50 protein-coding genes and 7 pseudogenes are annotated in these 52,271 nt (G+C 68.3%); 27 read left to right on the forward strand and 30 right to left on the reverse strand.

Going from position 1 to position 52,271, the window contains the following annotated elements:
• Positions 1-527 precede the first annotated feature (527 nt).
• Positions 528-1,178, forward strand: coding sequence for an MOSC domain-containing protein (locus SRB17_RS42375; RefSeq protein WP_153547151.1), 651 nt, complete (start codon positions 528-530; stop codon positions 1,176-1,178).
• A gap of 77 nt (positions 1,179-1,255) precedes the next feature.
• Positions 1,256-2,415 (forward strand): IS3 family transposase gene (locus SRB17_RS42380; protein WP_416237142.1). Its coding sequence is split into 2 segments (ribosomal slippage): positions 1,256-1,523 and positions 1,523-2,415, totalling 1,161 coding nucleotides; the frame shifts between segments, so codons are not numbered across the junction.
• A gap of 33 nt (positions 2,416-2,448) precedes the next feature.
• Here SRB17_RS42380 and SRB17_RS42385 read toward each other — a convergent pair.
• From SRB17_RS42385 to SRB17_RS42395, 3 genes and pseudogenes are all read right to left on the reverse strand, one after another.
• A pseudogene (locus SRB17_RS42385) lies at positions 2,449-2,688 on the reverse strand (transposase family protein); the annotation flags it as partial.
• A 186-nt stretch (positions 2,689-2,874) separates the two neighbouring features.
• Positions 2,875-3,762, reverse strand: a complete 888-nt coding sequence (locus tag SRB17_RS42390) for an MBL fold metallo-hydrolase (protein WP_153547153.1) — start codon at positions 3,760-3,762, stop codon at positions 2,875-2,877.
• 478 nt (positions 3,763-4,240) lie between these two features.
• Positions 4,241-5,626, reverse strand: coding sequence for an FAD-dependent oxidoreductase (locus tag SRB17_RS42395; protein WP_153547155.1), 1,386 nt, complete (start codon positions 5,624-5,626; stop codon positions 4,241-4,243).
• A 73-nt stretch (positions 5,627-5,699) separates the two neighbouring features.
• On the opposite strand from SRB17_RS42395, the gene SRB17_RS42400 reads away from it, so the two are divergent.
• Complete coding sequence (locus SRB17_RS42400; protein ID WP_153547157.1) at positions 5,700-6,638, forward strand: AraC family transcriptional regulator; 939 nt, start codon at positions 5,700-5,702, stop codon at positions 6,636-6,638.
• Positions 6,639-6,836: 198 nt separating this feature from the next.
• Here SRB17_RS42400 and SRB17_RS42405 read toward each other — a convergent pair whose 3' ends face one another.
• On the reverse strand, positions 6,837-8,825 hold the full coding sequence (locus SRB17_RS42405; RefSeq protein WP_416237143.1) for an ABC transporter ATP-binding protein: 1,989 nt from the start codon (positions 8,823-8,825) through the stop codon (positions 6,837-6,839).
• A 532-nt stretch (positions 8,826-9,357) separates the two neighbouring features.
• Here SRB17_RS42405 and SRB17_RS42410 point away from each other — a divergent pair.
• Positions 9,358-10,029, forward strand: coding sequence for a YdcF family protein (locus SRB17_RS42410; RefSeq protein ID WP_323377520.1), 672 nt, complete (start codon positions 9,358-9,360; stop codon positions 10,027-10,029).
• 67 nt (positions 10,030-10,096) lie between these two features.
• Complete coding sequence (locus SRB17_RS42415; RefSeq protein WP_153547159.1) at positions 10,097-10,312, forward strand: hypothetical protein; 216 nt, start codon at positions 10,097-10,099, stop codon at positions 10,310-10,312.
• A gap of 156 nt (positions 10,313-10,468) precedes the next feature.
• On the opposite strand, the gene SRB17_RS47185 is transcribed toward SRB17_RS42415, so the two are convergent.
• The 3 genes from SRB17_RS47185 to SRB17_RS42430 are packed head-to-tail and all read right to left on the reverse strand — an operon-like array spanning position 10,469 to position 12,900.
• Positions 10,469-11,461, reverse strand: a complete 993-nt coding sequence (locus tag SRB17_RS47185) for a zinc-binding dehydrogenase (RefSeq protein ID WP_416237144.1) — start codon at positions 11,459-11,461, stop codon at positions 10,469-10,471.
• A gap of 47 nt (positions 11,462-11,508) precedes the next feature.
• Positions 11,509-12,132: an NADPH-dependent F420 reductase gene (locus tag SRB17_RS42425; RefSeq protein ID WP_153547163.1), complete on the reverse strand. Its 624-nt coding sequence runs from the start codon at positions 12,130-12,132 to the stop codon at positions 11,509-11,511.
• Between the two features lie 33 nt (positions 12,133-12,165).
• Entirely contained in the window at positions 12,166-12,900 is a 735-nt protein-coding gene (locus SRB17_RS42430; RefSeq protein ID WP_153547165.1) for an SDR family NAD(P)-dependent oxidoreductase, read from the reverse strand.
• A gap of 144 nt (positions 12,901-13,044) precedes the next feature.
• Between SRB17_RS42430 and SRB17_RS42435 the strand changes: the two genes are divergently transcribed.
• The gene (locus SRB17_RS42435; RefSeq protein ID WP_153547167.1) at positions 13,045-13,656 is read left to right on the forward strand and encodes a TetR/AcrR family transcriptional regulator; all 612 of its coding nucleotides are present in this window, start codon (positions 13,045-13,047) and stop codon (positions 13,654-13,656) included.
• A gap of 336 nt (positions 13,657-13,992) precedes the next feature.
• On the opposite strand, the pseudogene SRB17_RS42440 reads toward SRB17_RS42435, so the two are convergent.
• From SRB17_RS42440 to SRB17_RS42460, 5 genes and pseudogenes are all read right to left on the reverse strand, one after another.
• Positions 13,993-14,235 (reverse strand): annotated as a pseudogene (locus tag SRB17_RS42440) (class I SAM-dependent methyltransferase); the annotation flags it as partial.
• Between the two features lie 287 nt (positions 14,236-14,522).
• Entirely contained in the window at positions 14,523-15,092 is a 570-nt protein-coding gene (locus tag SRB17_RS42445; protein WP_153547169.1) for a hypothetical protein, read from the reverse strand.
• Positions 15,093-15,180: 88 nt separating this feature from the next.
• Positions 15,181-15,360 (reverse strand): hypothetical protein, encoded by a 180-nt coding sequence (locus SRB17_RS42450; protein ID WP_153547171.1) that lies wholly within the window; start codon positions 15,358-15,360, stop codon positions 15,181-15,183.
• A gap of 62 nt (positions 15,361-15,422) precedes the next feature.
• Positions 15,423-15,821 carry a hypothetical protein gene (locus tag SRB17_RS42455; RefSeq protein WP_194294332.1) on the reverse strand — a complete coding sequence of 133 codons (399 nt, stop codon included), beginning with the start codon at positions 15,819-15,821 and terminating at the stop codon, positions 15,423-15,425.
• On the reverse strand, positions 15,818-16,516 hold the full coding sequence (locus SRB17_RS42460; RefSeq protein WP_153547173.1) for a transposase: 699 nt from the start codon (positions 16,514-16,516) through the stop codon (positions 15,818-15,820). Before SRB17_RS42460 ends, SRB17_RS42455 begins: the two co-directional genes overlap by 4 nt.
• A gap of 502 nt (positions 16,517-17,018) precedes the next feature.
• On the opposite strand from SRB17_RS42460, the gene SRB17_RS42465 reads away from it, so the two are divergent.
• Entirely contained in the window at positions 17,019-17,702 is a 684-nt protein-coding gene (locus SRB17_RS42465; protein WP_323377521.1) for a leucine-rich repeat domain-containing protein, read from the forward strand.
• Positions 17,703-18,347: 645 nt separating this feature from the next.
• On the opposite strand, the gene SRB17_RS42470 is transcribed toward SRB17_RS42465, so the two are convergent.
• On the reverse strand, positions 18,348-18,680 hold the full coding sequence (locus SRB17_RS42470) for a PH domain-containing protein (protein ID WP_228396628.1): 333 nt from the start codon (positions 18,678-18,680) through the stop codon (positions 18,348-18,350).
• Positions 18,681-18,729: 49 nt separating this feature from the next.
• A complete protein-coding gene (locus SRB17_RS42475; protein ID WP_153547175.1) occupies positions 18,730-19,344 on the reverse strand; it encodes a DUF3887 domain-containing protein in 615 nt (204 codons plus the stop codon).
• Between the two features lie 221 nt (positions 19,345-19,565).
• Here SRB17_RS42475 and SRB17_RS42480 point away from each other — a divergent pair, with 221 nt between their 5' ends.
• Complete coding sequence (locus SRB17_RS42480) at positions 19,566-19,769, forward strand: helix-turn-helix domain-containing protein (RefSeq protein ID WP_153547177.1); 204 nt, start codon at positions 19,566-19,568, stop codon at positions 19,767-19,769.
• 266 nt (positions 19,770-20,035) lie between these two features.
• On the opposite strand, the gene SRB17_RS42485 is transcribed toward SRB17_RS42480, so the two are convergent.
• Positions 20,036-20,899, reverse strand: a complete 864-nt coding sequence (locus SRB17_RS42485) for an NAD(P)H-binding protein (RefSeq protein WP_323377522.1) — start codon at positions 20,897-20,899, stop codon at positions 20,036-20,038.
• Between the two features lie 71 nt (positions 20,900-20,970).
• On the opposite strand from SRB17_RS42485, the pseudogene SRB17_RS42490 reads away from it, so the two are divergent.
• Positions 20,971-21,171 (forward strand): annotated as a pseudogene (locus SRB17_RS42490) (TetR/AcrR family transcriptional regulator); the annotation flags it as partial.
• A 229-nt stretch (positions 21,172-21,400) separates the two neighbouring features.
• On the opposite strand, the gene SRB17_RS42495 reads toward SRB17_RS42490, so the two are convergent.
• Genes SRB17_RS42495 through SRB17_RS42510 form a run of 4 tightly spaced genes read right to left on the reverse strand, consistent with a single transcriptional unit; the run spans position 21,401 to position 22,819 of the window.
• The gene (locus tag SRB17_RS42495; RefSeq protein ID WP_153547178.1) at positions 21,401-21,586 is read right to left on the reverse strand and encodes a hypothetical protein; all 186 of its coding nucleotides are present in this window, start codon (positions 21,584-21,586) and stop codon (positions 21,401-21,403) included.
• Complete coding sequence (locus SRB17_RS42500; protein ID WP_153547180.1) at positions 21,583-22,053, reverse strand: hypothetical protein; 471 nt, start codon at positions 22,051-22,053, stop codon at positions 21,583-21,585. The genes SRB17_RS42495 and SRB17_RS42500 overlap by 4 nt, the downstream gene beginning before the upstream one ends.
• Positions 22,053-22,343: an Lsr2 dimerization domain-containing protein gene (locus SRB17_RS42505; protein ID WP_228396629.1), complete on the reverse strand. Its 291-nt coding sequence runs from the start codon at positions 22,341-22,343 to the stop codon at positions 22,053-22,055. The genes SRB17_RS42500 and SRB17_RS42505 overlap by 1 nt, the downstream gene beginning before the upstream one ends.
• Positions 22,340-22,819, reverse strand: coding sequence for a GGDEF domain-containing protein (locus SRB17_RS42510; RefSeq protein ID WP_323377527.1), 480 nt, complete (start codon positions 22,817-22,819; stop codon positions 22,340-22,342). Before SRB17_RS42510 ends, SRB17_RS42505 begins: the two co-directional genes overlap by 4 nt.
• On the opposite strand from SRB17_RS42510, the gene SRB17_RS42515 reads away from it, so the two are divergent.
• The 4 genes from SRB17_RS42515 (at position 22,810) to SRB17_RS42530 (ending at position 25,703) form a co-directional block, all read left to right on the forward strand.
• Positions 22,810-23,340, forward strand: a complete 531-nt coding sequence (locus SRB17_RS42515) for an SMI1/KNR4 family protein (protein ID WP_153547186.1) — start codon at positions 22,810-22,812, stop codon at positions 23,338-23,340. The genes SRB17_RS42510 and SRB17_RS42515 overlap by 10 nt on opposite strands.
• 206 nt (positions 23,341-23,546) lie before the next feature.
• Positions 23,547-23,984, forward strand: a complete 438-nt coding sequence (locus SRB17_RS42520; protein ID WP_153547188.1) for an SMI1/KNR4 family protein — start codon at positions 23,547-23,549, stop codon at positions 23,982-23,984.
• 92 nt (positions 23,985-24,076) lie between these two features.
• A complete protein-coding gene (locus SRB17_RS48335) occupies positions 24,077-25,003 on the forward strand; it encodes a tetratricopeptide repeat protein (RefSeq protein ID WP_194294333.1) in 927 nt (308 codons plus the stop codon).
• A 307-nt stretch (positions 25,004-25,310) separates the two neighbouring features.
• Positions 25,311-25,703: a hypothetical protein gene (locus SRB17_RS42530; RefSeq protein WP_153547192.1), complete on the forward strand. Its 393-nt coding sequence runs from the start codon at positions 25,311-25,313 to the stop codon at positions 25,701-25,703.
• A gap of 343 nt (positions 25,704-26,046) precedes the next feature.
• On the opposite strand, the gene SRB17_RS42535 is transcribed toward SRB17_RS42530, so the two are convergent.
• Positions 26,047-26,541: a GNAT family N-acetyltransferase gene (locus SRB17_RS42535; RefSeq protein ID WP_153547194.1), complete on the reverse strand. Its 495-nt coding sequence runs from the start codon at positions 26,539-26,541 to the stop codon at positions 26,047-26,049.
• Between the two features lie 491 nt (positions 26,542-27,032).
• Complete coding sequence (locus SRB17_RS42540) at positions 27,033-27,482, reverse strand: hypothetical protein (protein WP_153547196.1); 450 nt, start codon at positions 27,480-27,482, stop codon at positions 27,033-27,035.
• A gap of 842 nt (positions 27,483-28,324) precedes the next feature.
• Here SRB17_RS42540 and SRB17_RS42550 point away from each other — a divergent pair.
• The 6 genes from SRB17_RS42550 (at position 28,325) to SRB17_RS42575 (ending at position 32,318) form a co-directional block, all read left to right on the forward strand.
• A complete protein-coding gene (locus SRB17_RS42550) occupies positions 28,325-28,630 on the forward strand; it encodes a transposase (protein ID WP_153547198.1) in 306 nt (101 codons plus the stop codon).
• A gap of 5 nt (positions 28,631-28,635) precedes the next feature.
• Positions 28,636-29,424 (forward strand): IS3 family transposase, encoded by a 789-nt coding sequence (locus tag SRB17_RS42555; RefSeq protein ID WP_153547200.1) that lies wholly within the window; start codon positions 28,636-28,638, stop codon positions 29,422-29,424.
• A gap of 674 nt (positions 29,425-30,098) precedes the next feature.
• On the forward strand, positions 30,099-31,268 hold the full coding sequence (locus tag SRB17_RS42560) for an IS110 family transposase (protein WP_153547233.1): 1,170 nt from the start codon (positions 30,099-30,101) through the stop codon (positions 31,266-31,268).
• A 137-nt stretch (positions 31,269-31,405) separates the two neighbouring features.
• Entirely contained in the window at positions 31,406-31,762 is a 357-nt protein-coding gene (locus SRB17_RS47195; protein WP_323377524.1) for a transposase family protein, read from the forward strand.
• 48 nt (positions 31,763-31,810) lie between these two features.
• Positions 31,811-32,029, forward strand: coding sequence for a hypothetical protein (locus SRB17_RS42570; RefSeq protein WP_153547202.1), 219 nt, complete (start codon positions 31,811-31,813; stop codon positions 32,027-32,029).
• Between the two features lie 82 nt (positions 32,030-32,111).
• Entirely contained in the window at positions 32,112-32,318 is a 207-nt protein-coding gene (locus SRB17_RS42575) for a hypothetical protein (protein ID WP_194294334.1), read from the forward strand.
• A gap of 483 nt (positions 32,319-32,801) precedes the next feature.
• On the opposite strand, the gene SRB17_RS42580 is transcribed toward SRB17_RS42575, so the two are convergent.
• The 4 genes from SRB17_RS42580 to SRB17_RS42595 form a co-directional block, all read right to left on the reverse strand.
• Positions 32,802-34,157 carry a nucleobase:cation symporter-2 family protein gene (locus tag SRB17_RS42580; RefSeq protein WP_153547236.1) on the reverse strand — a complete coding sequence of 452 codons (1,356 nt, stop codon included), beginning with the start codon at positions 34,155-34,157 and terminating at the stop codon, positions 32,802-32,804.
• A 14-nt stretch (positions 34,158-34,171) separates the two neighbouring features.
• Positions 34,172-35,158, reverse strand: a complete 987-nt coding sequence (locus SRB17_RS42585; RefSeq protein ID WP_153547204.1) for an isopenicillin N synthase family dioxygenase — start codon at positions 35,156-35,158, stop codon at positions 34,172-34,174.
• Between the two features lie 267 nt (positions 35,159-35,425).
• Positions 35,426-36,748, reverse strand: a complete 1,323-nt coding sequence (locus SRB17_RS42590) for an amidohydrolase family protein (RefSeq protein WP_153547206.1) — start codon at positions 36,746-36,748, stop codon at positions 35,426-35,428.
• On the reverse strand, positions 36,748-38,160 hold the full coding sequence (locus tag SRB17_RS42595) for a uracil-xanthine permease family protein (protein WP_153547208.1): 1,413 nt from the start codon (positions 38,158-38,160) through the stop codon (positions 36,748-36,750). Before SRB17_RS42595 ends, SRB17_RS42590 begins: the two co-directional genes overlap by 1 nt.
• Before the next feature lie 1,131 nt (positions 38,161-39,291).
• Here SRB17_RS42595 and SRB17_RS42600 point away from each other — a divergent pair.
• The 3 genes and pseudogenes from SRB17_RS42600 to SRB17_RS42610 form a co-directional block, all read left to right on the forward strand.
• Positions 39,292-40,194, forward strand: a complete 903-nt coding sequence (locus tag SRB17_RS42600) for a DUF6192 family protein (protein WP_153547210.1) — start codon at positions 39,292-39,294, stop codon at positions 40,192-40,194.
• 3 nt (positions 40,195-40,197) lie between these two features.
• Positions 40,198-40,608, forward strand: a complete 411-nt coding sequence (locus SRB17_RS42605; RefSeq protein WP_153547212.1) for a RacP protein — start codon at positions 40,198-40,200, stop codon at positions 40,606-40,608.
• 80 nt (positions 40,609-40,688) lie between these two features.
• Positions 40,689-41,498 (forward strand): annotated as a pseudogene (locus SRB17_RS42610) (IS5 family transposase); the annotation flags it as partial.
• Positions 41,499-41,777: 279 nt separating this feature from the next.
• Here the strand turns inward: SRB17_RS42610 and SRB17_RS42615 are convergent.
• A pseudogene (locus SRB17_RS42615) lies at positions 41,778-42,749 on the reverse strand (alpha/beta fold hydrolase); the annotation flags it as partial.
• A gap of 307 nt (positions 42,750-43,056) precedes the next feature.
• Here SRB17_RS42615 and SRB17_RS42620 point away from each other — a divergent pair.
• Positions 43,057-43,374 (forward strand): DUF6573 family protein, encoded by a 318-nt coding sequence (locus SRB17_RS42620; protein ID WP_323377528.1) that lies wholly within the window; start codon positions 43,057-43,059, stop codon positions 43,372-43,374.
• A 285-nt stretch (positions 43,375-43,659) separates the two neighbouring features.
• Here the strand turns inward: SRB17_RS42620 and SRB17_RS42625 are convergent, their stop codons facing one another.
• Together SRB17_RS42625 and SRB17_RS42630 are read right to left on the reverse strand one after the other, a co-directional pair.
• On the reverse strand, positions 43,660-44,157 hold the full coding sequence (locus SRB17_RS42625; RefSeq protein ID WP_153547218.1) for a DinB family protein: 498 nt from the start codon (positions 44,155-44,157) through the stop codon (positions 43,660-43,662).
• A gap of 1,037 nt (positions 44,158-45,194) precedes the next feature.
• A pseudogene (locus SRB17_RS42630) lies at positions 45,195-47,056 on the reverse strand (Helicase associated domain protein); the annotation flags it as partial.
• A gap of 190 nt (positions 47,057-47,246) precedes the next feature.
• On the opposite strand from SRB17_RS42630, the pseudogene SRB17_RS42635 reads away from it, so the two are divergent.
• Together SRB17_RS42635 and SRB17_RS42640 are read left to right on the forward strand one after the other, a co-directional pair.
• Positions 47,247-47,716 (forward strand): annotated as a pseudogene (locus SRB17_RS42635) (Tn3 family transposase); the annotation flags it as partial.
• 55 nt (positions 47,717-47,771) lie between these two features.
• Positions 47,772-48,338, forward strand: coding sequence for a hypothetical protein (locus SRB17_RS42640; protein ID WP_153547220.1), 567 nt, complete (start codon positions 47,772-47,774; stop codon positions 48,336-48,338).
• Between the two features lie 274 nt (positions 48,339-48,612).
• On the opposite strand, the gene SRB17_RS42645 is transcribed toward SRB17_RS42640, so the two are convergent.
• Together SRB17_RS42645 and SRB17_RS42650 are read right to left on the reverse strand one after the other, a co-directional pair.
• A complete protein-coding gene (locus tag SRB17_RS42645; RefSeq protein ID WP_323377525.1) occupies positions 48,613-48,984 on the reverse strand; it encodes a fic family toxin-antitoxin system, toxin component in 372 nt (123 codons plus the stop codon).
• On the reverse strand, positions 48,981-49,238 hold the full coding sequence (locus SRB17_RS42650; RefSeq protein ID WP_323377526.1) for a hypothetical protein: 258 nt from the start codon (positions 49,236-49,238) through the stop codon (positions 48,981-48,983). Before SRB17_RS42650 ends, SRB17_RS42645 begins: the two co-directional genes overlap by 4 nt.
• Positions 49,239-49,651: 413 nt before the next feature.
• On the opposite strand from SRB17_RS42650, the gene SRB17_RS42655 reads away from it, so the two are divergent.
• Complete coding sequence (locus SRB17_RS42655; protein WP_323377529.1) at positions 49,652-51,160, forward strand: ISL3 family transposase; 1,509 nt, start codon at positions 49,652-49,654, stop codon at positions 51,158-51,160.
• A 74-nt stretch (positions 51,161-51,234) separates the two neighbouring features.
• A partial coding sequence (locus tag SRB17_RS42660; RefSeq protein ID WP_228396630.1) for an IS256 family transposase occupies positions 51,235-52,271 on the forward strand: 1,037 nt, incomplete at its 3' end.

Here is a 52,271-nt window from a genome sequence, read left to right on the forward strand (position 1 = left end):
TCCTCCTCCACCCACTGATCGCCTGGCTCCCTCTCATCGAGTAATCCGATCGCCTGACGGCGACTCCCCAAAGATCGTGCTGGCCAAATGCGGGGATCAGGCGGCGAGGGTGAGGTCGAGGCGGGCGGGGCGGAGCGGGAAAACCCGATGCGGGCGGCGGGCTGAACAGCGGGCGGGGTTGCACAGTGCAGATGTGGGTGCTGGCGCCTGAGCTGTGGCAGGCCTCCTGCAGGAGCACAGCCTGAGTGTCGATCGGATCGAGGTACCACACGCCTGAGTCCGCCAACCCCCTCTCATGCAGCCTGTTCCACGCACGACAACGCATGCGCAGAACACACCCCTCGAGCCGGGCTGATCCTTTACGGACCGCACGGTCTTGTGCTGGGCCGGACCGCGATGCGCTACGCGGACTCCGCCCGGGCCCTACTGGAGCAAGCCGCCGAGGCTGGCCCAGCTAGATGATCGATTCCCAGGGTTGGCAGGGAAATGAGTGGCCCCGGCGTGTAGAGGTCCGTACCGTCGCGCGCATGAAGCTGCTCTCCGTCAATGTCGGCAAGCCTCGACCCAACCCTTGGAAGGGCCTCAGCGCGACAGGCATCGACAAGCGGCCTGTTGATGGTGCGGTCGCCGTCATCGCCCCCGGTCCCAAGGGCACCGGCGAGGTCGGTCTCGTAGGCGACCGCGTCTACGACGTGAAGCACCATGGCGGTTCCGATCAGGCTGTCTACGCCTATGGCCGGGAGGATCTCGACGGGTGGGAGGCGGAGCTGGGTAGGCCGCTTACCAACGGCGTCTTCGGGGAGAACCTCACGACCCTCGGCCTCGATGTCAACGGCGCCCTGATCGGTGAGCGTTGGCGCATCGGGCCGGATGTGGTTCTGGAGGTGTCGTGCGCGAGGATTCCATGTGCGACGTTCCAGGGATGGCTGGAGCGAGAGGGCTGGATCAAGCGGTTTACCCAGGCCGCGGTGCCGGGCGCCTATCTGCGCGTGATCGAGCCGGGAGACATCCGGGCTTCCGACCCCGTCGAGATCGTGCACCGGCCCGACCACGACGTGACCGTCGCGCTCGTCTTCCGCGCGATGACACTCGAGCCGGACCTACTGCCGCGGCTGCTGGTCGCTGACGCGCTGCCCGAGGAGGAAAGGGAACTGGCCCGCAGGCGCTCGACCGCGTGAATGATCGATTTCGGGCCCTCCACCTTGATCGTGGACACCTCGACACTGGATCTTGAGTCCAGGGAGAGGAGTCCCAGGTGGGGACCTACAAGTACTCGGCGGAGTTCCGGGCCGACGCGGTGGCGCTGGCCCGATCATCGGGCCGACCCGTATCACGCATTGCCGCCGAGCTCGGTGTGAATCACGAGACCCTGCGACAGTGGATCAAGACGGCGGAGAAGGCCGAGAGGCCCGAGGCGGTCGCGGAGTCCGTGAAGGACGCGGAGATCGCGGCCTTGCGCAAGCAGATCCGCGAGCTGGAGATGGAACGCGACATCCTGCGCCGGGCGGCCAAGTATTTTGCGGGCGAGACGAACTGGTGAGCCGCTTCGAGTTCGTCGCCGACCACCGTGACGCCTTCGGTGTGAAGCGGCTGTGCACCGTGCTGAACCTGTCGAGGTCCGGGTTCTACCGGTGGCTGAGGACCGCGCCGACCCGCGCCGCGAAGGCCGCACTCACCCGACGGATACGCAAGGTCCACGCCGAGTCCGGGAGGACGTACGGGGCCAAGCGGATCACCGCCGAGCTCCGCGCCAACGGTGTGATGGTGAACCGCAAGCGCGTCGAGCGGCTCATGCGCCAACACGCGATCCAGGGAAGGAAGTTGAAGCGGCGACACCTCACCACCATTGCGGACCCCGCTGCCCAGGCGGTGCCCGATCTACTCAGGCGCAACTTCACCGCATCCGCCCCCAACCGGGCCTGGGTCGGTGACATCACCTACCTGCCCATCGCCGGCGGGAAGTTCCTGTATCTGGCCACCGTCATCGATGTCTACTCCCGTCGCCTGCTGGGCTGGTCGATAGCCGATCACATGCGGGCAGGACTCGTCACCGACGCGCTCAACGCCGCCGTCCGCACTCGCGGCGGCCAGGTGAACGACGTCATTTTTCACAGCGATCACGGAGCTCAGTACGGCTCGAAGGCATTCGCCGACGCCTGCCACCGGGCCGGGATCCGCCGATCCACGGGAGCGGTCGGCATCTCCGCGGACAACGCCGCCGCGGAGTCGTTCTTCGCCTCCTTGAAGCGGGAGATCCTGCCCGGTCGGCACGGCTGGCCGACAGAACGGGCCGCGCGGCTCGCGGTCTTCCGCTGGCTCGGCTTCTACAACCACCGGCGCCGGCACTCCACGATCGGCTACCTCGCGCCGGTCGTCTTCGAACAAAGATCAACTACGCTGGTCATCGCTGCATGACAACCGGTGTCCACGATCAAGGTGGAAGCCCCCCAGGCGCCGCACCCGCACCCGGAGCACCACCCGGCGGTCATCCACCGGCACGTCGGCCACCGTCCGCAGCTGATATCCGTGCACCCGCCCGGACGACGCTCCGCACACCGGGCAGACCGCTGCCTCCGTCGGCGTTCGAGCTCGCACGACGATCCGCTCGCCCTCGTCGGCGACCACCTCTATGACCAGCGGGTACAGACCCGAAAAGACCGTTTGCACAAGCTCGTTGACATCCTTCACGGGAACGTCAACGACTCTCACGAGTCTCTGTCACCACCGAATGTGCGACAGGGCCGTTGATTTACACTCCCCAGGGTGCAGGATGCAGACCAGTTCTTCCGAGAGCTTCGTTGCTATGACACGCCAACCTCTTCACCCCGCCGCCGGGCTGGAAAGACATCAGTGCCGCAGTTATGCGCACGCTGCTTATTCCCTGTTCAGCACTGCGGGGATGTTGACCTGGAAGTGGATGAATTCGTACATGCTGTAGTCGGTGTATTCCTTCATCGCGAGCGCTTCGCGGACCTGAGCGGCTGACAGTCCCTTGTCCCGGGCGTCCCGTGCCAGGCTGGTCAGCTTCTCGAGGTAGTTGATCGAGTGCAGGATGTCTGCACGGCGCATAGGCCGGCCGTGGCCCGGCACGATCAGGGTGTCATCGTCGAGGATGTCGTGCAGGCGCCGGTAGGTGACGAGCGCCTCGTCGGCCCGCCCCTCCAACAGCCAGGGGAATGCCGGGGGCGGCGCCTGCAGCATGTTCCCGACGAAGACGATGTTGTCTTCGCGCATGCGGACGACCAGGTCGCCGTCGGTCTGGGCGTAGCCGATGTGCTCGATGTCCACATGCTTGCCTCCCAGATCTACGGAGCACGACCCGGAGACCGTAACGTCCGCTGAGCGGGCTACCGCCTCTTCGATGCCGGCGTCCGCGCCGAGCAAGTCGATCATGAAGGCGCGGTCCTGCTCGAAGCGCTCGTCGATCACACGCTTGGTCGCCTCATGGTGAATGATCACCGTCTGCGACGGGAAGGCGAAATTTCCGAAGCAATGATCACCGTGGAAACTGGTGTTGACCAAGAACCGAATGGGCAGCGCGGTCACTTTGCGCACCTCGCCGATGACCTGGGACGCCAAACGGCCGTTGCTCAACGATTCGACCGCCAGCACTCCCGAATCACCCACGATGAACCCGGCGTTGGTCGCGGTGTGGTCGGTGTCGTCGACGTCTGTCGCCATGACTGCGTATACGCCGTCAGCGAGTTCGCGCGCGCGCATCTGGACATCGGCAAGTTCGAAAGGTCTGTTCTTCTGCTGCATGGTTCTTTCTCTTCTGGAAGACGGGACGGCTGGTCGACCTCGTTCAGCGCCTGCGGCTTGAGGCATGCCTTCGTTCGCACGGGGGGGCTGAGCCGGACAACGGTCAGGAGAGCCCTGGTGCCTGGTGTGCGAGTAGGTGGGTGATTGAGGTGGTGAGCGCTGCGCCTGGCAGTCGGCGTCGCCGGCGTGCACGTCGTAGATCGCGAACGTCGACCGGCCCCGGCCGCGGAGTGAGGGCGATGGCTTTCCGCTCCTTCTGGACCCTCTCTCATCGGCTTGGGCCTTTCCTCGACGTATGCACGGGTGCCCTTCGCCTCTTTGAGCCTGTCCTATTTGTCTCATGGTCGGACGGCAGTTGCATCCCGCTCCGACGCGGGCTTCCGTCGATGCCACGTGAAGCCGCGTTGAGGCATGCGACCTGGGCCTGGTTGCACGCCGTGCCTGGGTAGATGCCCGTCGTGTGCGCTGCTGGGCAGGTTCAGGAGAGGACCTTGTCGAAGACCTCGTTGAGGGCTTCGGTCGAGCTCGGGTGGGTGTAGATCGAGTCGCGGAGCTGCGTGGCCGTGATGTTGTGCCGCATGGCCAGCGCGACGGTGTTGATGATCTCCTGCGCGTCGATGCTGAGCAGAGCGGCTCCGAGAATCAGGTCGGTGTCCGAGTCCACGATGAACTTCATGACGCCGCGGGTTTCCTCGACGGTGTAGGCGCGGGGCATGGCCACGATGTCTGCGACCTTCTCCCGCGAGACCTTGATGCTGAATCCTTGTGCACGCGCCTGGCTCTCGGTCAGTCCCACAGTGGCGAGTGGAGGGGTGATGAACAGGGTGTGGGGCACTGCCCTGCGGTCACTCGTGGTGCGCTTGCCTTCACCCAGGAGCTGGTCCAGGACGATGCGCGCGTCGTCCAGGGAGATGTAGGTGAACTGCTCGCCGCCGTTGACGTCGCCGAGTGCGTAGATGTGCGGTTGGCTGCTGCGCAGGTACTCGTCCACCACAATCGCGCCGTTCGGCGCGGTCCGGACGCCGGCGGCGTCGAGCCGGAGGCGGTCCGTGACGGGTCGGCGCCCGGTGGCGGGCAGCAGTGCGGAGGCCTCGACGGTGTGTGTCCGCCCGTCCTTCTCGTATACGACCGTTGAGACGGCGCCGCTGTCGCGCACCTCGGTGACCTTCGCGGCGGTGATGACGCGGATGCCATCGCCGGTGAGGATCTCCTCGACGGACTGGGCGATGTCCTCGTCCTCCCGCGGCAGGAGCCGGCCGGCTGCTTCGAGGACCGTGACCTCGGTGCCGAAGTGCCGGTAGATGCCCGCGAACTCCAGGCCGAGGTATCCGCCTCCGAGGACGACGAGCCGCTCGGGCAGGTTCTGTGTGCGGGTGAGTTCCGTGCTGGAGACCAGGTGGGAGCTGCCCGCGAGGCCGGGAATCGGGGGGAGCACCGGCTCGGATCCGGTGTTGAGCAGGATCGTGGGGGCGGTGACGGTGATGAGGTCCGGTCCCTCTCCGACGGAGACGGTGTGCGGATCGACGAACCGGGCCGTGCCGGTGATGACTGTCGCGGTGTCCTTGCCGTTCAGAGCCTCGAAGTTGCCGGCGCGGAAGGCACTGGTCAGCGCGCGGACGCCGGCGATCGAGTGGGCGAAGAACTCCTGCGCGTCGTCCTTGAGGCGCTTGGTGTTCGCGTAGTGGACGAGCATTTTGGTCGGTACACAGCCGACGTTCGGGCAGGTCCCGCCGTACATGTTCTCGGACTGCTCGATCAGGACCACTCGGCGGCCGGCGTCGGCGAGCACACGCGCGGCGGTCTTGCCGCCCTTGCCGAAGCCGATGACCAGAATATCCGCGGTGAGTGCTGTGGTGATCTCCATGTGTCGAGTCTGCGGCGCGGCCGCTGGTGCAACTAGACTCGATCGTCTCGCTTTCCTGCCCGAAAGTCTCATCATGGACTCAGTCAGCCGACTGCTGCGCATGGCCCGCCTCCAGGCCGGCCTCGACAAGCGCTGCCTGCTCGGAGCCGGTACCAGGATGGACGTGCCGGCATACGGGCAGCTGGAGGCACCCTTCCACGTGCTGCTGGACGGCGCATGCCGACTGCAGGTGGGCACGGTCCTGCTCGACCTGCACCCCGGAGATGTGGTGATGATCCCGAGCGGCGCTCCGCACCGGGTGATCACTGACGGCGAAGCCGGCCCGACGGGGACGACGGAGACCGCCGGCGACGTGTTCGTGACCACGCGCAGCGAGCACGGCGGCAAGCCCGTCATCGACCTGTTCTGCGGGCACTACACCTTTGACGCCGGTGCGGGCTCGCTGCTGTTCGCAAGCCTGCCCGATCCGGTGCATGTCTCCTTCGGGCAGTCGGCCGAGAGCGACGAGGTGCTGCGCATGCTGAGCGCTTTGATGCGCGGTGAGGCGCGACGCGAGGGCGAGGGCACCGCGGCGATCCTCTCTGCTCTGTGCACCGTACTGCTGGCGATGGTGCTGCGCACCTCGCGGGGCGACACCACGCAGGCCACCCTGTGGACCGCGGCGGCCGACGGCCGCATCGCGTCGGCCGTCGAGGGCATGCTGAACGATCCAGGGGCCGACTGGACGATCGAACGGCTCAGCCGCGCGGCCGCCATGTCCCGTGCCACCTTCCTGCGCCACTTCACCCGGGACACGGGGACGACTGTGGGCGCCTTCCTTGCGCGGGCGCGGCTGATGGCGGCAGCGGAACTGCTCACCACCACCGACGCAACCGTCGCGAGTGTCGCCGGCCAGGTCGGCTACTCCTCCGAGTCCGCGTTCTCACGGGCCTTCCGGGCACATCTCGGCACGACACCCGCCCGCTTCCGGCGCGAGAGACCGCTGGCACCAGGAGCAACGAAGACCAGATGACTGTGGGTGGGGGCGGGGCGGAGCAGGGCGTTGATGGTGGCCCAGCAGCCGACGTGCGGGCGGACCTCGGGCAAGACTTTGGCGCAGAGATTGTTGGGTCGCACCCGGGCGCCCTGCCAGGATTGCTCCCGGTGGGTTTCCCCGGCCCGCCCGCCGAACCCTGCGGGTGTGGTGCATCGACCTGGCCATCCGGTTCTGTCATGCGGGTTCTGCGGCGGTGGGGGAGGTGGGGTGGGGGATGGTGCCGGTGGGGGCGTACTGGGCGGCCTGCGCGTCGAACATGGAGGCGTAGCGCCCCTTAGCGGTCATGAGTTCGTCGTGGCTGCCGTGCTCGACGAGTCGTCCGTGGTGCAGGACGTAGATGCGGTCGGCGTGGCGGACGCCGGACATGCGGTGGGTGACCAGGACGACGGCGCGGTTGGGGGCGGCGAGCTCGCGGATGCGCTCGAAGGCGGCGATCTCGGCTTCCGGGTCGAGGGCGGAGGTGGGCTCGTCCACGATGAGCACGCCGTCGGCATCCGAGGTGGAGCTGCGCCAGTGGGTCCGGGCGAGCCCGATCTTCTGCCATTCGCCGCCGGAGAGCTCGCTGGCGCCGCGGAACATCCGGGCCAGCAGACTGTTCAGGCCGTGGGGGAGTTTCGCGACGACCGCTCCGGCACCCGCGTAGTCGACGGACGGCTGCAGGTCCTCGGGCTCGGCTGCCTGGGTGGGCCGGCCGATCTGGATGTTCAACGCCGCCGTCACGGGCCAGCGTTGGAAGTCCTGGGTGAGCAGCGCGACGCGGTCGAAGACCTCGGAGCGGTCCAGGCAAGCGATGTCGGCCTCACCCCACAACACGGTCCCGCTCTGCGGCAGCAGCAGGCCGGACAGTACCTTCATCAGGGTGCTCTTGCCGGAGCCGTTCTCGCCGACCACGGCGGTGACCGTACCCATGGGCAGGGTGAGGGACACCTCGTCCAGGGCGGGGGCTTCGCGGTCCGGGTAGCGGTAGCCGACCCGGTCGAGGACGACCTGCTTCACCTGTGCCGGAACGGGATCGCCCCCGCTGGGGATGGTGCGTCGTGCCGCCTCGTCCAGGAACCGGGAGTGGTCGCGGACGTAGAGGGACTCCTCGTGCAGCTGGTTGATGTTCATCACCAGCGCGCCCAGGCTCGCCGAGCCGGAGCGGACGGCGATGACGGCGGTCCCGGCCACGGCCAGACTCATGTGCCCGCTCGTGATCAGCAAGAACATGGCCGCGTACGTCGCCGCCATGGCGAGTCCGGACAGCGCGGCGGCCACCCACTCGGTGACGGCTTTGCCGGCGGCCAGTCGCTCCTGCTCGGCCTCCGCGCTCTCGGCCATCCGCTCGTAGCGGCTGAGCAGGAACGGTCCGACGGCGTGGATGCGCACCTCCTGCGCGGCGGTGCGCTCGGTGAGCAGGTTGCCGATGAGGCGGCTGGCCCGCACGTGCTCGACCCAGCTCATCACCGACACGTACCGTTCCTGGGCCACCCGCATCGCCCCCCAGCCGCGCGGTGCCGCGATCAGGAGCAGCATCGGCAGGAGCACTGGGTGGAGGATGGTGAGCACGCCGGCCGTGGAGATCAGGGAGATGGCCCCGTTCAGCGCGGCCACGCTGGCACTGATCATGCGGCGGGCGGATCCGGCGCCGTACTGGGCGACGTCGATCAGCCGCCTAAACTCCGGGTCCTCGATGGCCTCCAGCTCCACCAGCGCGGCGGCGGCCAGGTACTGGGTGGTGGCGATCCGCTCGACCAGCGGCTCCAGTCGGCCCGCTCGCGAGGTGGACCATCCGGCCAGGCCCGAGTTGACCACGGCGGCTCCGGCGGCGGCGAGTAAGCCCGGCAGGACTGCGTGCAGCCGCTGCCCGGGGGTGCCCGAGCCGAGCAGCGCGTGCATGACGGCGTTGACCGCGAGCAACCCGACCGCCGCGGCGACACCCTGCCCGACCTCGCTGATGGCGACCGTGAGCAGCGCGCGCCGGTCCGCCTGCCACGCCATCCGCAAGGTCGCCCCGACCAGCCTCGGCATGGAGCGCAGCGCCGACAGCATCGTCAGGTCGAGCCGGGCACGCTCATGTTCCGACCAACCCAAGTCATAGCGCAAAGGACCGCCGAAGAGCTCCTGCTCGGCGTCGGAGACCTCCGGCTCGGCCATCCGCACGCGTCCGAAGAACCTCTTCACAGGGCGCCTCCCGGCCCGGAACGGCTCAGCGACTGGAGAGCCGGCGTGGGCAGCCACCGCGCCATGGTGACCGTGATCATCCGTACAGAGGCCCTGTGGCTGGACTCGTCGCGGTACGAGTACTCCGTGCCCCGTGCCCCGTGATGGGGAGTCGTATGTGCTTGTGTCCTGACCGAAATCAACGTTGTCCCCTTGACGGTTATGTGGCTGCTCCTGCGGCTCAACGAGTCAGCCGGAATTTCGAACACATGTGTTTCGGTCGTGTTGGTAGCGCTGGGATTGAGCGCGTGCCGGAGCTTGCTGATTGCATCTCTCGGCGTCGCTCGAATCCTGGAGTTCAGCCGCCGCCGACAGCATCGACCCTTGCGGCCCCTGGGTCAGGGGCTGGAGCGGTGGTGGGCAAAACGCCGAGCATGCCGCTGTCCGTCTTCCACCAAGCGGCACAGGTGGCCCGGCAGCACGGGCTGAGCCACCAGTTACGCAGCATCGAGGGCATCCGAAAGGGTCAGCGGCAATGAGCCGGGGAGTGTCAGTGCCCAAGCACCAGCAGCGCCAGATCACTGACAAGCAGTTCCACGACGCGGCACTGATCTGGGACTACCACCAGATGGGCACCGACCGCGCCGCTGCTCGGCGGCGATCGGACTGGGCAGCCACGATTTGGGCGTGGCCACCGCGGCAGCCGACCTCTACTGCGTCGGCCTCTTCCCTGTCTTGGTGTTCAGCGGCGGCAACAGCCCCACCACCGGCGCGCGCTTCCCGCGCGGCGAGGCCGTCCACTACCGCGAGCACGCTCCTGAGCCTGGGCGTGCCAGGCGAGGCGATCCTGGTCGAGCCGAACGCGGCGAGCACCGGCCAGAACATCACTTTGTCCCGCGAGGTGCTGGCCGAAGCCGGCGTTCAGGTCGAGTCGCTGTTGCTGATCTCCAAGCCCTATATGGAGCGCCGTTCGTACGCGACGTGCCGCAAGCTGTGGCCCGAGGTGCACATCGTCTGCGCCTCTGAGCCGCTGGAACTGGACGACTACATCAAATCCATCGGCGACGAGAAGCTCGTCGTCGACATGCTCGTCGGTGACCTGCAACGGGTGATCGAGTATCCGAAGCTCGGCTTCGCCGTCGAGCAGGAGGGACCAAGGGACGTCTGTGACGCCTACAAGCGCCTTCTGCGCGTCGGATTCGACAGCCGCCTCATCAACAGCTGACACGGCATCCCGCAGGCAGCCGGACCGCGTGGGCGTGCACCGGGCCGTCCAGGAGCGCGGCGGCTTGATGGTGCCTCCCTACGTCGAACGGGACCACGACGGCGAACTCCGCAGCCACCTGGGCATGTTGGCCGGCAAGGGCGCAGGCGTGATCGTCGTGCGCGGGGACTCCTGCACTGGCAAGACCCGGTCGGTCTGGGAAGCGGTGACGGCCTGGGTGCCCGACTGGCAGCGCCCGGGGCGGGCCGCCGAATCCACAGCAGTCGGCCCCGCTCGTCGGTGAGGGCGATCACGAGCAGGTCGTGGCATTTGTTCTTGCCGGAGTAGTTCACCTGCTCTCCCGTCAGCAGACCGCGGGCCCTGGCCTCGGCACGACAGATGTGAACACCGGGCCCCGCCGACGCCCTCGACGCCTGGCCGCCGGCCATGTGCGAGCTCGTCAGTCCAGCGTGACGACGACCTTGCCCTTGGCGCGGCCCTGGTCGATGTGTGCGATCGCGTCGAGCGTCGCGTCGAAGGGGAACACTTGGTCCAGGACGGGGTGGAGGTGTCCGGCCTCGATGAGCTTGGTCAGCTCTCGCAGCTGTGGCCCGTCGGCTCGCATGAACAGGAACGAGTACCGAACGCCCGCCCGCTTCGCCTGCCGCCGGATGCGGCGGCTCAGCAGGGTCATGGCGATGCGCAGCAGCGATGAGGCTCCGATCTGCTGCGCGAAGGCGGGATCCGGCGGGCCGCTGATGCCGATCGCCAGGCCGCCGGGCTTCAGCACGGTCAGGCCAGTGGTGACGTGCAGGCCGACACCGGTGTAGGCGCGGTCGGCGAGAACGGGGACACCCTGGCGTTCGCAGATCCGGATGATCTTGTGGGTGCGGGCCGCGGTCAGGTCGTGGGTGCGGCCCGGCAGCGCGGGCGAGATCCACAGAACCTCGCCGATCGGATCGGTTACCACCTGGACGTTCACGCCGTGGCGGCGGTGCTTGGCGGAGTAATCAGCGCGGCTGCCGCCGACGCGGTCGCACTCGGCGAGGGTGCCGTCCAGAAGGACGAACTCGGGATCGTGCTCGCGCAGCGTCTTCAGCAGGCCCGGGGCCCGGTCGGCGAGCAGGCTCGTGACGGTGGTGACGTAGGCGTGGGCGGTGCCGACGGATATCCCGAAGCCGGCCGCGATCCGGGCGAGGGTGTCGTGGCGGTGCAGGTACACCAGCGCGACGAGTGCGCGCCGGTGCGGCGGGAGTTTGCAGCGCCTGTCACCCTCACGGGTGACGATGAGTATCGTGACCCACTCGACCAGGGTGTGCGGGAGGTCGAGTGCGGCCGGGTAGGGAACCAACAGGGCTCCTGGCTGCTGAGTTGAGACGTCGAACGCCTCCCTCAACGGCACGGGAGCCCTGTGCGTTGCGCACCCCGCCCTCACGCCAGCTCCGTCCCCCACCCCCCCCGATCGGCAGCCGCTCCGAAAAGGCTCCGTCAATCGTTTGCTCAGGCGGGGAGTTCGGTGATGCTGAGGGCGAAGTCCAAGTTCCCCACCCCGTGGTTGGCGAGGCCCACCGTGACCACGCCCGCTCCTTCCAGCCAGTGCGCCATTTTCAGGCCGCCGACGTCCAGCGGGCGCAGCCCGAGGCTCTCGATGAACGCCTCCACACTTGCCTTGGCCTGCGCATTGTCGCCAGCGAGGAAGACGTCGGGCCGACCCTTCTCCAGGACATGACGGAAGATGGTGTTGAACGCCTTCACCACGCTGGCGCCGGCCGGGGCCACCTTGGCGACTTCCTGCGCGATCGAGGTCTCCTCGCGGTGGGCCAGCCCGTCGAACGTGGAATTGAAGGGATTGCAAATGTCGACGATGACCTTGCCCGCGAGAGCGTCTCCGTACTGGGCGACGACCGGAACGACACCGTCATACAACAGGGCCACGATGACGATGTCCCCGGCCGGGGCGGTGCCCCATTCTCCCGTCGTGGCGCCGCCGCCGAGAGCCTTGGCCAGGTCAGCGGCCTTGGACTGATCGCGGCCCATGACCTCGACGGTGTTACCGCCCGCTATCGCCCGCGCGCCGATGGTGCGGGCCATGTTCCCGGTGCCGATGATGCTGATGCTGCTCATGAGATGTCCTGCCCTGGTCGTGTGTTGTCCGGTTCAGAGGGCGGTAGTGCCGCCGTCGGCGACGAGTTCCATGCCGTTGACGTAGCTGGAGTCGTCGGAGGCGAGGAAGAGGGCGGCGGTGGCGATTTCGTCGGGGCGGCCCATCTGGCCGCGGGGGATGAGGGACTCGAACTGGCGCTTGGTGGCCTCGTCGAAGAGTTCTTCCTGCTTGGCGGTGGCGACCTGGCCGGGGGTCAGGACGTTGACGCGGATGCGGCGGTCCTTGAGCTCGTTGAGCCAGATTCGGGCCCAGGCCTGCTGGACGGCCTTGCTGCCGGCGTAGACGCTCCAGCCGGGGAAGGCGCCGAGAGAGGCGTTGGAGCCGGTCATAAGGATGGAGCCGCCGTCGTTGAAGAGCGGGACGGCCTTCTGGACGGTGAACAGGGTGCCGCGGGCATTGAGCCCGAACCAGGTGTCGAACTGGGCCTCGGTGATCTCGCCGAGCGGGGCGGGCTCGCCCCCACCTGCGCTGGCCCACAGCACGTCGAGGCTGCCCTTCTCCCGCTTGACGGTGTCGTACAGGCGGTCCAGGTCGTCCAGGTCGGCGGCGTCGCCCTGGACGCCGGTGACGTTGCGGCCGATCTGCTTCACGGCCTCGTCCAGGGCGTCCTGGCGGCGGCCGGTGATGAAGACGTGCGCTCCCTCGTCGACGAACAGCTTCGCGCCTGCCAGCGCCATGCCGCTGGTGGCGCCGGTGATGACCGCGACCTTGCCGTCGAGCTTTCCCATAGTCGTTCCCTTGCGTCGGTGGTGCCGTGCATGCCTGGGACGACGGCGTTATGTACACCGCCCTGTGTGCTTACGGTACGGGGCGGGCGGCGGGGACGCAAACTATGTACACCGGTCGTTACCCAGCTGCGGTACGGTGGATCCATGACGGAGTTGGAGAAGGGCCCCACGGGCCGCCGCCGCGGCCGGGGCGCCCGCGAGCGCATCCTCAGCGCGTCCCAGCAGCTGTTCCGCGAGCAGGGCATCAACCGCACCGGCATGGACCAGCTTTGCGCGGCGGCCGAGGTGTCCAAGCGCACGGCCTACCAGCACTTCACTGGCAAGGACGAACTCGTCGCCGAGTACCTGCGCCGGTTCGACCCCTCCGTTCTGTCCGGCGTGTTCGACCGCACCGACCTCACGCCCCGCGAACGGCTCCTCGCCGCCTTCGACATCCCCCCCACTACCCCCCTGTGCCCCTACATCGGTGCCGCCGTCGAACTGAACGACCCCCAGCACCCCGCGTCCCAGTACGCACGCGAGTACAAGAAAGCCGTCGCCGCGCGGCTCGCCGACACTGCCCGCGAAGCCGGCGCCGCCGACCCTGAACAGCTCGGCGAGCAGCTCGCGCTGCTCATCGACGGCGCCGCGGCCCGCACCCGGGTCCTCAACGCCGACGCCTTCCCCACCGCCGCCGCCATCGCTGCCGTCCTCATCGACAACGCCATCCCCGCCACGGCCAGCGATGACCGGCGACGGGAGGAAGTGCCAAGTTGACGTGGCAGTTTGCGGCCGGGTTGGACGCGCTGCCGGTCGCGCGGCTGCACCCGCTGGTACGCGACACCAGCCGCCCGGCACCCGTCCCGGACCTGCCGGCTTTACGGAACCGGCCCCCGCCTGCTGAAGGCCGCAGCAGAAGCCGCCGAGGAGACCGGCGACCCCCGAGGACCCGATGCCGCGGTCGGCCTGGCAGCTGCCGGGCCCCGTACGCTGCCGTAGTGCTGAACAGCCTCGGCGCTCTGCCGGACAGCTCAACGGCACGGGAGCCCTGCCTGTTGAGGACCTCGCCCTCACCTTGCCACCGTCACCCGATCAGTGGCCGCGCTGAAAATGCTCACTGCCCGGTTTGGCGCGGGCGACGTCGATGGACGCCGCTGCGGGATCGATGCCGACGACCTCGATCCCGCGGTCGGCTAGCAGAAGTGCAAACACCCCTGTGCCGCAGCCGATGTCGAGCACTTGGTGCGCCCCGAACCCTTCCGCCATTCGGAGGTAGGCATTGAGATCGCTGCGGTCTGGGTCGAGCGGATCGTAGATCGCAGCGAGCCGGGGATGCCCGAAGCATTCGTCAGCCATGCCGCCGAACCTATGCAGAGCCAAGCCCGAACAGCCACTGAGTTTCGACGGCGGGAGCGGCGCCGTGTCGCGGCCAAATCCCGGTACCGCAAAGCCGCGGCTCGATGCCGCACAGCGGCCGCTGACCTGCGCACTCAACCTTCGGTGGCAAGAACTGAGGTCCGTCAAAGTTCGATGGCACGTGCTCAAGGTTCGTGATCTGTCGCGGCGAAGGTTGAGTGATTCTCATCGAAGATTGAGTGGTTCGGATCACTCGTCGCGGTGACGTCGTCCGGTCCTCGCGCCTGTCAGCTCCGTGGTTGAACGGCTGAGCTGTCGGTGGGCACTGTGACGCTGGAGCCCTCTGTCCTCTCCCGGTAGCGCCTCAAGCCGATTGGGATAGGGGGTGGCTTCAAACCCATTTCCTTGCGGCTTGCTGAGAGAAACGAGTGTTGAGCTTCCCGCCATTTCCAGTAGAGGCTCCAAGGTTTCTCTGGGGAATCGCCGGATTGAGGCGGATTTTGGAGAGTGTGGAGGCGAATGGCGTCAATAGAGTCAAGCATGTTATGAGCGCTGGATATGGTATCTGGAGCCGCGAAGACTTCCATCTTTGATACCAATGACATGGCTTCGGTTGCTTCTTCCATGCCGAAGTCATCGCGATCGCTCTCGGGGATTTGGCTCCAGTCGCTTTCGAATATCTTCACTTCCCAGCGGAACGCTGCGTCTGCCAGCTTCGTTACGATGTCAGGGAGTTGTTCTCGCGTCCAGCGCTGACTCTCTTGTTTGCGAACGAGGTAAGAAGAAAGGCCGACATTGACGAGGCTGATAACGGCAGCGGCGATGGCTGCGACTGCACTCAGTTGCTCGGCTGACATGATGGCAACCTAGCCGGAACCGGCCCGGACGGTGTGCTGGTTTCCAGAATCCTCGGTGTCGCAGTGCATAGCCGCTGGGCATCGCCGGTCATTCGCGCTCTCTGAGCTCGGCTGTGCTGCTTTCTTCGGAGAAGCGAATGAAGAGCCTGGTGACGGTGGGCAGCGGGATCCAGTCGACGTGGTCGTCGAGGAGGTTGTGCCAGGTCTGTGTGGGTGTCGCGCCTTGTAGGTAGTACTCCCAGATCGTGCGGTAAGTGTCGTCGGTCATCAGGGCCCGCAGCGGGGCTTCGGGTCAGGGAAACGCGGACTGAGGACTCTTCTGAGTGGACGTTAAGTCCGTTTCTGGTAGCTGCCTCGTCCGGGCTGGGTGAGGAAGCCTTGACGGAGGAGGCGTCCGAGGCGAGCGCGGGTAACGTTGACCGATGCCTCGTCGGTGGGCATGCCGAGGAGTTCGTGCAGCTCACGGGCTCGGAACTCCTGGTCGGGGTGCTGGTGGAAGGCGTTCACGATGGCTTGGTAGACGCTGTTCGTCTCGGGCGCTTCGGAGTCTTCTTGGGTCGGTGCGAGTTCGGCGATGACTTTCCGGGTGGTCGCCAGGTCCGTGAGTCGTGCTTCGATCTCGGCCAAGGCGGCGGTCAAGTGCTCGATCTGGTCGCGTAGTTCACCGGCCCGGGCCGTGGCTTTCTCGTGCTGCCTCTGGAGGTCTGCCAGGAGCTCGAGGACGTTCATGCAGCCAGCTCGAGGGTGTCGCGCCAGGCCGGACTCGGGGTGGTGAGGCGGCGGGTCATGTTCGCGATGGAGGCCCAGTAGACGCGTGAGGTAGAGGTGTCGGGCCGGTGGTCGTACTCACGGGCCAGACGCCGGTGCAACATCAACGTGCCGTTGACCTGCTCCACAATCCACCTTTTCGGTTGCGGGACGAAGCCTTTGCCCTGGTCATCGGGGTTGCGGCGGACGACCTCGACGCCGATGACCAACCCCAGCACGTCCACGGCCAGTCCCCGCTTGCGGCCCGACACCTTCTTGTTGGCGTCCAGCCCCGTCGTGGTCTTCGGGACACCCGCGGCCGCGCGCACGGATTGGGTATCGAGGACCACGAGGGACGGGTCCTCTAATCGGCGGGCCTTCTCCCGAACCCGGCGGCGCAGGAGTTCCTGGATTCGCTGGTCAAGGCCGTCCTGGCGCCAGAGCGTGAAGTAGTAGAACACCGCCGACCAGGCCGGTAGATCGTGGGGCAGGTAGCGCCACTGACAGCCCGTCCGGTTCTGGTAAAAGATCGCGTTCACGACCTCCCGCAGATCACAGGCCCCGGGGTCGCCGGTTGCCGACCGGGCCACCCGGTCCTGCTTCCAGGCCGTGATCATCGGCTCGATCAACATCCACTGCTCGTCCGATAAGTCGCTGGGGTATGGCTCTCGCTCCATGCCCCGCATCACAGCATGGACATGCCCAGTAAGTGGTCGACCTGGCGATCAGTACCACGATCGAGCGATCACGAACCGGGGAAGATCGGACTTAACGTCCACTCAGAACCCATCTTTGAACCTCGCGGAGCAGTGGAGCGCAGGCGGGGACATGGTCTGTTGGCGCCTAAGTCTTCAGGCGGGGTTGATGGGGATCTTTGGAATCGAATCGGCCAGTGCCGCTGGTCGCCCCCTCAATCCGACATTCAACGGAGTGGGGAATTTTCAACGAGCGAGGCGCGGCGTTGTCGGCTGGCGCCGTCCGTTCGTGGAGTGTGCGGGCCGTGCCGGCCAGTGCGTTCACTGGTGTTCGGATGGTGCCGCACGGACGCCGCGTCCCTATCGTTGCGCCATGACGGACGAGCAACTCCCTGCACAGGTCTTCCCAAACCGTTTTCCCGAGGCGATGGACTCCCGGCCCGGGGTGCCGCAGGACCGTTGCCACTGCTTCGGCCAGGCTCGGGTGAGCTTCCCCGGCGCGGCGACGTCCTTCCACGCCGAGATCCAGGACACCAGTGCTCCGGGCTGGCTCCGGTTGCTGGAGCTGATCGAAGAGGCGGCGGCCGACGGACGGGAGGAATTCCGCCCGCTGCCGGAGCTGAGCCCTGAGGAGCGGCGGCAGATCGTGACGCTGCCACCGTCGATCGGGAGGCTGACGGTGGTGCGGACCCTTGTGCTGTACGGGAGCAACCTGGTTCGGATACCTCCGGAGATCGGCGGCATGACGAGCCTGGAGCAGTTCAGCCCGTACACTTCGCGACGGCTGCACTGGTTCCCTTACGAAATCACGCGGTGCGCCCGTCTGGCGAACAGCACGGTGAGCACGCGCTCGATCTACGGCAACTACAAGTACCGGCCGCCCTTCCCGCGGCTCCTCCCGCCCGGCGATACGGTCCTGGACCTCGACAGCCTGGATCCCTTCCGCTGGGGAACCACCGCAGCCCGCACCTGCAGTGTCTGCACCGGGCCGATCTCGGCGACGGGTCCTCACCAGGCTTGGCTCTCCCAGGTGGTGGCGACCGACGTCCTGCCACTATTGGTCAACGCCTGCTCCCAGGCGTGCCTCGACGATCTGCCACCTGGAGCGAAGGGCTACATCCCTACACCTCATCGGGGCGGTGCGATCGAACAGCCTCCGCCGCGTTGACCATCGTCACCCGGGCCCCACAGTCCTCACGTAGCAGAGCCGGTGACCGTCGTCATACTGCGCCACCTTGCTGAGAAGTTCGACGCCGTGGGCGCGCCGGCGGGCGAGTACGTCGTCGATGTCGTCGACGGCGAAGGTGACACGGTGCAGGCCCCAGCGTGTTGGGCGACGTGTTCCGCGACCGCCGCCTTCGAGCCGCCAGGCCCCACCACAGAGGCCGCAATGGATCGGCGGACCGCGCAACCTATGGGGTCCGGATGGATGAGGAGTTTCACCGAGCAGGTGCGGGGTCACTCCCGAGCATGAGGCGGCCGTTTTCAACGAGCCCCATCAGGGTGACGGCCGTGCGTCGGCTCGCCTGGCAATGGATGGCCGCTTTCAGCGTATTTTGCGGCTGCGGATCATTTGGCCGTCACGCGACTCGTCAGTCGGCTTGTCGGCGGCACGTGAGGTATAGCGGCATGAAGATGATCCACAAGCACAGGCAGCCGAGAGCCCACGTGGCGGGCGTACTCACTTCGATCGAGCCCGCCGAGAAGTACACGGGCGTTCCCCTCCTGGCGCGGAGTGCGGCGTCTTGGTAGACCCAGAACACCGTCACGAGGAGGAGCGCCACGGGAATCAGGATGGTGACGTACGACCTCATCACTCAGGGCTCTTCTCCGCGATGATGCGGGCGACGGTGGCCGCGTCATCCGGTGTGATCGTGGGGCGGACCCGGTGGCCGACGTCGAGCACGAGTGCCACGTCCTTCTTCGGCCGGTTGGGGTCGAAGTTCCACCAGTGGACGAAGTCCCCCGAGCCCCAGATGCGCCACCTGCGCACCTTGTTGACGCCGGTCAGGGCAAGCCTCTCCACGCCCCTGATCGAGGCATAGCGGATCGTCTTGGCCCCCCATGGGTAGTAGCGGCGGATGGCGATCCCCTGGTCGTCGCAGCGGATCGTGCCGTCGTCGTAGGTGGGCGTGGCCATGCTCATCTGCCTTTCCTGAAGGTCGATCCGTTACCCCGGGGACCGGCTCGGCGGTTCACGGGGTTTCGGGCGCGAGGATGAAGAGGCCCGCGACCTTTTCGTCTGTGTCGAATGCGACGCGGGCCTTCATGTCGCCGGCCTCGTAGCGCAGCGGGACGTCGACGACCGTGTGGTCGCCGATGCGGCGAACGAACGGCTCGCCCTCGCCGAAGCCCTCGAACGCGCCGACCAGACCGGCGACCGTGGCCAGCCCGTCGAGGCGGACCTCGTCGGTGAACGCCGCCAGCACCTCGGCATTGAACGACCGGCGGGCTTCGTCCATACGGCCGTCGAGGACGGCGTCCGCGATCTCCCTGGCCCGGGCGGCGGCGTCGGTCATGCGCACGGTCTTGTCCATGGGTTCTCCCGTTCTCGGGTCGATGGGCTTGCCGAACCGCTGGAACGCGGCCTGGCGGGTGACTCCGAGCAGGTCCCCGATCTCCTGCCAGGTGTGGCCGGCATCCCGGCACTGCTGCACGCACAGCTTCAGTACCTGCTCCGCCAGGCCGTCGACATCCTCGGCGAGTCGGACGAGGTCGAGATAGGCCGGCTGGGCCACTGGGCTGCCAGCCGAGCCCGCCAGGGCGGCGGCCTGCGCGGCGAGGCGAGCAGCCAGGCCCGAAAGAGACATCGGCGAATCAGTCACATGTCAAGGATGCCTTTACATAGCTCGCTCGTCAAGGAAGCCTTTACATCGCCCAGGTGCATCCTCCGTGCGGCCCGCCAGCTACCCGCGGCGCCACTCTCTGGCCCCGGTGTCCGTACGAGAACCGGGCTTTCGGCTGCCGGAGACCGGGCCCATGCGCCATGATCGCCACTGCGGACGTTGAACGGCGAAGCGGGAGACGAGTGATGGCCAGGGGCGTACGGATCACCGGCGAGGCGCGCGACAGGCTTGCGGGCGATCTGAAGAAGGCCTACGAGGACGGGGCGAGCATCCGGGCCCTGGCCGAGGCCACCGGGCGTTCCTACGGGTTCGTCCACCGCATCCTCACCGAGGCCGGCGCCAGCCTGCGCGGCCGGGGCGGCGCACCCCGAAGCCAGCCCGGCGCCTGAACATCGAACGCACCCGTGTCGGTGCCACCGAGGCCCGCCTGTGCTGGAACGATGCCTCTCATGCAGCCCCTGCCGGCACCCTGCCCCGCCGACCTGATCCCGGAGGCGACGGGCCTGGAGGCGTTCGACGCCGTGTACAAGGCGGCCAAGCAATAGACACGACGCCTCGGGCACCTGAGCCCTGCGCGCCCGGGATGTGCCGGGAGCGGGGCCGGGGCGACGGCGGACTGAGGGCTGCGGCCGGGGCCAGGTCGCGCTCGACGAGGTTACGAACCCTCCGAACCCTCCGTGAACGCGGTGGCGTGGTCGGCGGCCCACTGGCGAAACGTTCGCGGCGCCGTCCCGAGGATGTCGGCCACCGCGGTGGTGACGTACGCGGGCTGTCCGACAGCCGCGCTCCACGCGGCGAGAAGCATCTCGACGACCGAGCTGGGCGCCGTACCCTCCGACAGGCTCCGGAACTCGTCCGGCGTCATCTCCTCGAATGCGATCCGGCGCCCCAGGGCGTCACCGATGACGTCCACCTGCGCGGCTTGGGTCAGCGATTCGGGGCCTGTAAGGACGTAGTCGCCTCCGACGTATCGGTCCTGATACAGCGTCCGCGCCGCGACGGCTGCGACGTCGCGGTCGTCGACCGGTGCCGTCTCCGCAGCGCCGTAAGGCCACCGGACGACTTCGCCCGCCCGGATCGCGGGCGCCCACCAGGCTAGCGAGTTCGACGCGAGCATCCCCGGCCGGATGATCGTCGACTCGAGTCCGGTGCCCGCGATGAGCCGCTCGATGTCGGCGTGCAGCACCGCCATGGGATTGGGCTGCTGGAAGAAGGGGTGCGGCGTCCGGTGCGGGGAGGAGAGGAAGACGACCCGCCGCACATGGGCTGCCAGCTGCTCGACGACTGCCGCGGCGGTCTCAGGCGGGGCGGTCCAGACGAGGAAGACCGCACCGGCGCCATTCATTGCCGGGTCGAGCGACTCGGGCACAGTGAGGTCGCCGGTGAACACCTCGACCTTCGCCGGCAGCGTCGCCGCCGCCTCGGAGTGATGGGTAAGGGCGCGGGTCGGCACGCCCGCGTCGAGGAGTTGGTCGATGACGACGCGGCCGACCCGGCCCGTCGCCCCGGTTACGAGCACGGGAGGAATGTGTGTCTGATTCACGCCCCCATGGAAACGTTACTCGGTTAAAAAAGCAACTTGGTAATGAATTGTTACGGTGGTCAGATAAGCGAGCCGACGGACTGCGGGCCCGCAAGAAGGAGCGGACGCGCGACGCCATCGGCGACGCGGCCGTCTCGCTGTTACTGGAGCGCGGCTTCGACCGCGTCTCGGTCAACGACATCGCCGCGGCAGCCGAGATCTCCAAGCCCACCCTCTTCCGGTACTTCCCCACCAAGGAAGACCTGGTGCGAGGGCTTCGGCTGCGGCTGGGTCGCGGAGGGCGAGCGCGGCCACGGCCTGGGCAGTGAGGAAGGCGCTGCTACGGGTCCAGATGTCGGCGTGGCTGAACGCGGTGGCCGGCATCCGAGTGCACAGGCGCGTGAGATGGGTGGTGTCATCCGTCATGAAGGGCGTGATCCTTGTCGAGACGCCGGAGCGCCGCCCTCGCATGGCGGCGGCGGGGTGCTCCGGGGGGTGCTACTCGGTGGGGGTGTTGGCGACCACGAGGAACTGGTCGCTGGGCAGGTCCATCACGACCTGGGCGTCGGCGCGCTGGGCGCGCTGGGCGGCGGCGTACTCTTCCGCCGGCCATGAGCCGCGGGGGCCTCCGGCGTGGAATCGCTCCAGGACGGTGCGGGGCTGCGTGGTGGGCGTGGCCGTCACGCGTCGCCGCCGTTCACGCGCTCGTGGTTCTCGATCAGCGTGCTGATGGCGTCGGGGTGTGCCGCCATGCCGACCCACTGCCCGAGCGCGGTGAAGACCGGGACGGCGTCGGTGTCGGCGTCGAACACCACGATGTAGTCGCCGAACCTGTCGAGAACCATCTCCTGAAGGGCCCGCGCCGGTGCGGTGGCCAGGACCTCCAGGGCGTCGACGGTCAGACGGGAGGGCTCTGCCTGGTTGTCGGGCTGGGTGAGGAAGCCCGCGACGTGCAGCGGGTCGCCGGGCTGGATCTCGGTGAGCAGCACGTACGCGATCCGGGGGTCGCCGGTGGTGCAGGACCGGATGACGTCGTCCACGGCGTCGTCTGTGGGGGAGACGATCAGCTGGAACCGGGCGGTACCCGGGGCGTCGCCGGGCGTGGGGACGGTGTCGAGGTAGCCGTCGACGGCGAGGGGCTTGGTGTCCATCAGCACGCCTCCGCCCGGGTGTTGGTGCGGTGGGCGGCGTCGTACGCGTCCAGGACGGCCTTCGCAGGGTTGCCCCGGTCGGCGACTTCGTGGCCGTTGGCCCGCGCCCAGGTCCGGATCGCGGCCAGCTGCTCCCCGCTGTACTTGCCGCTACGGGCCGGGGCGGCGGTCGGGGTGGCCTCGCCGGTCTTGACCTGTCGCAGTTCCTCCCTGGCCCGGGCGAGTTCGCGCTCCAGCCGGTTGATCGTGATGCCGCGAATCCAGTCGCCTTCGGGCAGGGTGATGGTCATGCCGCTCGCCCCCATACGGCTGTGCCGGGGCGCCCGGCGCGGCGACCGTTGACGGACGGCACCGTGAGGTGCTGCTCGGTGGCGAGGGTCGCGCGGCCGGAATGTTTGCCGTCGTAGAGGGCGGCGTCGGCGGCCCGCTGCAGAACGGTCAGGTCGCGGGAGCCGGTCACGTCCGGGGTCGCGGGGCCGGCCGAGGCGGCGACGTCGACGGTGCGGCCGTCGTCCGGGACGACTGGGGTGCGCAGCATGCGGACCAGCTGCTCCAGTCGGTGCGCGCAGCGGTCGGCGGGCAGCTGAAGGGCGACGGCGAACTGATCGCCTCCGAGGCGGCCGACGGATGCGTGCGGGCCCGTCCAGGCGGTGAGCCGGGTGGCGGTCGCGGTGAGGACAGCGTCGCCTGGTTTTTCCGGCCTAAGAAATGATCTTGTAGCTGAGGCCAGTGCGGCTGAGCCGTAGGCTGCGTGCCATGGCGCGATTCGATGAGGTCATGGCGACGTTCTGGGGTGACGGTGATTACGGCGTCCAGCAGCCTCTTACGGACGAGATGGTGCGAGAAGCCGAGCGCCTGCTCGGCGTGACGCTGCCCTCGGCCCTGCTTGATCTTCTGCGGGTTCAAAACGGCGGCAGCGTGGCTGTTGATCACGATGCGTTCCCCACCAGCCGGCCGACCTCGTGGAGCGAAGACCACGTTCCCTTCGACGACCTGATGGGCATCGGGCGACGCGCCGGGATGACCTCCTTGCTCGACTCCCCGTACTTGGTCGAGGAGTGGGGTATGCCGGCACCATTGGTGCTGCTCTCCGGCGATGGGCACTGCTGGATCGGGCTCGACTACCGAACCTGCGGGCGAGATGGCGAGCCCTCGGTCACATGGTTCGAGACCGACCTCGACTCGGAGCTCGTCCTGGCTCGTGACTTCCGCTCGTTCGTCGAGGGGCTCACCGCGAGCAGCGCATACGGTGACGGCTCTGTTGGTGGCCCCGTACCAACTTGTTGACCGCGGTGTCTTCCAGGCGAAGAACTCGATCATGAGGCGGCCGTCTTCAGCACGCGGGGGAGATGAGCGTGCCTGTGCTCGATCGTGGTGTCCCGGCCCAGGTCACGGATGCGTTGGCCGATGATGTGGACCAAACCGCAGGACCTTTCCCGGAGTAAGACTCCGGCCTGCAGACGGTGCGACTGCGCCTGGCTAAGCTCTCGATCATGTGGAGACAAGTGGTCCAGGAGGTCTTTCCCGAGGCAGGCTTCCGGGAGCCTGCTCAGGTGTCCGAGATCGTCGAAGTCGAGAAGCGGCTGGGGCGAGCGTTGCCAGCGGAACTCAAGCAGTTGCTTCTCGAAAGCAACGGGGTGATCGGACGCACCCACGTGGACACGGTCTGGACCGTGGACCAGATCGTCGAGCAGAACCTGCTCTTCTGGTCTGACGAGTCCTTCGCCCAGCTGTATATGCCTTTCGACGCTCTCCTGTTCTTCGGGGACAACGGCGGTGGTGACCAGTTCGCCTTCGTGAAGAAGCCCGAACGGCCAGATGTGTTCGTCTGGGAACACGAGAGCGACAGCCGTAGATGGGTGGCCAACAACCTGCGGGACTACCTCGGTCGTTCGCTGCGCGACAGCGGAGACGACTGGTATCGGCTGTAAGCCGTCCTGGAGTAAGTCAGCTGCGCTGGGCGGACGCGGAGCAGGAGCTACGCGGTGTCCTGGAGGCCGCCGGGGATGGGACGGGCCCGCTGGTGGGCTCTGCACGCACCCTGCTTGCGCAGGCGCTTCGAATGCAGGGCCGCCTGCAGGAAGCCGAGAGCGAGGCCAGGTCCGCCATCGAGGTCCAGCCAGTTCCTGGCAGGTTCGAGGGGCGCGACGGCCGGGATGTGCTGGCCCTGGTCCTCGGTGACTTGGGCCGCCACCGCGAGGCAGCCGATCTACTGTCCGCCACCGCCGCAGCACGCGCCCGCATCACTTCCTCCGATCACCGGCTCGTCCTCAAGGGCCGCAGCGACCGCCTCCAGCACCTGGCCTACCTCGGCCTGCACGAGGAAGTCGTCGCGGAAGCAGGAGCCCTGAAGACCGCCGCCCGCGGCGCCGAAGGAATCCATCGGCTCCTGCTGCCGCTGGCCGTCACCAATGGCCTGGCCTTCAGCCTCTCACTACACGGCCACTACGAGCAGGCAGAGCACCTGCTGGTCCCGGTGCTCGACGAGGCACGCCGGCGGCGACTGGGAAGGGTCCTGATGGTGTTGCACCTCGGCGCGGCCCGGGCGCTGGCCGGTCAGGGCCAGGCCCAGGAGGCGCTTGCCGCCGTCAAGAAGGCCCAGGACATCTATGACCAGGCTCCGGGCGCCGAAGCACTGGCGCACGATCTGAGCGCGATTTTTCTGGCCAGGGCCGCGGCGTTGCTGGCACTGGGCCGGCCCGCCGACGCCGAACACGAGGCCCGGCATTGCCTCAGTCAGTGCGAGCGCCACCTCGGCCGTGCCCACCATCGCGCGCTGGAAGCCGCCACCGTGCTCGGAGCCGCCCTGGCGGACCTGCACCGGAACGAGGAGGCAGCTGAACTGCTGCACGCCACGCACGACGCCTGGCGCACCCACTTCGGCCATGACCACCACGGCACCATCCGAGCCGGCCAGGCCTTGGCCACCCTCACCGACCAACCAGACTGACACCACGGCCCAACCGTTGCGTGTAGGTGGTTAGACGGTCTTGCCGTGGCCTTACCCAGCAACCCGGGACCGGTGCGTAGTATGCGCGGCTGATGGATCACTGGGAGGGGACAGTATGAGAACACGTATACGGGCCGCGGCGGTTGCCGCCGCCGTGGCACTGGGTTTGGTGCCGGTCAGCGTAGGCACAGCGTCCGCGGCCCGGGCCGGCACGCAGGCGTCCGCGACTCACCAGATCGGGACGTTGAAGGAGTGGGCGAGCGGTATCCCGACGTCTATGCACCGGGGCACCACGATCGACGTCACCATGTCTTACACGCAGAAGTCCCGGGATGTTCTGGCCCCGGCCGGCTTTGCGCTGTCCTTGTGGAACTTCGCCGCCCCGGGCTTCAAGCAGATGAGGGGCATCTCCGCCACGTGGTGGAATCCGGTACACCACCGCTGGGAGAAGGCCAGCTACTACGACTCGAACGGACTGATCGGTCTCAACCTGCCCGGCTACTCGCCCACGGTGAAGGTCGCCTCAGGCAAGGTCGGCCACGTCTACCTGCACGTCACCTTCAGCAAGAGTGCCTACACGGGCACGTGGCACTTCGAGCCGATGGTGAACTCCTACTGGCTGCTCACCTCGAAGGGCGCCTACGACAACAACTACCTCGGCGACAGCAGGAGCCAGTACACCTCCATCCTGCGCCCATGAGCGGGCGCGCTGGCTGACCGCCGTGCCCCCGTATCTGTTCTGCGATTCCCGGTCCGGCAGCCGGGTAGCCTGTCGGCAGTGTTCGTGGCGTTCCCTCCGCGCCGCCTGCGGCGGGGCGCCACGCATGCGGCTCGTTACGCCAAACAACGCCCGTGCCGCGGCGGCGGCGATCCGGGCCCGGGTCCGGCCGGATATCCGGCTCAGCAGGACTTCGAACGCTTCCTGCCAGTGAGCAGGGTTTAAGCGGTGACTTGAGGTCACCGCAAGATCGTTAGTCTTCACACACCGATGATCAGCGGTGGCCGCAGCCTTCCCGCAGCCGACCCACGAGCAAGATCAAGGTCTATGGCTGGAGGTCGCGCTGGTACCAAGTGCCTGACTTGCCGCCGAGATCGGCCGGGGTGGCAGGGCCAACCGGGACGAACCCGGCCTTGGCCAAGACCTTCTGGGACGCGGCGTTGTCATGGGAGGTGGCCGCCCGCAGTGTGCGCAGGCCGTGCATCGCTGTCGCCATCCGGCACAGCTCCCGGACGGTCGCGGTCGCCACGCCGCGGCCGGCGACCCGCTCCGCGACCCGGTAACCGAGTCTGGCAGTGCCGTCCTCCAAGTCGTACAGGTTGAACCTGCCGAGTACCGAGCCGTCCTCGGCGACGAGCACGTAGAAGGCGCAGATGCCGGCCTCCTGCTCGGCCAGCGCGGCGTTGTACCGGTCGGTGAACTCGTCGAAGAAGTCGTCGCCGCGGTCGGAGATCGAGGCAGCGAAGAAGGTGCGGTTCGCCAGCTCGAAGGCCAGAACCGCCGGGGCGTGGCCGGCAAGCAGCCGCTTCAGCTCGGGCATTGCGCGACTCTACCCAGATCGTGCGCTGAGGCCACCTGAGTTTCCACCGGCTGATGTGTTGGCTGGCAAGCCTGCGCCGCGGCCGCCCGGATCGCTCTGCGGCTCGTCCAGCTCGGACACGACGTCCTGGCCTGCTGACCCAGCCCAGCACCACCCGGAGGCGGGGGAGTGGCACCCCCCGCCGGGCAGCCGATGAATTGCCAAGTCCGCGGACCACGACACTCGAAGAAGGGTTGGAGTCCCCGCTGTCGGGGGTCAGTTCCGCGACAGTAGAGGTGACAGCAGCCCTTCGAGGGAGGACCCCATGACCGACTCCAGCAACGTTGTCCAGGCCTGCGGCTGCAGCGGCTACCTCGTCATCACCCCGACCCGCCCCGGCACCGATTCCCAGGCGGTCCACCATGACGTCGACGGCACCGAGGCGCCCTGCCGCAACGGCTGCCGACGGCGTTGGCCCGGTATCCCCATGGGGGCACCGGGCTTTTCGCGCCTCAGCAGGCCGGGCCGATCGCGACCTGTACCTTCTTGGGGCGCGGGGCTGGGTCGGCGTCGGCGTTGTAGCCCGGGTTGTCGCTCGCCCAGGCCGCTTCGGTGCAGTTTCCGGCCCCGGTCGGTGAGGTCTCCTGCAGGTACTTGAACGTGCTCTCGCAGGTCGCAAGGTTGTAATTGCCCAGCGTCTGTGCGCTGTCGGTCACACCGGGCGTCTTCATCCAGACGATGACGTCCCGGGTGGGCGAGCACGTCTTCGACGACCGCGACGGCTGCGGTTTCGGCTTCGCCGTATGGGGCGCGCTATGGGTCGGCTTGGCTGCGGAACCGTGGGACTTTGCGAGCGGCTTGGACGAGACTGCCGTCGAGGCTGACGTGGAATGTGTGGTGTTCCCGCTCCCGCAGGCAGCTGTCAGCAGGATGGCAGAGATGGGCAGGATGAAGCGGCGCACGGGTCCCCTTGGTGGTGCAGTAGTTGCCATGAGGCAACTGTGTTCGGAGTGCCTGCCGATCTTGCTGGACCGCCACGGCGGGTTACAACGTCCCGCCGGTCACAACCTGGACATACTTCCCGCACATCGCTCACACAGGGTGCATGGTGCCCCATCAGCACATCCCGCCCAGGACTAGCGAAGCGCACCGCATCACCATCACTGCTGGCCTGCTGCTCGACGCCACGGCCGCCGCATGCCGCGGCGCCGACGCCGGCAGTCACCTGTCGGCCGACGGCCGGCCCGGTGGGGCCCGCTTTGCGGCCGTTCGGGGCGAGTGCTGCGCGCTCTCGCGCACCTGCTCGTCGGTCAGCCACCGGATCGCGTCGAACTCGCCTTGGTTGTAGGAGGTGATGATGTCAGCGTCGGCGTCGAGGAGGTACCAGAGGGAGACGTCGGTGTGTGCCCCTGCCCCCGCGTTTGGGTGACGGTGAGGAAGAGGGGGAGCACGCCGTGATCGACGATGCCACGGCCTCGATGCCGTGCCCGCCGGCCGGCAGCCACAGGCCCGCCTTGCGGTGCGCGACGAGCAGCTGCTGCCTGCGCGTCAGGGCTTCGGCGTAGTCGCAGGATGCCCGGTTCGCGATCGCGGGACGACGCCGAAGCTCTGCCGTATGCGGGCTTGGGCCGGCTGCCATTGATGAGTCGCATCGGGACCGGTACAAGTGACGAGTGACAGAACCTCTTGCTCCTCGCCCGGATGGCCGCGTCGCGTCGAAGCCGGGACGGTGGACCCTGAACCTTCCCTTTGATCGTGGACACCTGGAGACTGGGACACGAGGTTCCAGAGGAAGTAGTGCCAGGTGGGAAGTAAGAGCAACCGCAGCAGGCGGTACACGCAGGAGTTCAAACGGGACGCGGTCGCGCTCGTGCGCTCCTCCGGGAAGACCGTCACCGAGGTGGCCCGCCAGCTCGGGGTCAGTGCTGAGGGACTGCGGAACTGGGTCAAGCAAGATGCGGTCGACCGCGGGCAGGGGGCGCCGGGAGAGTTGACGACGGCTGAGCGCGAAGAACTGCGCCGACTGCGGAGGCTGGCCGCCGAGCAGGCGGAGACGATCGAGGTGCTGCGAAAAGCGGCGGTCTTCTTCGCGAACGAGAGCGATCGGTGAACGAGGTGTACGCGTTCATCGAGGCGGAGAAGACCACCCACAATGTTGCTCTGTTGTGCCGGCTGCTGAAGGTGGCCCGCTCCTCCTTCTACGCGTGGCTGGCCGGCGAGAAGACCCGGCGGGCGAAGCAGGCCGCTGACGACGCCCTGGCCCACGAGATCACCGTGCTGCATCTCGCCTCCCGCGGCGCCTACGGGGTGCCGCGGATCCATGCCGGGCTGCGGCGGCTCGGGCACCGGATCAACCGCAAGCGCATCGAGCGCGTCATGCGCGAACGCGGCATCAGCGGCGTCACACGGCGCAGGCGCAAGGGCCTGACCCGCCCGGCCAAAAAGGCGGTGCCCGCCCCGGACCTGGTCGGCCGCGACTTCACCGCACCGGCGCCGGGGATGAAGCTGGCCGGCGACATCACCTACATCCCCACCGGCGAGGGCTGGCTATATCTGGCGACCTGGCTGGACCTGGCCACTCGGGAGATCGTCGGTTACTCGATGGCCGACCACCACCGCGCATCCCTGGTAGTGGATGCGCTGAGGATGGCCGCCGGACGCGGTCGGCTCCAGCCCGGATGCATCGTGCATTCGGACCGCGGCAGCGAATACACGGCGGAGGAACTGCGGCGCGATATAAACCGGTTGGGGCTGCGACAGAGCATGGGCCGCACCGGCTCGTGCTTCGACAACGCCGCCGCCGAGTCGTTCTTCGCAGTACTGAAGGAGGAGATCGGCACCCGTCAATGGCCGGACCGGGCGGGCCCGCGCGGAGATCTTCGCCTTCATCGAGACCTTCTATAACCGCAAGCGACTGCGCAGGCATCCGGTCTGGGGCTACCTCACCCCGCTCGAGACCCGACAACGACACGAGCAAGGACACGCCCTCGCAGCTTAAGCATCGAGTGTCCAAGATCACGGGGAAGCTTCAACCCAGCAGTCAGCGGGTGCGATGTTCGCCGCCGTCGCAGCATTCCTCATCACCCACGACGTCACGTTCGGGTTCTTCAGGCAGACGCTGCCCGACTGGGCGTACACCGCTACGGTCCTCGCGGGACTTGCTGCGTCGGCTGTTGCTTACGGCCTTGCCCTGTTGTGGCTCAGGCGATTGCCCTAGAGGGCTCACGGCAGGCTTCAGCGTTGCTGCACGGGCGTCCGGTTCGTGACAATCCGCCGGCTTGGCGGTCGTCCGGGAGTCGACAGGCACGGGCTCCCAAGATCATGGAGTCCTACCTTTCAAGCGTGGGTTTCCGCTGGTCATTCGTAGGATCGGTGGGCCCAGGGGCTCCGGGTATGGCTGTCATGGAGGAGCCGATCGGATGGCTCAGAGAACATGGCCGCCCGGAGCCCCGCGACGACTCGACCGCCAATTGGGATACGCGACTTGATCGCTCTGTAGGACTACGTCGGCGAGGTCGTCTGCGGGATGGACTGATGACGAGCTGACGGAGGTGGCTGTGCCCCAGATCTGGGCCGGGATGGACATCGGTAAGGAGCATCACCACTGTGTGGTGATCAACGAGCGCGGTGAGCGGCTGCTGTCCCGCCGAGTCCTGAATGACGAGGCGGCCCTGCTGGAGCTGATTCGCGATGTCCTGGACATCGACCAGGACGTGCTGTGGGCGGTTGACGTCAATCACGGCGGTGCTGCGCTGCTGATCGGTCTGCTGCTCAACCACGGTCAGCCCATGGCCTACCTCACCGGCCTGGCCGTACACCGCGCGTCCGGCACCTACCGCGGTGAGGGCAAGACGGATGCCAAGGATGCCTTCGTCATCGCCGACCAGGCCCGCATGCGCCGCGACCTGGGCCTGCTGCGGCCCGGCGACGAGATAGCCGTCGACTTGCGCATCCTCACCACCCGCCGCACCGATCTCGCAGGCGACCGTACCCGCCAGATCAACCGGCTCCGCGCCCAACTGCTGGAATTTTTCCCCGCGTTGGAACGCACGCTGGACCTGACCAACAAGGGTCCCGTCATTCTCCTGACGGGATACCAGACACCGGCCGCCATCCGCCGCGCCGGCGCGAAGCGCATCGAGACCTGGCTGCGCAATCGAAAGGTCCGAAGCGCCGCGGCCCTGGCCAAGGCCGCCCTGGAGGCAGCCCAGACTCAGCACACCGCGCTGTCCGGCGAGGCGCTGGCCGCCGGCATGGCGGTTCGTCTCGCGAAGGCGGTGATGGCCCTCGACGAGGAGATCGCCGAGCTCGACGCGCTCATCGAGGGCCGGTTTCGTGAGCACCCGCACGCCGACGTGATCTGCAGCCTGCCCGGGATGGGCACTCAGCTCGGTGCCGAGTTCATCGCCGCCACCGGCGGCCACATGACCGCCTTTGCGAGCGCCGACCGTCTTGCCGGCTACGGAGGCGTGGCCCCCGCTGCCCGCGACTCCGGCCGGATCAGCGGCAACCACCATCGCCCGCGGCGCTACCACCGCGGCCTGCTGCGGGTGTTCTACCTGTCGGCGATGGCGAGCCTGAAATCCTGCCCCGCGTCGCGAACCTACTACGATCGCAAGCGCGCCGAGGGCAAGGGACACAAGCAGGCCCTGATCGCGCTCGCGCGGCGGAGAGTGAACGTCCTCTGGGCCATGATCCGTGACGGAGCGTGCTACCAATCTGCACCGAGTGTCGCGCCCGCGGTTTGACATCGGCATTGGGATGTTCTCTACGCCCCGTGATCCAAGTGCAAGACCGCGCCTGCCGACGCATCATCTCTGATCCCGCCTGCCCTTGACCAACTGCGTGAGAATCCACAGGTCGGACCCGAGGAGCTTCCGGCCCGGTGGAGCGGCTGGCCGGGGTGCCGGACCCGCGTGACCCGCGCGGGGTGCGCCACCGCCTGGCCGTCGTGCTCGCTCTCACCGCGTGCGCGGTGCTGGCCGGGGCGGTGTGGGTCTGGGTTCTGGCCGGTGCGGACGCGTACGTTCGGATCTCGGGTACTGGCGAGACGGAGAACGAGATCGACTACGCCCCGGCCGTGCATCGCGGCTGGTACGCGGTCTACGACTCGGACGCGGCCGACGCTCCGGAGCCGGTCGTCCTGCATGACGGGTCCGGCTGCCGTGACTTCCGGGCGGACACGGCTGCCGTCGTGGAGACGATCCGCCGCTTTCTCACCGTCACCTGCCGCGCCCGCTAGCCCCGAGGCGGGCACGGCCCGCCCGATCCTTTCGAAAGGGCTGGATCCATGTATCTGGTGACCACTGACACCCGGCTCGGCGCCGTCGTCGTCGCCCCTCAGTGCCCCGACGACCTCAACGACACTGCCCGTGCCGTCATCGGGGACGCGGCCTTCACCTGGCACCCCGGCATCGAAGCCTTCACCCAGCCCGGCCAGGGCCGACAGGCGGCCGCCCGCATCGCCCTGCGGCTCGTCCAGCTCGGACATGACGTCCTGGCCTGCTGACCCAGCCCGGCACCACCCGGCGGCGGGGGAGTGGCACCCCCGCCGCCGGGACGACCGAAGACACACCGAAAGGTAGGACACCATGTCCGACGCCCTGATTCCCGGCGCATCCGACTACGAGGGCATCAGCGAAGACGCCATGCGCTTCAGGCCCGAGGACCAGCACGGCCACGCCGACGCGCTGACCGAACTGTTCGGCGGGCAGGCAGACGTCATCCACTCCTACACCCGCGCCCAGGCCATCGCCGACGAAGCCCTGGTGGCTCTGTTCATCAGTGCCTGTTCCTGAGCCATGCATGCCAAGAGAGGCTTGGTGCAGGACTGAGTGCTTGCTGGAGGTGCCACCCGAGTGTGGCCTACAAGTTGAAGGCCTGGGGGCATCACGGTCCGCTACGACGACACGTCCGAGAGCTACCTCGCCAGCCTGCTCTAGCCTGCACGAATGTTGACACGCGGAGAACTCACTCCCGTAGAACGGAAGTTGTGGGACGCCTTTCCCGTAGGGTGCCAAGCCGGTCTGAGGACGGGCAACGCAGGAAGACGACATCGGGACGGGAAGAGACCGGGGCCCGAACGCACGGTGCGGACCGAGTTGCCGACGGCGGTGTTCTCCTCGTCTGCGTGCCGGTCACGGCACTGGCGTCGGATGCGGCGGGCGCGGGCGAGGACCGAGGCGGTGAAGGCCGACGGTTAGGCGCTTTGGCGAACCCTCAGCGGTCGCCAACGCCGGCACCACGGCGGCTCGCTGCCGTGGTGCCGGTCAAACGTCCCGTCAGCGCACAGGGGTTACCTTGGCCGGTGCGGTGTCCCCGACGGGTGCGCCGGGCAGTGCCACGCTGTTCTTCCGCCCCACCTGGGTGAAGGCCAGATTGAGGCCGAAGGCCACCAGGGTCGCGCTCGTCACCGGTGATCCCAGGACGATCTGCACCCCGTCGGGGAGGCGAGAGTACAGGTCGGGGGCGACTTCGGGGGCCATTCCGGCGCCTATCGCCACGGCGACGACGAGCAGATTGTTGGTGCCCTCGAACTCGACTTTCCGCAGGGTGTTGATGCCGACCGTGGCCACGGTCGCGAACATCACCAGCGCGGCCGCGCCCACCACCGGCTGCGGAAGGCCGGCCACCACAGCGCCGAGCTTGGGCACTGCGCCCAGCACGACGAGGACGGCGCCCGCGACCGCGGCCACATGACGACTGCGCACCCGTGTCATCGACACGAGCCCGACATTCTGCGCGAAGACAGTGTCGATAAAGGCGTTCATCGCTCCACCCAGCACGCCCGACAGGCCGTCGGCCGCCAGTCCGCGCGCCATGTCCCCGGTGGTGAGCCGCTTGCCGGTGAGTTCGGCGACGGCGATGAGATCGGCCGTCGACTCCGCGAAGAGCACGAGCATCACCACGCACATGGACAGCACGGCGACCGGCGGAAAGGCCGGCGCACCGAAGTGGAAGGGCGCGCTCACCCCGATCCAGTCGGCGGAACGGGCGGCGGTCAAGTCCACCAGACCAAGGGGAATTGCCACGGCCGTGCCGGCCAACAGTCCCAGGAGCACGCCCGTCTGGGCCAGGAATCCGCGCCCGAACCGCGCCACCAGCAGGATCACGACGATCACGAACGCGGCGAGGGCGAGTCGCGAGGGCGCCGCGTGGTCCGGCGCCCTCGGGTCGTTGCCGACGACCAGGCCGACGCCCACGCCGATCAGCGAAAGACCGACCACCGTGATCACGACGCCGCTGACCAGCGGCGGGAAGAACCGCACGGCCTTGGCGAAGGGCCAGGCGACGAGCATGCCGAAGACTCCGGCCGCGAGCATCGATCCGTACACGGCCTGCAGTCCGTAGTGCCCCGCGATAAGGATCATCGGGGTCACGGCGGTGAAGGCCGCGCCGGCCATCACGGGCATGCGGACGCCGAGCACCCGTCCGACGCCCGCGCCCTGGATCACCGTGATGACGCCCGCGACCAGCAGGTCGGCGTTGATGAGCAGAGCTATGGTCGAGGCGTCCAGCCCGGCGGCCGCGCCGAAGACGAGCGGCACCGTGACACATCCCGTATACATCACGAGGACGTGCTGGAGGCCCAGCAGGGCGAGCCGCCCGAACGGCGCCCGCGGCTTGGAGGGCATCATCACGACGGCTGCCCCTATCGCGCGAAGTTGGCGGCTATGCGCTGCTGGATGTAGTTCCCTGCGGTGATCGGGGGATAGCGCCTCTCCGGGCCTTCGATCACGACGTTCCGGTCGGCCTGCGCGAAGTAGGCGATGCTGTAGCGGGCCCCGCGGTCGTCATCCGGTCCTGGTGACTTCACGCGGTGGAAGTTGGACGGCAGCCGGTCGTCGCTCCAACGCATCAGCATGTCCCCGATGTTGCAGGTGATGACGTCGGCCGCGGGCACCACGGGCGTCCACTCCTGTGCCTTGGCCTCCCTGCCCGGGCAGACCTGCAAGCCGCCCTCGCCGTCCCGCTGGAAAAGCAGGGTGAGGCAGTCGAAGTCCGTGTGCGCTGCGGCCCGCCAGACGGCCGGGTCTAGCTCGGCGTCCTCGGGGATCGCGAAGTAGTGGAGCATGCGCAACGTCGACTGGTGGCTGTCGCTCGCCAGGTCGTGAGCACGGTCGAAGAAGTCCCGCTCGAAGCCGAGCCGTTCGGCGAAGCAGGACAGCACGCGCATGGCGACCTCGCGGCACCGCGCCTCGAAGGCCAGCGTCTGGGCACGGAAGTCCGGCAGCACGTCGTCGGGCCACAGACTGTCCATATGGGGCCGGGTGACCTGGTACGACTCCTTCTGGTCGGGTGTCTTGACCGACGGCCTGACCTGCGTCATCGACTCCCAGCCGGCGTTGCGGCCCTTCTTCAGCCGGTACCTTCCCTTGACGTCCTCCGGCAGGGCGAAGAAATGCCTGGCATCGGCGAAGGCGCGGTCCACCAGATGCTGTTCGATGCCGTGGTTGACGAGCTGGAAGAATCCGATGTCGGTGGCCGCGGCCCACAGTTCCTCAGTGATCTCGGCCCTGCGCCTGTCGAAGTTGGAGAGGTCGATGCGCCGGATCTCCCGGTCGGCGGTCTCCGTGCCCGCACCGCCCATGCGGGTTTCCCTGTCGAGCTCGGCGAGGGTGTACGTCGTGTTATTCATCGCGTCTACTACTCCCGTGGAGTGTGGTCCCTTTCGGGATGCAGTCACCGCCCCTGCAGTCCCCACCGCGGACACTCAGAGGTCTGCGGGCACGGTCGCGAAGGGAGCCCGTCGGTGGGCTCCGCGCCGTGGGCTGGCATGTGAACCATGCGCGATGGGGAAAGCCTTCCACTGCTGTGTTTCCTTGCGGCGTCGGAGCGTTACGCCCGCGTAAGACATGTAAGAACGGGGTGGGGAGCCGCGTGCCGCTCCTCACCCCGCACTTGATCAGCCCCGCAGCGCGTCCGTGAGCGACTCCTCGCTCAGCCGGAGGCTGCGGCCCCCGCGCAGCACCGCTTCCCCGGCCACCACGACCGTGTCCACGGTGCGGCTGCCCGCGCAGGTCAGCAGCGTCGCGCCGGGGTCGCGCACCGGCAGGCACGCGAAGTCACGGTCGAAGCGGTGCACGACCAGATCAGCCGGCATGCCCGGGACCACGCCGGAGGCCGCGGACTCCAGCCCCAGCACGTCGTTGGCGCCGCTCGTGGCGATCCCGATCATCTGCTCGAAGCCGAGCAGATCCGCCCGCCGGTGCGCCGCGCGCTGGAGGTAGGCGCCGATCCGCATCGCCTCCAGGATGTCCTGGGTGTCGTTGCTCGCCGCTCCGTCCACGCCGAGGCCCACGCGCAGCCCCGCCGCCAGCATCGCCGGCACCGGTGCGATGCCGCTGCCCAGACGCATGTTGCTAAGCGGGTTGTAGGAGACCCCGACGCCGTGCCGGGCGAGCCGCGCCCGACCCGCGTCGTCCAGTTCCACGCAGTGCACCGCGAGCAGCCGGTCCCACAGGAACCCCGCCCGCTCCAGGTACTCCACGGCGCCCAGACCGGTGTGTTGCCGGCACATCGTCTCGTCCGTCGCCGTCTCCAGGAGATGGATCGACACCGGGAGACCGTGTTCCTCCGCGTAACCGCGGACGGCCCTCATCCCCTCGACCGTAAGGGAGCGGGGGTTGGGAACGGCCAGCCCCAGGGAGATCCGACTCCCGGTCCCCTCGGAAGCCACTTCGGCGGCCAGCTTGTCGACGTGCGCGAATACGTCGTCAAGGGGCTGCATGAGGCGTGGGTCGAAGCCCCACTTACGGGTCGGGTCGGCGCGGTCGGCCACACCGCGGCAGACCACCGCCCTGATCCCGGTGTCGCGCAGGGCGCGCAGCACCGCGTCGTGCACCTCGGTCGACGGATGCGGCCACATGTGCTCGACGAGGGTGGTCGTACCGCAGCGCAGGGCTTCCGTCGCCGCCGCGGCGGCCGCCGCGTACGCCCGCTCGGGGCTGATGGCGGCTGTCTCGTCACCGACCTCGCGCAGCCAGGACAGCAGCGGCTGTCCTTCCCCGATCCCGCGCATGACCGCCTGGAACAGATGCGTGTGCGTGTTGACGAGCCCAGGGGTGACATGGCCGCCCGCGGCGTCCACCACCCTTGTCCCGCACGGCAGTTCTCCGGCGGCCGTCACGGCCGTCACGCGTCCGTCCGCGACATGCACGTCACGGGACTCGAGCCACTGTCCGCCACTCCACACGGTGGCGTTCGTGAGGGTGTCGATGTGGTGCATCAGGAGGTCCCCTCCTCACTGGCGTCGCCGGGCGGCGAGAGCCGCGACGCGGGCCGGGACCCGGCATGGTGGAAGAGGAAGTTCAGCGTGAAGGCGACCAGCCCTGTCATGGCGATACCACTGTCCAGCACGGTGCGGAGGGTGGCGGGCAGAGCGGCATAGACCTCCGGAGCGCCGACCGGGAGCATGCCCAGGCCGAAGGCGAGTGCGACGGTCAGCAGGTTGCGTCCGTCCCCCAGGTCGGCCTCCGCGAGAATGCGCAGACCGACCGCCCCGACCGTGCCGAAGATGATCACCGAGACGGCACCGAGCACCGGGCTCGGTACCACTGCCACCGCGGCTCCCAACACGGGGAAGAAGGCGAGCACGACCATCATCGCCCCGGACAGGGCGACCACGTGACGGCTCACCACCCGGGTGACACTGAGCAGTCCGACGGACTGACCGAACGTCACGATGGGGAAGGACGACAGTCCGCCGGAGAGGACCGTCGCCGCACCATCGGCACGCAGCGCCCGTACGACGGTCTTCTGGTCATCGCCGCGCCCGGCGATCCTGCCGACGGCGAGGGTGTCGCCCACCGACTCGACCATGTTGACCAGTTGCACGACGAGCATGGCGATGACGGCGGGCAGGACGAACGTCGGTGCGCCGAACGCCGTGACATCGGGCCGGGCCACGGCGTCGGCGTCCGTGACGCCGGAACCGTCGAACAGGCCCAGGGGGAGCGCGAGAAGGGTCCCGGCGGCCAGCGCGAACAGGACGGAGAAGCGAGCCAGCGCGGGCGGCGCCAGCCGCTCGACCAAGACCACGAGGGCGATGGTCGCCGCGGCCAGGGCCAGCCTCTTCGCTCCGGTGCCGCCGCCCGAGCCCGAACCGGTGATCAGGCTCGCCGCCGACGGCACCAGGGAGAAGCCGATCACCGCGATGACCGTGCCGGTGACCAGCGGCGGGAAGAGATGCAGGCAGCGGCCGAACCAGGGCGCGACGGCCACGGTCACGAGTCCGGCGACGACGGTCGCCCCGAACACCGCGGCCAGGCCGTGCTCCCGCCCGATGAGTATCGCCGGAGTGATCGCCGTGAACGTCGACCCCATGACGATCGGGAGCCGGGCGCCCACCCACTTGACGCCCAGGCTCTGCAGCAGCGTGGCCAGCCCGCTGACCAGAAGGTTCGCACTGATCAGCAGACGGATGCGGTCCTCAGGCAGGTCCAGCGCGACGCCCACGAGCAGCGGCATCGTCGCCATGCCCGAGTACGACACCAGCAGATGTTGCAGGCTCAGGGGCACCATCCGGCGCAGGGGCGGCCGGGCGTCCACCGGATGCGGAGCTGATTGCCCAGAGGCGGGCCGGTGGTCGTCGGGGCCGGGGTGGGACAGGATGTCGGTGGCGTGCGTCTGTGCAGCCATCGGTCCTCCCTCGAAAAGGCGGTGGAAGATGGCTGGTTAGCGCCGACTGGAGCCGGTCACGCGCCGGCCGTTGCAGCCATGACCGGTGTGCGGAAGACCATAAGGATGGGGTGTTTCGGCCGCGTTGCGGCCACGAACCCGGCGCGTTCCAGGAGGGCGCGGCACCACATGACGGGACCCGGACAGGACCGCCGAAGCTCAGGGCCCCGGACCGCTCGGTGAACCAGGCAGCCGACCCCGGGGGATGGGCGGAAGGCTGACCCGGACCGGCCCCGGGTGGTCACGGCGAGGGGTCATGATGGGCGGGGTCGAAGGGCCAGCCTGTCGAGGTTGATGGGCAGACCATGCGGATGGCGTACGAAGTCCCGGTCGGAGAGGGGAAGACTTCTGGGACGATCTCCGTACGGGGTTTCAAGCGCGAGCCGGTGCAAGGAATCTGCCTCGAAGTCAAGGGCGGCGAACTAGAGATTAACGGAGTGCGCCACGACGTGAAAGGCCACATGGCAGCGCTCAGCAACCCGGTCATCTTGGCCTGAACCGTGGAAGGTCCTTGGTGTCCGAGGGCCGTCTGCGACGCGACAGCCCCTTCCCGCGCGGCTCTCTGGGTGTGCGTTCGATCCGGTCGTACGGTGACGTCATGAGCAGGGACGGGGCTCCTCGGCTGAGGCTGGTCGTGGTCATGGACGACGACGCCGGGCCGCGGTTGTGTCGTGGCTGTGGTGGTCCGTTGATGCCGGCGGCGAAGTCGACGGCGGTTTTCTGCTCGTCGGCGTGCCGGTCGCGGCATTGGCGGCGGATGCGGCGGGCGCGAGTGAGGACCGAGGCGGTGACGGCCGGCGTGACGTCCATCTGCCCGGAGTGCCAGGTGTCCTGGACGGCCGGAGTCGAACGTCCCGTCTCGGCAACGTACTGCTCTCCCCGCTGCCGCAAACGGGCCTGGCACAAGCGGCGCGTGGAACAGCGCGGGATGTGAGACCGCGCCTTGAGCGGCCATGGAGCCGCTCCATGCGCCGGGGCCGCACGCCCTTTCCAACGGGGCGGAGGCAGTCGGATGGTGCGAAGTGACGGGATGCCAGGGCGAGTTGGCGGTACGGAAAGTGCCGCACCCGGGCCCGTGGGGGTGGTGTCCTGATGCCCGAGATGGTCGGGAGTGTGACCCGGGAGCGCTACGACGAGCTGGTCAAGCTGGGGCGGGACTGGGTCGCCACGATGAGCAGTGCCCAGTGGCGTCTTGGTGATGCCGCCCTGGAGATAGAGCCGATGCGCTCGTATGGGGGTGCGAACCCGTCCGGGAAGGATGATCTGTTCACCGTCAGCGAGGCCATCCGGCTGTTCGCCGAGGACGTCGGACTGGCCTACACGACGGTGCGGAGCTATCGGTGGGTGTCCTCGCGCTGGCCGAAGGGGCGCCGGCGGGCGGACGTGTCGCACACCATCCACAAGATCCTCGCCAGCATCCCTGATGAGCAAGAACGGTTCGAGGCGGTCACCAACCCCCCGCCCAGCCCGCGCGGCGGCCAGCCACGCTGGACGCACGACAGCGCGAAACGCGTGGTGGGCTGGAAGGTCGACTCCCCGGAGAGTGTCCAGGAGAAGGTGGAGGCAATCCACGACCTGGCCAGCGACGACGCGGTCGCGGCGGTGGTGACCACCGACTTCCTGCGCCGTCCCGCGGTCGCCAACAAGGCGATGGCCGACGACACCGCCCGGCACGCCGTCAACGAGGCCCAGTTCGACCGGTTCCGCCAGCAGGCCCATTTCGTCCACGAGGAGGCCGCGCCGCAGTTGCAGCACATGGAGCACAGCGCGCAGTTCATGGACCTGGTCGCGGCCTGCGCGCAGTTCGTCACCACGGCCGGCAGGATCGTGCCGAACCTGCGCGGCGAGCACTACGACGACGCCGAACGCGACACCATCGGCCGGGGCCTTGCCCGGGTACGTGCCGCGGCCGATTGGATCGAGAATGCCGTCATCCGCGGCAAAGTCGACCTCGACGAGCAGCTCCAGAAGCTGCTGAAGGGCTCGGGTGAGTAGGCGATGGGGCGGGGTGTCCCCGCTCACGTCCACGCCGAAGCGATCCTCAGCGCCCTGCAGGAGGCCCGCCCCGCCGGACTGAGCATCACCCAGCTGATGGCCGCCACCGAACGCACCCGCGCACAGATCCACACCGGGCTCGCGCACCTGCGCCATGTCGCCGCCGCGCGCGGTCTGCCGCCCGTGACCTGGGACAGAAAGTGGGGATACCGGCTGCTGGACGACGCGCCGGAGGTGTGGATCGGCTACGAGCGGGCCTTCTTCCACGCCGTGCACCACCGCGTCGCCAACTTCGTCGCCGGGATCCTCCTCCCGCACCAGAAGAAGACTCCCAACGACCCCTATGTCCGCACCGTCATGGCCCAGATGGGCGCGATCGAGTCCACCCTTCAGTTGCTGGCCAACCTGGAGTGAGCAGAGCAGGAAGGCAGGCAACGGGCCGCGATCACACCGCAGTTGGCTCCTGACCCCCAGATCGCGGCCCCAACCTCGTGATGCTGCCGTACTACCGCTACCCCTCCGACACCAGTGACGTGGAATGGTTCCTGCTGGAGCCCCTACTCCCCGTTCCCGCATGCCAGACTCCGAAGGGCGGCGCCCCGGAGAAGTGGCCCCGCCGCCGCGTGGTCGACGCCATCCGCTACATCACCGACAACGGGGCGAAGTGGAGGGCGCTGCCCGCCGACTTCGGCATCCCCTGGCGCACCGTGTTCGGATACTTCGCCCGCTGGGCGAAGGCCGGCGTGCTGGGGCGGATCCTTGACCAGCTCCGCCGACGGCTGCGACTGCGCCGTCGGCGCTGTCCCTGGCCGGTCCGGGTGATCGTGGACTCCCAGTCCGTCAAAGGTGCGGAGACGGTGTCGAACGCGACGCGCGGATACGACGCGAACAAACATATAAATGGGCGGAAGCGGCATCTCCTCGTTGACCAGGACGGCCTGCTCGTCGACCTGCTCGTCACCCCCGCCGACGTCCAGGACCGCGACGCAGCCCACATCCTGCTGACCCGCCTTCACGCCGAGCACCCCGAAATCGTCCTGGTGTGGGCGGACAACGGCTACGGCGGCGAGGAGTTCAGCACCTGGGCCCAGGACATCCTGGGCATCACGATCAAGGTCGTTCCCCGCCCCAAGGACGCTAAGGGCTTCGTTCTGCTTCCAAAGAGGTGGGTGGTGGAACGGAGTAACTCGTGGACGATGCGGGCCCGGCGCAACGCGAGGGACTACGAACGCCTCATGTCCCACGCCGAAGCCCACATCCAGTGGGCGTTCATCACCCTCATGACCCGCCGCCTGGCCCGCTCACGCCGTCAGCCCGAGGCAGTCCCGACCACCCTCGCGACAGCCGCCTGAAAGCCCTCCTGCTGCCGTTCGGCTGCCCGTCCATCGACGCCCAGCCGAACGGCAGACCGGATCACGACCACGCCTCACAACACCATGACCTGCGGAAAGAGGATGTGACACACTTCTCAGAATGAGCAGTGCCTCGACAGCGGTTCGGGCGGCAGTGGAGCCTTTTTGCACCACGCGGATGTTCACGTGTTTCGACAGCACGGGCTGACGCTGCGCGAGTGCGTCAGGCAGCAGGGCGGCGAGCCAGTCGATCAGGAGCCGGTTGACCTCGTCGGGGCGTTCTTGCTGGATCCAGTGGCCGCAGCCGTCGAGGAGGTGGGAGGAGACCAGGCCCGGCAGCGTGACCGGGTACGCCTTGATCGCATCGGCCAGCCATGTCGTGGAAGCGTCCAAGCCGCCGCCGATGAACACGGACGGCTGGGTGATGGGGGCGCCGTCAAAGGCGGCGAGGTCCTCCCAGTCGCGGTCCATGTTCCGGTAGCGGTTGAGCGCCCCGGTCACGCCGGTCCGTTCGAACTCCCCAGCGTAGACATCGAGGTCCCTCTCGCTGAGCCAGGCGGGCAGCCGGCCGATGGGGAACCGGTCCCGCAGCGTCCCGGCCCTGCTGACGAAGTGCGGATCGGGAGCGCCGGGTGCGGGCATGGTGTCGGCGGATAGCGCCGCGTAGAAGCCCGTGAGCCAGCCGCGTACATCGGGTTCGATCTCGGCCTCGGCGCGGCCCGGCTCCTGGAAGTACGAGACGTAGAACTCCTCGTCCCCGCCCATCTGAGCGAAGACGTCGCTGGGACGCGGCCCGCCGCGCGGAGTGTAGGGAACGCTCAGCAGCCCTACTGCCCGGAAGACATCCGGCCTGAGCAGGGCGGAGTTCGCGGCGATGGTCGCGCCCCAGTCGTGGCCGATGACCACCGCCGCCTCCTCGCCCAGGGCGTGCACCACCGAGACGTTGTCCTCCACCAGGTCGAGCATCCGGTACGAATCCGTAGCTGCCGGCTTGGAGGAACGGCCGTAGCCTCGGACATCGATGGCGACCGCGCGGTATCCCGCCGCTGCGAGTACCGGCAGCTGGTAACGCCAGGAGTACCAGGACTCCGGGAAGCCGTGAACGAGCAGTATCAGCGGCCCTGTTCCCTGCTCCGCGAGGTGCATGCGGCCTCCCGGTGAGGACACCAACCGGTGTGTGATCTCCGCGACGCGCTGCGACATGAGTCCCCTCCCCGACCGTCGGTCTGCTGTGCCCCCAGGACGGCCCCCTTCCGCCGTTCCGTTGGCTCAACGCCGATCCTGCGGAAGACCCCGCCCAGAAGACGAGTTCGTTTGCCGATTCAGCAAGCCCGGCCTTGGCGGTGGCACCGACCTGGTCAGCTGCCCGCCCCCGAGTGCGGCGGGCACAGGGCTGCCTCCCGTTCTCATGAACATCGACTCCGGCCGCAACCGGCTGCCTCCCCACGAGATGAACAACTGCTGGCGCTACTCGTGAACAAAGCCCCCCCTGGTTCAGGTCCCGGCCGTACTGGCCCACGAGGCGGGCTTCACGGTCCCTATCGCCCTGACCGCCGCTGCCTGGGCGGACTGCGTGCAGTGGAGCGAGATGGACAGCAACCGCCAGGCCCCCCAGGACGAGACCGGCCGCCTGTGGGATGTCCTGGTCATGACCCGCTTCGCCATCCGGCGCAGCCGGGGCAGCGGGGACCGCATCACGGTCGAGCTGTACCGGATCCCGCGAGGCGGCAAGGCCCGCCAGCCCTGCCGCGCCCGGCTCGCCGCCTGCATCGGGCCGGGCGACCATGCCTGGCCGGTCTTGACGATCTCGCCGCCCGGCGAGGACTGACGCCCCCGGCCGGGCGGGTGCTTCGGTTCCCGCCCGGCCGTCTCTCTTCTGGCGCCCACGAGGCGCCGGCACCATCCCATCAGTCCCGGCCGGGCGCAGCACGGGCCGTGCCCGGCCGGGTGTTCCCGCACTCGGATCCTGTCAGGGGCCCGGCCCTCGCCCGTGCGGAGCCCTGGCAGGGGGCTTCCCCGAGCGGGCCAATGGCCCGCCCTTTTTGCTTGCCCGGGACCGCCGTGCTGCGCCTGGCCGTCCAGGGGTCGGTCAGGGGACGGTCCCCGCCGGCCACTACTGTCCGGTGATTGTGTTGATGCGTTCGCGGAGGAGGTCGGCGTGGCCGTTGTGCCGGGCGTATTCCTCGATCATGTGGGTGAGGATGTAGCGGAGAGAAAAGACGTCGTCTCCGTACCGCCCGGTGACATTGGGGGACTGGGCGGCATCCACGATGTCGCGGGATCGGGCGCACTCCTCGTGCCAGATCGCGAACGCCTCTAACGGGTCTGCGGTGTCGACGGCGAAAGCGCCGCCGTCGCTACGGGGCCAGTGCACATCACTGTGCTCGCCGTTGAACACGTTCCGGAACCAGGTCCGCTCGACGTCGGCCATGTGCCGGACGAGGCCGAGCAGCGACAAGCCCGAGGGCTGCACGGCCTTTTGTCTGAGCTGCTCGGCTGTGAGCCCCGCACATGCGATGGCCAGCGTGTCACGCTGGCGCTGCAGGAAGCCGGTCAGCGTGGCGTGCTCATCGGCCACCCGCGGAGGTTCGGTCCTCTCCCGGTTGTCCATCGGACCATCATGACAGCGAGGGGCGCACGGCAGTCGGATCTCTGCGGCTGACCTGCGCCGCCGAGGACCGGCTGCCGCTCGGCGGTTCGGCTCGAGCTTTCGGAGTGTGGAGGCCGGCCTTGGCACGGGGCCGTGGCGCGCCGCACCCTCGCCCCACCCGTCCCCGGGGCCGCCGGCCCCGGGCCCGCACCCGACCATCCCGGACCCCGTCAGGGGCCCGGCCCCCGCCCCCGCCGAGCCCCCGTCAGGGGCGTGCCCCTACCGGCCGACGGCCGGTCCCGCGTGTGTGGGGGAGTCGGGGGTCGTACGTCGCCCGTGGGAGGTGGCGGCCGCCAGGCCGTGATCCCCATGCTGCGCCCCACCCTCGCCGGGGGCCGACAGGCCTGGACCGGCACTCGACGTCCCGGGTCCCGTCAGGGGCCCGGCCCCGACTCCGCACGAAGCCCCCGACAGGGGGCTTCCCCATGCCGGCCAACGGCCGGCCCCGCATGTGGGGCTGTTGTGGTGGGGCGCCGTTGTTGGGTGCCGGGGGGCGTTGCTTTTTGCCGGGATGGGGCGGGAGTGGCGTGGTGCCTGCCGCTGGGGGTTTCCGGTCCGCTGCGCTCCCCGGAAACCCCGTGGCCCGGGTTCGCTGCGCTCCCCTTCGGGCCACGCACGCGCACCCGTGCGTCCGCTTCGCGGCCGTCCCGGGGCGAGCGCTCCGCGCTCTTGCGCGCTGCGGGAGTCGGCAGGCGGTCGCGGTGCGCCCCGCGCTCCGTGACCTCGCTCCGCGCTGCCGTCTCCCTTGCCTCTGGGCCTACGCCCCAGAGGTGCGGCGGCACGCCCCGCGCCATGCCCGCCCCATCCGGTCGAAAACCCTTTGTGAGCTGGGGTGATGGTCTGCGGGGGAGTGTCAGTTGAACCTCGTCATCGGAGCGTCAGTGGCGCAGGCGCGGCGACCTGGTCGTTGGCGCTGACGGGTGGTGCTCACCTGTTGCTGACATGAGTGACGACAGACCATGTCATTCTTTCACCGACTGCCCTACAGGCGTCTTGTTTCACTCGTCGTGGGGGTCCTGTTGCGGCAGGAGTGTGGCTGGATCGGGCTGCGCGGCAGCCCGGAGTTCGATGTCCACGATGGCGTTCGCGATCCCTTCCTTGCGCCACTTCTCGGAACGTTCGTCGCGGGACAGGCCGCCCTCGTAAGCCATGGTCAGCAGGGTGTCCTTGGTGTGGTGGCGCACCAGTTCGTTGACGCGGTGCATCCGCGCGATGCGGGCGATGTTGGCCTGACGCTCTTTCTCGGACAGGGCCGGTTCGCTGGAGCGGGGGAAGCTCATCGGCCAGACGGCGTTCCACCGCGGGGGTGTGTCGGTGGGCTGTGACGACGTGTCCTCGTCCTTCTCGGCGGTGTGCGAGGCCGTGGTGTCGTCCTGGTGGTCTTGAACCTGTGCGTCCGGTGGGGTGGGCTGGACGGGCTCGTCGTGCGCCGAAGCCGGGCCCTTGGCCGGGCGCGGCACCGGCGCGGGTGCCTGGGGCGGGGGTGCGTCGCGGCCGCCGCGGAGTGTGGTGAGGGCGGTGCGCTGCTCCGGGGTGAGCTTGTCCCACCGGCTTTTCGTGGTGGTGTTGGAAACCCAGATGCCGAGCTTGACCTCGTGTTCCTGGCCGTCGAGGGTGATGCGTTCGAGGTGGTTCCTGGGCACGCGGGGGTGGCCTTCACGCCGGACGTACTGCGTGTAGGCCGCCAGGCCCCGCTGGAACGCCTGCTGCGCCTTGCCCGAACTCTTCGTCGACCGCACGGCCGCCGGGGCGGGAGACGGCGCCTTAGCGGGCGTCACGCCCTGCCGGGACAGCCGCTCCTGCTGCTTGGCGGACAGCTGCGCCCAGGTGCCCGGGTTTCTCCGCTGCTCGAGCCACCTGCCGAGATCATCGCCGTCGAACAGCACGCCGGGCTGGATCTCGGGCAGTACGCCGTCGGCGTCGACCAGGTCGGCGAGCACGCGGTAGTGCCGCTGCCAGTCCAGCGGCCACGGGCAGTCCCAGTCCGGGTCGATCGCCGTCAGTTGCGCAGCGCGTTCCGCCGCCCGCTGCGGGTCCTTGCCCAGGCCGTTCTTCTGGCCCTTGCGGCGGAGGTTGGCCATGTGCTGGCCGACGGGCACCATCGCCTCGCCCTCGCCCCAGACGGCGTCCTGCCGGGGTGCGAGGTGCCCGGCGGCCGGTGAAAGGACCGGAGCGCGGCGAGCTTGGCCTCCCACGCCTCCTCGCCCGGTTCCCACACCATCCCTGCCCCGGGCGCGTCCAGCAGTTCCTTGCGCCGTTCCTCCAGCTCACCCGCGCGCAACGCTTTGCGCTGCTGGTGGACCCACCTGCCCAGCGGGAAGAGAGTGACTCCGAGTTCGACTTCCGTGTCGTACGGGACGGCGTACAGGCCGGTGATCTCGTTCTCTTTGCGCCAGCGCAGCAGGGCCTGGTAGCCCTCCAGCCACACCAGCGACTCCGGCCGGTACACCCGGGTGCGCAGGAAAGCGGCGATCGTCGCCGCGTCCCGGGGGGAGGAGAAGTGCAGCAGCGCCGACTCCACCGCGGACTGGGTGTCGTCCTGCTCCTGGTCCTCGCCGTCACCGTCGGCCCCGACGATCCGGCCTTCTTCATCGCGCTGCACGTGGATCTTGCGGGCGTGGTTGCTGCGGGTCAGGGCGCGGGAGGCGAGCTGCTCAACGAGGCGTTCGTCGTGCGAGCGCAGGCCCTGGAGCACGGCCACGAGCGGCTTGAAGCTGGCGGAGGCGACCATGTCGGTCGGGTCCTCGCCGCGCTCCAGGAAAATGGGCACGATGATCCTGGCGACCTTGGTCGTGCCGTCCGGGTTCGGGCGGAGCGCCCGGCCGATGTTCTGCACGATCTCCACCTGGGAGCCGCGGGTGATGGTCTGCGGGGGAGTGTCGGTTGAACGTCGTCGTCTGGGCGTCAGTGGCGCAGGTGCGGTGACCTGGTCGTTGACGATGACGGGTGGTGCTCACTCGTTGCTGGCATGAGTGACGAAGGGCCATGTCAGTCTCACGCCGACTACCAGGCAGGCTGGACAGCCAGGACTGCACCGGCTCTGTCGGTTCGTCGTCCTCGGCACCCCGCGCGACTCCCTGCACATCCTGGACGCACTGCCGAACCTGGACGGCGAGGTGAAGCCGGAGATGGTGGCGACCGACAACGCCTCGTACTTCGACATGGTGTTCGGCCTGTTCAAGATCCTCGGCTGCAACTTCGGCCCGCGGTTCCGCGACCTGGACGACCAGCGGTTCTGGCGGGCCACCATGCCCGACGTCAAGACGGGCACGTACGGCGAGGTGGAGGACCTGGCCCGCAACCGCGTGAACCTGAACGAGGTGATCACGCATGGGCCGGGCATGTTGAAGGTCGCCGGCTCCCTGGTGACCAACCAGGTCCGCGCCAACGACCTACTGCGCATGTGCGGGCGTGAGGGGCGCCGACTCCACTGGGTGCGGCGTTCGCCGAGTACGGGCGCATGGAGGACCAGCTCGGCGCGCTCGGCTTGGTCCTCAATGCCATCGCGCTCTGGACGACGTGACAACCTCGCTGAAGGACGGCCCTTGTCAGTGGCCACCTGTTTACTTGGGCCCATGACCGACAAGATGAGTCACAGCGATGTCCATCGAACCACAGCTCTCACGCCCGGCGCCGAGATGGTGGAACCGTCGCGGTTCAGGATCCGCAACGTCAAGATCGATGGACGGGGTGACGTGGTGAAAGTCCGAGGAGGGGGTTCGTACCAGCTCAGCTTCGATGTGCTGCACGATTGTTCGGGGTGCGGCAACGCCATCAACCAGGTGATCGTTGGGCTGGCGGGCCAGGATCGAGCCCAGGCGTCGGTATGGAACGGCAAGCAGCGCAGCGGGGGCGGCTTGAAGGTGGTCAATGCCGGCACGGATGTCGAGGCGCTGGCGGAGGACAACCCGGGCCCAGCGGAGTGGGTAAATGTGTCGTGCGACCTCGTTGTTCCCGACGAACTCGGCGTCTACTCGGTTCGAGCACGTTACGCCCAGGCGTATCAGGGACGCCTGATGACTGCCGAAGGACGTGCGATCCCACAGCCGGAGTACCAGGACGTGCTGGGTTGGTGGAAGGTCGACCGTCCGGACGGGCCCGGCCCGGAATCGACCATAGGCACCATCATCGTCGAGGCGTGAAGTTGCTGGTCGGCCGCTTCGGCCAACCCCGTGGCCATCGACCAGAGCCCGGAATGCCCCACCGTCGGCGTCGATTCGCGGCCCAGCGGGCCCGCCTCACCCGCCAGAGCGTGGCGGGCCCCGGGGACTGCAACAACCGGCCCCGGCCCCTCGGACTCGCCGAGGGCGGGGTCCGGCGAGACCCCACAGAGCGGCGGGCCGCGGTGATCAGCAACGTTCCCACCGGACGGAGCTCAGGGTCAGCAGGGCTCGGTCCCCTTCGCCCGGTTCGGGATCAGGGTTTCCAGGTGCGCAGGAAAGCGGCGATCCGGGGGGCGGTGCAGCGCGGGTTGTTCAGCTCATGGGCGAGCGCGGTGAGCTGTTCGCGAGTGGGGCTGACAGGGATGTTGCTGGCCTCCAGATACATGACGGCGACCGCGCAGGCCACGGTCAGGTTGGAACGCTCCAGCCAGCGGCAGCGGCCCAGAGTGTGCACCAGGGCTGCGGCGCGGGCGTAGGCGCCGCCGTAGATGGGTGTGTCGAGCAGTTCACCGCGGTGGCGGGCGACGGCAGCGATGGGTATGCCGTAGTCGTCGGCAGCCGGGTCGCGATCGCCTGCCCGTTGCGCCACTTCGAGGATCCAGGACTCATCGACGTGCAGGATCACGCGCCAGCGCCCCGCTGGGGCTCGGCGTACGGGGCGTCGAGCTGTTGCTCCAGGTCGTCGAGGAAGGTGCCGTGCTCATCGATGAGCCGCTGGGCGGCGGTCATACCGGCGGCGCGGGCGCCGGTGGTGTCCTCGATGATGAGCCGCTCCACGTACTTGTTGAAGTCCAGGCGGCGGGCGGCCGCGGCGGCCTTGCCGGCCGCGAGCACGTCTTCTTCCAGCCGGACCTGTGTCTGCTTCTTCACGGAAGTCACGTCTCACATGGTAGCACCGTGGTAGCAGCCCTGCGGCGGGCGTGGAAAGGGTACGCAGCCGACTGGGCTTCGGTGAGCGAAGGACCCGGCCGCCGGGGAGGTGTGGACGGCGGCCGGGTCGGACGGGATGGGATGGGATGGGTCAGCCGGTGCGGACGAACTTCACCGCGTCGGCGCGCAGGCAGCCGCTGCCGCTGGACTCCAGCTTGACGTTCTGGGTGCCGGTGCCGAGCGTGTAGGTGCCGCCTATCTGGTGCCAGCCGGTCGGCTCCGTCTTCTGGTCGAGGGTGGACTGCGACTGGACGCCCGGCGGGGTCTGTACGGTGAGTGGCTCTGTACCGTAGTCGGTGGTGACGGCATGCGACGGGCATCGTTGACGCTATATGCGTGATGACAACTACCTTGTGGCAACGGTGTTTTCAGGGCTGTCGGCGTTGGTCATCGATGATGTGGCAGACGATGGTGAGGTGATCCGGGTCTTGGCCCGGACCCGGGATGTTCCCGTTCCCTGCCCGATGTGCGGGGCGCTGACGGGGAAGGTGCACGGATACCATGGCCGGACGGTTGGGGATGTGCCGGTGGATGGCCGCCGCGTCGTGATATGTCTCCGGGTCCGGCGTCTTGTCTGTCCGGTTCTGGGCTGTCGACGGCAGACCTTCCGCGAGCAAGTCCCCGGTCTGCTGGAACGCCTGCAGCGTCGCACCACGCGGCTGGCCAGCCAGGTCTCGGGAGTGGTGAAGGAGTTATGCGGCCGGGCGGCCGCCCGGCTCACGTCCCTGCTGGCATTTCCGGTCTCCTGTGCCACTGCTCTGCGTCTGCTGCGGCGTATCCCCATCCCCACCGTCCCTGTCCCGATGGTGATCGGGGTCGACGACTTTGCCCTGCGTCGGCGCCACCGCTATGCGACGATCGTCATCGACGCCGAAACGGGCCGGCGCGTCGACGTGCTGCCCGACCGCGAGGCCGCCACATTGACCGCCTGGCTGCGCTCTCGTCCTGAGGTCGAGGTCGTGTGCCGGGACGGCTCGACCACCTACGCCGAGGCCATCCGCCAGGCCCTGCCCGACGCGGTGCAGGTCAGTGATCGCTGGCATGTGTGGCACAACCTGTGCGACAAGGTCCAGGCCGAGGTCCGCGCCCACGCCCCGTGCTGGGCCACCATCAATCCGCCCCGCCCGGGCGGCATCCGCGAGCAGACCACTCGCGAGCGCTGGCACAAGGTCCACGCCCTCCTCGGCCAGGGCGTCGGCCTGCTGGACTGCTCCCGCCGCCTGGACCTGGCCCTGAACACCGTCAAGCGCTACGCCCGCATCCCCGAGCCTCCCACCGAGCGCATCACTCCGCGCTACCGCCCTACTCTCGTAGACCCCTATCGCGAGCACCTGCGCACGCGACGCGCGGCCGAGCCCGGCGTGCCCGTCACCCACCTCCTGCGCGAGATCAGGGAACTGGGATACACCGGCAGCGCCAACCTGCTGGTTCGCTACCTCAACCAGGGCCGCGCCGAAGGCGACCGCCCCGTGACCACCCCCCGCCGTCTTGCCCGGCTCCTGCTCACGCACCCCGAACACCTACGGACGAAGGACACCGATCTGCTCGGGCTGATCACTGCGGCCTGCTCCGAGATGACTGAACTTGCGGCACTCATCCGTGACTTCGCCGTCCTGCTGACCCCCGCCGGCAGCAACGACTCCAAGCTCACCGACTGGATCACCCAGGCCCGCGGCGCCGACCTGCCCCACCTGCACAGCTTCTGCAACGGCCTCGAACTCGACCGTGCCGCCGTCAACGCCGGCCTGACCCTGCCGTGGAGCAACGGCCGTACCGAGGGCGTCAACACCCGCACCAAACGGATCATGCGGCAGATGCACGGCCGTGCAGGTTTCGAACTCCTCCGCCACCGCATTCTGCTCAGCACATAGCCACACAACGTCACCACCGACTACGGTACAGAGCCCGGTGAGTGGTGTAACTCCCGAGCTGGAAGCGACAGTTGATGACTGACGTGACGAGGGACACCGAGGCCGGGAAGGCCGTTGTGAGTGGGGCGGGCGCCGTGGATGACGGGCTGGTCGCCGAGTTGGTGGCCCGGGCTCAGGCCGGTGGCGTGAAACTCACCGGGGACGGCGGCCTGCTGCAGCAGCTGACCAAGCGGGTGCTGGAGTCCGCGCTGGAGGGCGAGCTCACTGATCATCTGGGGCACGAGCCCGGTGAGCGGGCCGAGGGCGGCCGGGACAACTACCGCAACGGGCACCGCTCCAAGACGGTGATCACTGAGTCGGGGCCGGTCGAGATCGCGGTGCCCCGGGACCGGGCAGGATCGTTCGAACCCCAGCTGGTCAAGAAGCGGCAGCGGCGTCTGGGCGGGGTGGACGAGATGGTCCTGTCGCTGTCGGCGAAGGGGCTGACGCATGGGGAGATCTCCGCGCATCTCGCCGAGGTGTACGGCGCGGGGATCTCCAAGTCCACGATCTCCACGATCACCGACAGCGTGATGGCCGGTATGACGGAATGGCAGAACCGTCCGCTGGACAGCGTCTACCCGGTCGTCTTCATCGATTGCGTGAACGTGAAGGTCAGGGACGGGCAGGTCGCCAACCGGCCCGTCTACATGGCGGTGGCGGTCACCGCCGAGGGACACCGGGACATTCTGGGTCTGTGGATCGGCGACGGTGGTGAAGGCGCGAAGTACTGGCTTCAGATCCTGACCGAGATCAAGAACCGCGGCGCGGCCGATGTCTTGATGCTGGTCTGCGACGGCCTGACCGGCCTCCCGGACGCCGTGAATACCGTCTGGCCTGCGACGATCGTCCAGACCTCATCCGTGCACACTCCTTGGTGGCGGGAGACGCCCGCCGGTCACCGCGCCAGCGGGAGAGGACCTATGCAGACGCGTTGCCTTCGAGGCCGTTGCCGAGACCGTAGTCGGATCTCAGCATTCCGGGCATTTCGGCCCGGAAGGTCCGTCACATCACCAGAGCGTCAGGGGCTCGGCTTGGGGACGGTCTCTCGTTTCTGTCTGCCGCGGGTGCG

Source organism: Streptomyces sp. RB17 (assembly GCF_009604455.1).
Lineage (GTDB): Bacteria > Actinomycetota > Actinomycetes > Streptomycetales > Streptomycetaceae > Streptomyces.

Bases quoted from the DNA above. Each gene is read 5' to 3' on its own strand.
- SRB17_RS42375 (WP_153547151.1), top strand. From the start codon at position 528: ATGAAGCTGCTCTCCGTCAATGTCGGCAAGCCTCGACCCAACCCTTGG.
- SRB17_RS42390 (WP_153547153.1), bottom strand. From the start codon at position 3,762: ATGCAGCAGAAGAACAGACCTTTCGAACTTGCCGATGTCCAGATGCGC.
- SRB17_RS42395 (WP_153547155.1), bottom strand. From the start codon at position 5,626: ATGGAGATCACCACAGCACTCACCGCGGATATTCTGGTCATCGGCTTC.
- SRB17_RS42400 (WP_153547157.1), top strand. From the start codon at position 5,700: ATGGACTCAGTCAGCCGACTGCTGCGCATGGCCCGCCTCCAGGCCGGC.
- SRB17_RS42415 (WP_153547159.1), top strand. From the start codon at position 10,097: ATGGTGCCTCCCTACGTCGAACGGGACCACGACGGCGAACTCCGCAGC.
- SRB17_RS42425 (WP_153547163.1), bottom strand. From the start codon at position 12,132: ATGAGCAGCATCAGCATCATCGGCACCGGGAACATGGCCCGCACCATC.
- SRB17_RS42430 (WP_153547165.1), bottom strand. From the start codon at position 12,900: ATGGGAAAGCTCGACGGCAAGGTCGCGGTCATCACCGGCGCCACCAGC.
- SRB17_RS42435 (WP_153547167.1), top strand. From the start codon at position 13,045: ATGACGGAGTTGGAGAAGGGCCCCACGGGCCGCCGCCGCGGCCGGGGC.
- SRB17_RS42445 (WP_153547169.1), bottom strand. From the start codon at position 15,092: ATGTCAGCCGAGCAACTGAGTGCAGTCGCAGCCATCGCCGCTGCCGTT.
- SRB17_RS42450 (WP_153547171.1), bottom strand. From the start codon at position 15,360: ATGACCGACGACACTTACCGCACGATCTGGGAGTACTACCTACAAGGC.
- SRB17_RS42455 (WP_194294332.1), bottom strand. From the start codon at position 15,821: ATGAACGTCCTCGAGCTCCTGGCAGACCTCCAGAGGCAGCACGAGAAA.
- SRB17_RS42460 (WP_153547173.1), bottom strand. From the start codon at position 16,516: ATGGAGCGAGAGCCATACCCCAGCGACTTATCGGACGAGCAGTGGATG.
- SRB17_RS42470 (WP_228396628.1), bottom strand. From the start codon at position 18,680: ATGAGCATGGCCACGCCCACCTACGACGACGGCACGATCCGCTGCGAC.
- SRB17_RS42475 (WP_153547175.1), bottom strand. From the start codon at position 19,344: ATGTCTCTTTCGGGCCTGGCTGCTCGCCTCGCCGCGCAGGCCGCCGCC.
- SRB17_RS42480 (WP_153547177.1), top strand. From the start codon at position 19,566: ATGGCCAGGGGCGTACGGATCACCGGCGAGGCGCGCGACAGGCTTGCG.
- SRB17_RS42500 (WP_153547180.1), bottom strand. From the start codon at position 22,053: ATGGACACCAAGCCCCTCGCCGTCGACGGCTACCTCGACACCGTCCCC.
- SRB17_RS42505 (WP_228396629.1), bottom strand. From the start codon at position 22,343: ATGACCATCACCCTGCCCGAAGGCGACTGGATTCGCGGCATCACGATC.
- SRB17_RS42515 (WP_153547186.1), top strand. From the start codon at position 22,810: ATGGCGCGATTCGATGAGGTCATGGCGACGTTCTGGGGTGACGGTGAT.
- SRB17_RS42520 (WP_153547188.1), top strand. From the start codon at position 23,547: ATGTGGAGACAAGTGGTCCAGGAGGTCTTTCCCGAGGCAGGCTTCCGG.
- SRB17_RS42530 (WP_153547192.1), top strand. From the start codon at position 25,311: ATGTCTTACACGCAGAAGTCCCGGGATGTTCTGGCCCCGGCCGGCTTT.
- SRB17_RS42535 (WP_153547194.1), bottom strand. From the start codon at position 26,541: ATGCCCGAGCTGAAGCGGCTGCTTGCCGGCCACGCCCCGGCGGTTCTG.
- SRB17_RS42560 (WP_153547233.1), top strand. From the start codon at position 30,099: ATGGACATCGGTAAGGAGCATCACCACTGTGTGGTGATCAACGAGCGC.
- SRB17_RS42570 (WP_153547202.1), top strand. From the start codon at position 31,811: ATGTATCTGGTGACCACTGACACCCGGCTCGGCGCCGTCGTCGTCGCC.
- SRB17_RS42575 (WP_194294334.1), top strand. From the start codon at position 32,112: ATGTCCGACGCCCTGATTCCCGGCGCATCCGACTACGAGGGCATCAGC.
- SRB17_RS42580 (WP_153547236.1), bottom strand. From the start codon at position 34,157: ATGATGCCCTCCAAGCCGCGGGCGCCGTTCGGGCGGCTCGCCCTGCTG.
- SRB17_RS42585 (WP_153547204.1), bottom strand. From the start codon at position 35,158: ATGAATAACACGACGTACACCCTCGCCGAGCTCGACAGGGAAACCCGC.
- SRB17_RS42590 (WP_153547206.1), bottom strand. From the start codon at position 36,748: ATGCACCACATCGACACCCTCACGAACGCCACCGTGTGGAGTGGCGGA.
- SRB17_RS42595 (WP_153547208.1), bottom strand. From the start codon at position 38,160: ATGGCTGCACAGACGCACGCCACCGACATCCTGTCCCACCCCGGCCCC.
- SRB17_RS42600 (WP_153547210.1), top strand. From the start codon at position 39,292: ATGCCCGAGATGGTCGGGAGTGTGACCCGGGAGCGCTACGACGAGCTG.
- SRB17_RS42605 (WP_153547212.1), top strand. From the start codon at position 40,198: ATGGGGCGGGGTGTCCCCGCTCACGTCCACGCCGAAGCGATCCTCAGC.
- SRB17_RS42625 (WP_153547218.1), bottom strand. From the start codon at position 44,157: ATGGACAACCGGGAGAGGACCGAACCTCCGCGGGTGGCCGATGAGCAC.
- SRB17_RS42640 (WP_153547220.1), top strand. From the start codon at position 47,772: ATGACCGACAAGATGAGTCACAGCGATGTCCATCGAACCACAGCTCTC.